The organism is Cylindrospermum sp. FACHB-282 (genome assembly GCF_014697195.1).
GTDB lineage: Bacteria > Cyanobacteriota > Cyanobacteriia > Cyanobacteriales > Nostocaceae > Cylindrospermum.
This window is the reverse complement of the sequence record NZ_JACJRJ010000020.1, coordinates 57672-98634: the sequence shown is the minus strand read 5'-3', so window position 1 is coordinate 98634 and position 40963 is coordinate 57672. Positions and strand designations below refer to the sequence as shown.

Below are 40963 nucleotides of genomic sequence, written 5' to 3'. Positions count from 1 at the left end.
CAAGTCTAAACCAATATTTTGAGCAACTTGAAAGTGTTTCTCTATCTCTGTTTCACACAAAATACTAGCAATGTATTTACCTGATGAAGTGCGAGTTACGGTAACATTTATAATCCTTCCAGTAATATCCTGAGACTTGTGGAACCTTACCCATCCCATCTTGGGAAGTTTTAAACGATTTTGTATTATCTGAATGTTGCCGTTAGTCAGGTTAGTTTTGTAAGACTGCTTGGAAGCATGCTTCTTTTTGAATTTAGGAAAGCCTAGGTTTTTTCTACCTTTAACTTTCTTTAAGTCAGCAAAAAAGTTTTTGTACGCTGTCTCTAAATTCCTAAGTGAGTTTTGTAAGGCGAACTTATCTACCTCTTGGAGCCATTCGACTTCTTTCTTGAGTAGAGTTAATCGCTGACTACAAGCGTTATAGTTTAACGTTTTTGAACGGTTAAGGTATAGCTCTTGTTTTAATGCCAGGAAGTGGTTATACACAAACCTTGCACAACCAATGCTCTTATTAATTAAGACTTCTTGCTTGTGGTTAGGAGTGAGTGTAACTTTAAACGCTTTCTGCATTTTGGTTCTCGATGTATTCCTTAACTTGTGCCTCTGTGTTTTCTGAAACAGTGCTTACAAAATATGAAGGATTCCAAAGATGACCTCCCCATAACTTTTTTTTGAGTTCGGGAAACTTTAAAAATACTTTTCTAGCCGATATTCCCTTGAGCATTTTGACTATATTCGGAATAGTGTGTTGAGGCGTTGCAGATACTAAAACATGAACATGATCTTCTACTACCTCTAGACTCTCGACTTTAAACTTGTAGAGAATCGCTGTCTCAATTAGAACCTCTTTCAGGAACTCAGCTATTTCATCCTTCAGTACCTTGTGTCTATACTTAACACACCATACGATATGATACTCAATTGCATAAACGTACCCTCTGCCGTGTTTTACTTCCATACTTTATCTTACCATTTGCATGACCATAAGAAGAAAAATATGCAAATATGGAGCGCCTAACTCATGACTGGAAGTCACGAGTGTGCGGCTTGAAGACATCAAAAATCATTCCTAGTCATCCAAACCGCATCAGGCAAACGGAAAGCCCCCATGAGCAAGCTAAAATATATTCGATAATCCGAGGCTTATCCGTATCTGTCTGCGTGTATCCAAGTTTCCAAGCCTTGGGAGAGCCTGCGGTTTCATCTGCTACTTTTCCCATCAATACAGAATCATCACCACTAATTTTTTTCCTTTTGTCCAATACCTACCAACTTTCGCTAAATTGGAAAAAGGTAAACTCAAGGAAAATTTAAATGTCAGCACAACTGTTACTGGTGGATGATGAACCGGGATTGAGGGAAGCCGTAAAAGACTATTTGCAAGAAAGCGGTTTCAGCGTTCAAGTCGCCAGTAACGCCCGTGAGGGCTGGGATTGGATGCAGCAAAATACACCTGACTTAGTGATTTCTGATATCATGATGCCCCAGGTGGATGGTTATCAGTTCCTCAAGCAACTGCGGAATGACCCCCGGTTCCAAGCACTCCCGGTAGTATTTTTAACTGCTAAAGGGATGACAGGCGATCGCATTCAGGGCTATCAAGCTGGTGTTGATGCTTATCTACCGAAACCTTTCGATCCAGATGAGTTAGTAGCAATCATCGAAAACTTATTAGTGCGCCGCACGGCTAAGTCTCAAACTCAGGGTGAAGAGAATGAAACCCCTGATATTGCTGAACTAGCCAATCAGATCGCCCAAATTAAAGCGCTGTTAACTCAAAGAAATGCCATCTCTCAATCTCCAGCCCCTTTTAAAATCGATTTGACTCCCAGAGAGCAAAGCGTTTTAAACTTGGTTGCAGAAGGGTTGATGAACAAAGAAATTGCCCGTCGCCTAGAAACCAGCGTTCGCAATGTAGAAAAGTACGTTAGCCGTTTGTTTAGTAAAACCGGCACGAATAGCCGCACAGAATTAGTTCGGTTTGCTTTAGAACACGGTTTAGCTAGCTGACAGACTGTACTGGCAATTTCCTTAACCTACCTTTAAAGCCAGGCATTAATACATTAGTAGGAAGCCAAGTATATTCATAGTCTAAAAGATAAAGGCTATTGTAGAGGTGTTTCTTCCTTTCCCCCAGGCTAAACCAAGCTTGTAACCTTAATATTTAGGTTATACAAGCCAATATATTGTCAGCGCCAATAGTCATGGGCAAACTTAAAATGAATTCACCATTCAGTGTGCAAAGTCCAATTTGCCCCTACGCAAATCTAACTATTGACTATTGTTATCTGCGAAATTCCGTAAGCGCATCAATTGGCGTCGCATTTGGGGCGAAGCTTTAAACTCAGAAACCTCCTGCGCTTTCACAGACGCTTGCAGCGTCTCCAGAAAGTCGTCAGACCCCTCAGTTAAAGCATCTAGCAGTACCTGCAACAGTTGCTCGCGATCGCTCAATAGACTCTTTTCCTCAATCAAACGGAATTTGAGATGAATTTCGCACTCATAAACACCAACTTCGAGATTATTTATTTGGCGCGGTAATGCTTTGGAGTTCATAATTTTGAGGTTTCCTTTACTTTGGTAGTCATCAGGGTGAAGAGCTATATCTCTAGCCAAAAATTATATTTTTTTTTAATCCAAAGTGTTTTGAATTAAGAATCTTTCTTGATCCATAACATTTTGTATTCTATTTCACTCTCCTGTGTTGTTTTCCCAGCCAGACCATGACTCTCTGGGGTTTGATGTTCCTGTACTAGTTATGGCTAAAATAAACCATAAACTATTATTCAGTTTTTAAGATTCTGTACAATAAAGTTTCTGTAAGAAGTTGCTAGGGCTTTTTAAAGGTTTTTACATCAACTTCATCTAAAGGTCAATAACAGTTTGGCTTTTTACTAGCTTTTTAGTGTTTATACGTAAGTATAAACGCTGTGGTTTTTCCATTTGCTGAAAGCTAGATGTCGGTGTAGCACAATTACGTAAAATTACTAGATGTACGTTTTTTCATCAGTAAGTTCAAGGGGAGTTAATGAGCAAAGTTGTGAGGGGTAAAAATTGTGTTTTGTAGGACAATATATATATACACCAAATCAAATTATTCTAGCGGAGAACCTTACAAAATAGAGCGAGGAGTTTGAGAACCTCCCTAGGCAAACCCAGGTATTCAATACAATTTTTGGGTTTGGCATCCTCAGAGGGGTGGGATGAAAGACAACCCGCCAACTCTATTCTCTAATCAACTCCGGCAAAACATCAGTTTGAGTTCTTTCCTCTGGCACACCAGATTGTTTGAGCAATTGTTTTGCTAATTCAGTACTCCGAAAAGTGATATGCTTTTCGCGCTGTGGTACAACCAAATACCTCTTAATGTGGTATCTTAATTGTAGTAGATAGGGAAATCAACCACCTGAAAACCCAGTATCCAGGAGGCAAAGCATCTTGAAAAATGTATGCCTAGGTAAGTAGACTGGATCAACCAACAATCCCCTTGGAAAAAACCTGTCCAAAATTGGTAAGCCAATGCTTGTTGACGGCTTCGAGAATTTCGTTTTCACCCAATATCTTGGGTGATGCCGCCAAAAATCACCGAGTTTACCCATCTAATGAGTAAATTTTGGATCAGGAACCGCCAATGAAAGGATAACTTTAATGAAACCCCACACTGTCTTCCAGGGGAATTGTCAAAATGATTTCCGTGTAATTAACCCAAACCTTACACCTTTTTATGGACAACCCGATGCTGCTCAAGTCCACAACCCGCCATATTCGCATATTTGCGGCAGAAATGAACCAGGATGAACTGGTTCCAAGTAATCATGTCTTAACGTTAGATATTGATCCAGACAATGAATTCAACTGGAATGAAGATGCGCTGCAAAAAGTTTATCGCCAGTTTGATGAACTAGTAGAAGCATCTAGTGGTGTAGACCTAACAGACTATAATTTACGCCGTATTGGCTCAGACTTGGAGCATTATTTGCGATCGCTCCTACAAAAAGGCGAAATTACCTACAATCTCTCCAGCCGCGTCACTAACTACAGCATGGGATTACCTCAAGTTGCAACTGAACAAAATCAGTCTTAGTTAAGAGTTGTCAATTTTGTAACTCTTAACAACCTAGGGGTATGGCAATACCTGCCCCTACTAAATAGTTTGATCGGAACTATCAGCCATATTAATTTTTAATTAAAGTTAATTTCTGCCTACATACTTATAAACTAAAGAAATTCCACCATTATCTGCCTCTTAATGATGGGATTCACCAACAGCAAATAGCGCAGTTGTGATTGGGTTATGCTTTGGTGACAGGGTGGAAGTTCCTTGCTTTGCAGATAGACTCTCAGGAGAGCATTAGCAGCTATGATGAGGTAATAGGGTTGACTTAGAAACGTGTTCTTTAGATCAGCAGGTAGTAAATAAGTATTAGCACCTACTGGTAGCCACCAGCTAAAATCACGCTCCAAAGTTGGATATGTCGAGTTCAAGAAACGTGAGCGGTCTAGATTGCCGCTACAAATTGCTGTTGAAGAAATTGCCTATCGCTGATCGGTGCGAGAACTATGAGTGAAGACGTGTCAACGCTCTACTGCCCAAATGAAGATTGTCAGGCTGTCAACCCTTTAAACCAAAAGTTTTGCCAGCAATGCGGCACACCCTTACCAAAACGTTATCTCTGGGCGGTGGGAGATGGTTTGAGTTTGAGTAGCCCCGGAGAAATATTAGGCGATCGCTATTTAGTCATCAGTACATCCGTAGTTTTAGATACTAAGCCTAGTTTATTGCCCCAAATGCCTGAGCTAGATGATTCCCAGGCAATCAAAGCTTATCTAAGGCTAATTCCTTACCGCTTACACATACCACAGGTATATGGAGTAATGCTTCTAGCTGATGGGCAATCCCAGAAAGAAATATTACTCTTAGAAAAACCGCCCCTCGACACTAAAGGCGTACCAACCCAAGTACATCTGTGCAGCGAGTTTACCACTGCTTGGCGTGATGCCTCATCCATCCGCCAAATCAATTGGCTGTGGCAAATAGCTCATTTATGGCAACCTCTTTTGACTGAAAAGGTAGCTTCTAGCCTACTAGACCCCTATCTATTAAGGGTAGAAGGTTCATTAGTACGTTTATTAGAATTGCGTATTGACTCAGCTACAGCACCAACACTATCGCAATTAGGTGAATTTTGGCTGCCTTTGCTGGAAGAAGCCAAGCCAGCCATAGCTGAATTTGTGCAGCAAATTATAACTGCACTCATTCAGAGAGAAATCAATTCACCAGAGCAATTAATTACAGTTTTAGATCGAGGACTGGCAGAATTAGGGCGATCGCAAACAACTGCGATCAAAATCTTCACCAAAACTGACACTGGCCCCAGCCGTCAACGTAACGAAGATGCTTGTTACCCTCCCCCTGGCAACCTTGTGAGTAAACCACCGCAGCAGATAGCCTTAGCCATTGTCTGTGACGGTATTGGTGGACATGAGGGAGGTAATGTAGCATCAACCTTAGCGATTGAAACCCTCCAGCAACAAATAAAGCAACTAACATCAGTTCCCTCCGACCACATAGACCCCTCACTGCTGCTCTCTGACTTAGAAATGGCAGTGGCCTCTGTGAATGATAAAATCAGCCAGCGCAATGACCACGAAAAACGCCAAGGGCGTCAACGCATGGGCACCACCTTGGTGATGGCATTGCCAATTGCCCACTCCATGTACATTACCCACGTGGGTGATAGTCGTGCCTACTGGATTACACGCCACGGCTGTTATCAAGTTACCCTTGATGATGATGTCGCTTCCCGCGAGGTGCGCTTAGGTTACGCTATCTATCGTGATGCAGTGCAACAAAATGGTTCTGGCTCTTTAGTGCAGGCTTTAGGGATGAGTAAGAGTACCTCATTACACCCCACTTCCCAAAGGTTTGTCCTCGATGAAGATGCTGTTTTCCTCCTGGCGTCCGATGGTTTGACTGATCTTGACCGAGTGGAAGACTACTGGGAAACAGAAATCTTGCCAATCCTGACTGGGAAAACAGATACAGAAAATGTTGCCCAGAAATTAGTAGAAATCGCTAATACTAAAAATGGCCACGATAATGTCACCATCGCTTTAGTACACTATCAAGCCAACTATTTTGAACCAGAGTTCACCATCACGGCAGATATTGCCAACAGTGTCTCAGTCGCAACGGCTGATTTGCCCCCAAGAACGACAGAGGAAACAAACTCAGATAACACCAACCAGAAAACTAAGGTAATTCCAGACAGCAAGCCGAACACAATTTCCCAACTACCGCTACATTGGATAGTTCCTTTATTATTGGCTGTAGCTGCTGGTTTAGCAGGGTTTTGGGTGATGCAATGGCGATCGCCATTAGAGACGATTTCCACTAACCCTAGTCCTGATGATGTAACTACCGCACCAACACCTACACCACGAAACCTTGCTAACCTCGCTACTGGTTGGATAATTCAAACCAACAGTCAAATAGGCTTAAACAATCAGGAATCTATTCCTACTGGTAGTTTTTTACAAGTTATCGGCACAAAACCAAATCCCAAAGCTGCTAGTGACTTGACCGTGAATTTGCGGCTCTGTTCAACTGCATCAGCATCCACCCCAGAGACAGCCCAATCCAAGCCCATAACCAAACCAGAGAAAACATTTGCGATTAATTTATCCCAACTGCAACGTTTTGGGGTCTCGGTTTTACAATCCAATGAACCAAGTCCATGTGATCAACCATCGGTAAGTCAACCACCAGAACTAACTGAGCCGAAGACACGATAAAAAGATAAAAACCTGAAATAATACAGATAACAATCGGAGTCACAAATTCACTAGGTAGAAATTTTCGCCTAGAAAAATTGTTATGTAAACTAACCACTACCATAATGATTGATTATGGTGGGGGACTCCTTGCCCGACTAATTGAAATTATTTGTTTTTACCTTTTAGTTTAATGAATCAATTGCCATCCTTAAACCTGGCGATTACCCGTCTGGTAAACACTGGCACTGATAACTTTGTCATTTGGGTGGTTAAAGCTCCCTATCTCAGTGGCCATGTTCTACGTGACTGTGTTTTTTCTGTTGAACTTAGTCAAGTCTGGCAAGAATGGCAACAGATGTTTGCTGGTCATAGTCGCTTAGATATTTCCCCACAATTAAGCCAGGGGCAGATAAACCCACTCCCCCAAGACTTGCTTTCCCAAACGGTGGGTCAGACCCCAGGGCCTTATAGTAGTCGTCTGATGCAATACTTGGGGATTAGTTTATGGCGCTGGGTTTTTGATGACCCAATTCTAGGTAGTCTAGAACGCAGTCGCGGTATTGCGATGGGACAGCATCAACGTTTGCGCTTACGACTGGAAATTCGTGACCCAGATTTAATCGCTCTACCTTGGGAAATCATGCAGCGCGAACCTGGTCAATCAGCAATGTCTCTTTCCCCAGATATATTATTTAGTCGCACTACCTGCGAAGTTGAACCCCTGCCCTATTTGCCAACAGAACAGGCTTTAAAGGCAATAAATATCTTGCTGGTTTTAGGACATGATGAGAACCTGCAATTAGAAACAGAAGCCGCTATTCTCGCACAAACCCTAGCTGAGGGTAGTTCAACGAGTAGCAACTCCCTAGGATATGCGCCTTGCATGGTGAAGACACTCTTGCAACCCACTCCACAAGAGTTGACTCAAGAGTTAGAAAGCAAAGCCTACAATGTCTTTTTTTACGCTGGTCACGGTCTACCAGCCCCAGATGGAGGGTTACTATTTCTGCAACGAGCCATGACCCTGAATGGAATAGAATTGGCGCAAGTATTGAGCCGTACAGGTGTGAAATTGGCGGTTTTCAATGCCTGCTGGGGGGCACAACCAGCTGCCATCAATCGCCAAGCTATACCCGCTAGCAGTTTGGCAGAAGTGCTGATCCGTCATGGTGTTCCTGCTGTTTTAGGGATGCGGGATGAAATTGCTGACCAAGAAAGTCACAGTTTTATTCAAGCATTTACTGAAGCTTTGCGATCTAAGAAGCCAATCGATGAGGCTGTGGCTGAAGCTAGGCAAAAGCTGTTAACACTATATAAATTCAATCAACCAGCTTGGACTTTGCCAGTTCTCTACATGCATCCAGATTTTAATGGTGAACTGATTAGAAGTGATGAGAGAACGATTATACCGGAAATCCAACTTCCAGCTTATTTTCGCTTGCTTTTACCAGGAAGTACGCCTCAAAGGTTAGGTACTGGAGTCACCCGCATTGGTCGGGAAAAAAACAATGATCTCGTCATTCAAGAGCCATCGGTTTCCAAGCACCATGCCGAAATCTTATGCCGAACTACTCTTACTGAGGCTACAAGGGTGCAAACTTATTATCTGCGAGATTGCTCTAGCTACGGAACTTGGATTTTAAATCCTCATGGTTGGCAACAAATCCTCCGGGAGGAAATCGCTTTAAAATCGGGAATGCAGTTAAAGTTTGGTAGCGCTAAAGGTGAAACCTGGGAATTTATTATTGAAGGCTCCTAATTGAGGCATTACCCCAAATTAGTTGTCAGATATCAGCCTCAAAACCTATGATGACTATCAATAAACTCAAATCTTTTTGCGGAAATCTGACTATTCCAGTTGTAGCTGTAAATAGCGCTAATTAATTAATTGCGAGGTGCCAGATGATTAATAAAATTAACAATTCAGACACTTTCCACCCTTTGCCATATCCCATGGATTTAGAGTTATTAGAAGCATTATTAGAACCAGAAGATACTACTTACCCTTGGAATCCGGCTGATGATGAATCAGAAGGTTATTTTAACCAATTAGAGCAGCAGTTTGCATTTCCGGATCTGCCTCCAGCATATCTGAGGACAAGATCACAAGATTTTTACAACCATCTAGACACTCTTTGGTCTGGAATTACTGTATGTGACAATCATACTACGAAACAGACGGTAGTGGATCATCTTCAAGAAAATTTATATACAGTTTTTGCTAATTCTGTTCCCCAACTCTGGATCAAAGCGATCGCCCACAAAGCGGCTGAGATTTTTGCTTCCCAGCAATCAACAGGTGAGCAACTGGTTGAGTGTGTTCAGGCTGTACTACCCAATTGGCAAGTAGAAGATATCTTGGTTTTAGCTCGTCCTTTTGCTTATGCTATGCGTGGCAGCAAACAGCAAACCTTAGCATCTGTAATTAATAATATTGGTCATCGTGACTGGACAGCTTTAGCGGAAATAGAGCAAGCAAAGGCTAGTTTAGCGATCGCATACTATGCCCTGAGCCAACTAAATAACGAGCAAAAAACTGAAGTTTAAATTCCGTTCCTGATATCTTTACTCAGACTGAAGCTTTGATTTAATTAAGGTGGTAAATCTTACTGCTTGCTAGTGGTGCTGATGTTGTAAATCTCAAAGTACACTAGCGATTATTTCTTAGAGTAAATAATGATAACCTAAATCTAAGGTTATTGCAAGATTTGCGCCACCTATCCTCATCAATATTCACCCGCGTTAAGTTAATTCGCTGTAACGTTTACTCACTGGACAATTCAGACAGTTTGTTTCATCACATAAACGGCAGATAGTTAAGGCGCTATCCTTCGTTTTTGTCAGGGAAAACAAGATTTGGTTACTGATGCGGCACAAATGTAGGCGGTCTCTTGAAGATAGAGAAGCAATGGCTTCCTCAAGTGCCAAGAGCCGCGCTTGATGGATCTTGCTCACCAGAGCTTCCCCTTCTTGGGTCAATTTCAGCTCCACAGCTCTGCGATCAACAGAGCAACGTTCACGGAGAATCAATCCTTGTTTCTCCAGTCGCTCTACAAGCCGCACTGCACCTGGATGCGACATTCCCAGGGCGCGGCGCAATTGTTCAATCGGTATCCCAGGTGCATGTCTTACCAAGCAAAGAGCCTCAGTAGCCGGTCCTGCGTCATCGATCATTTGCTCCGCCGACTGGGCGATCAAATCTGTCAAGGCAAGGGACAAAGCCCCCACTACATTCGCAAGGTTAGTGTTTTCCATCCCTAAATTATATGCGTCATGCATATTGACATCAAACAAATCTGTTGCTTATTATATGCTTCAAGCATACAATTAAATTCTCCATGATCCGACCTACAAAACCCGAAGATGCGGCGGCACTGATTGCCGTAGCCAACACAATCGGTTTCCAGCCGAACGAGCTCGAGGCTCTCGGCAAAATGTTGGCTGACTACTTCGACGGCAACACCGATAGCGATCCCTTTTGGATCACCGACGACGATGACAAAGACGGGCCGGTGGGAGTCGCCTATTGTGAGCCTGAACGGATGACCGATCAGACGTGGAACCTACAATTGATCGCCATTCGCCCCGACCACCAGGGACAAGGACGCGGCGGGAAACTGCTGCGCTACGTTGAAGAAACTTTGAAGGCGCGCGGTGGACGAATGTTACTGGTGGAAACTTTAGCGAGCTTAGAGGGCACACGGACGTTCTACACGAAGTGCGGCTACAAGGAGGAGGCTCGCATCCGGGACTTCTACACGGCGGGCGCTGATAAGATTGTGTTTCGTAAAGTATTGAATGCAGACTAGACTACAGCAACCCATGAACAAGTTTCGGTTCGGAAACTGAAATTATGTCTGGATAAGCGTTTCAAGCGATATGGGGAAATTTTTCACGAATCGTTGCAATACCCCAATCCCAGTTTGTGGGGGAGCCTAGCCCCCATTATGGAATGTATTATTTGGGTTCGAGAAAGCGGGTAGCGAAATTTTGCGATCGCGTTGGAGACAGCACCCGGGCCTTGAGAATTGCCGCCATCAAGAAGGCGTAAGATAACACCCCAACTACCACCAACAACAAGCCATTGATCGAGCCTGTAGCGTTCCACAAAGCATGGAGTGCAGCGGCGCTCAGATAACCAACAGAGAGAATCTGCCAACTCATTAGGGGCTTGAGGACGGCCAACCCGACAAAATAACCCAGATACCCACTGTAAGCCATGTGTCCAGCAACAGATCCTAAAATTCGCGGAATTAGCAGTTGCAAACCCACCAGTTCTCCGGAATTTTGAGTGATAGCCGGCACATACTGTCCGAGGGTTTCCAACAGGGTGAAGCCTACAGCTGAAGCCGTTCCTAGAAGAATGCCATCTAGAGGTTCCCCAATTCCTATGCGTTCTTTCCACGGTGAGGGTAAAGTGTTACCGATGACATAAGCTCCTAGTACCGGCAATGCCTTGAGTAATTCCTCCATCAACCCAGCACCAAAAAACATCCGCACCAGTAATTCTGTGAAGGTAATCGAATCCTGAGGTGAGGATACGTTACCAGGGAGGATGCCGCGAAAGACAAAGATAAACAAATCTAATATGGGACTAACTAAAATCACCATCGTGCTCAATGCCACAGCCATGATTACCCACCAAGGCTTTTGCTTGCCGCAAAGTTGGTAAACAAAATAGTAGGCAGCCAAGGCTATGTAAGTCGCGACAATTACTTGATTCGCTTGGGGATGACCTACCGTAGCAAACATCAGCACCACGAAGACTACTGTGAGTATTCCCGGTACAAGGTAAGCTTTGCGAGTTAAATCTTTACCAGTAGAAATAATGGGGAAAAGTTGAGTGAAGCTAACCGAATCTTGCTTTAACTGCGTTTGGTAGTTCTTCGCAGACGGTAGTGCTGCGGCTGGGCTAGACATTACCGTTGCTTGGGAGATGACTTCGTACTCAAAAACGAATTGCGGCCCATCAGCACCTAAGGAAATGCGATCGCCTAGGTGCAATTCTTGACAACCTTGCAAGGGTTGTCCATTTAAAAAAGTACCATTAGCACTATTCAAATCACAAAGTACCCAGCTGAATCTGCTATCTGGAGATAAAGAGAGGGGACGAAGCACTGCATGACGACGAGATACCATCCGGTAGGTCATGGCATCCAAGACAACTTGGCAGCTGGGGTCGCGTCCAATTACCACCTCTTTACTGGGGAGCAGCCAATAGCGAGATTCTGAGTCGAAAGCCGCTCCATTACCAGACACTAGCCGCAGAAATGCATTTTGTCTTGCGTTTTTGCCTGTCATCGAGTTCTTAAAATACTTTGGCAGTCAACTTAACCTTAGCCACCTCAAAAGCAGCATTGCTAAATACACTATAGCTTCACTTACTGCGAAGAAATAGAAAATTCCCCATTCATAATTTAAACAAAATTTAAAATTGTCTCAGCTAATGTTGCTTGGCTTTTTGTCCAATGGAAGTGCATCTTGAGTCTTGTTTGTTCTGTGTGTCAATCATAGTGTATGGGTGATCAACTTCTGAAATTCTACTGCCAATTACAACTACAGCCATTTATCAAAAAAACAGTAGTTTTTACAACATTTATTTGCTAAAAAAAAGATAAAATTGTCCGCAGCTAGTAGTCAAAAAAAACTGACCACGGACAACTGAAAATTGGCGATTTGGATATTTGTCGGTGTGAGCAAGCTTTTGCTGGCACTTACTTGACCGCAACGTCCTGTAAATGCTCAATTTTAGTTCCCAGTACTTTGAGGAATGCTGCCAGCCAACGGGGATGAGCCGGCCAAGCTGGTGCTGTCACCAAGTTGCCATCAACTATGGCTTCATCAACTGGAATATTTACGTAGATACCCCCTGCACTACGTACATCGGGAGCACAGGCAGGGTAAGCAGTACACCTCTTGCCTTGGAGAACATCAGCAGCAGCTAACAACTGCAAACCGTGGCAAATAGCAGCAATAGGTTTATTTGCGTGGGCAAAGTGGCGGGTAATTTCTAGCACCTGCTGATTCAGCCGGATATATTCTGGTGCGCGTCCTCCGGGAATGACTAAAGCATCATAAGTTTCAGCTTTTACTTCTGCAAATGTGGCGTTTAAAGTGAAATTGTGTCCGGGTTTTTCACTATAAGTCTGGTCACCTTCAAAGTCGTGAACCGCTGTTCGCACTTTGTCGCCGGCTTTTTTGTCAGGACATACAGCGTCAATGGTGTGTCCCACCATTTGCAAAGCCTGGAAGGGAACCATCACCTCATAGTCTTCCACATAGTCCCCAATCAGCATCAAAATTTTCTTTGCAGTCATGTTTTGGTATTCTCAATTATTAGTTAATAGTCAATTATTTTAGTATAATTTTTCGTTATTTACTGGTAACTGAACAAATTACAGTAAATTAAATTCCGCTATTGCTCTTGGAAAATTCCGGTTTTCATGTCCTGAACGGCTAAGTTTAAGCAGGGCAAAACGCTGTAAGGGAGTTAAATTTGCCCACTGTTGAGGTGTGAGGATGACACCTATTTCTTGTGCTTTTTCTTGCAGGCTTGGTGGCACAGTGTTAGGTTCCAACCATGCAGGATGAGACTCAATTGGCAATTTTTCTGCTGGTGTCCCCCTGCGTTTTAAAATTAGCTGCTGGAGATAGTTTTGGTAAGATTGAATGTCTGTTTCTGTGATGCAAGGTAATTCTAATAAAGCTTGGCGTTCTTCTTGAGTCATCTGATTCCAATCAGACAGTTTTAGCTTGATACCAGAGGTATCTAGTTTGTAGCGCACCTGCATAGGAATGCAACGTAGGGAATGAATAAAGTCCGCTTCAAATTCAAAGAAATCTGCCATAATCAACAATTCAAAAATTTAAGTTACATCTAGAATTCGAGAATATACTGATTCAACGATTATGATTGGCATTACTGGAACGAATTATTAAATAACTAATTGAGAGAGCAAGAATAGCAATCCCTAAACCAATGATATCAATACCTGATACCTTTTCTAAGTCCAGAATAATAATTTTTCTAGCAACAGCAATCAAAGAAGTAACAATCACTAATTCAACCTGAAAAACGTGTTTTTGCAGATAAGCTGTGATGTTCTCTAAAATTTCTAAAGCGATTAAAATATTCAAAAACAAACCAAATATCTTAAATAAGGTAGAGTTAAACTTGCCGTAAGGTGCGCTAAATAACTCTTTAATTAGAAAAACTCCTAAATCGCCGATTGCTGCCAAAATTACCAGCACCATCAAAACAGATAGGATTTTAGAAACTATCACTTCTATGTTTTCGATGAAGTGCATAAAGTTCTCATCGCTGGTAACTGCGATGATTCTCTTGAGTAATTTCTTCATTTGCCGCACCCATTTTAAAGTAAAAAGCCAAAACCCTATAGATAAAACTAAAGGATTTTAAAATAATACCTTACTGATGGGTTGTGTATGTACTGTATTTTTTTAGGTTTTCCAATGTTGTACAGCTAAGACTCAGGGTATAAAGACCATTTTTTACTCAGGTTTTTGCCCTTTTGCTAATGGTTAATAGCCAAGACTTGAGATGTGATTGGTATTGTGTTTGCCTAGGTTAAGAATCAGAAAAACTAATGATAACTATAGACTACTAAATTACTAATTACCAACTTTCTATTTAGGGATATACCTAACAGATTACCATTCTGAGGACTGGAGTTGATAATGCTTGATTGTAACTTCTAAAGAAATTGGTACTAGCTGCACGGCACAGGCTTTTAATTCTGGTTGCAGTGAATCGGGGCAAGATTCTGAATGGGTGAGGGCATTGGCTTCGGCATCTTTTGCCCATAGAGATCCCCAATGCATGGGGACAAAGACTGTACCTGGTGCGATCGCCTTTGTGACTTTGGCGGGAAACTTAGTTTTACCCCGACGCGATCGCACTTCTACCCAATCATGATCATTAATCTTTAACGCCGCAGCATCACGGGGATGGATTTCGATAAATGGTTGGGGATGCATTTGGCGAATTTTTTCAATGTGTCCAGTGCGTGTCTGGGTGTGCCAGTGTCCATAAAGTCGCCCAGTGGTTAAAACAAAAGGATAATCAGGATTGGGAGGCTCTGCCAACCCCCGCGAGTGGTATGCTGCAAATCGGGCGCGTCCATCAGGGGTATGAAAGCGTAAATCGGTGTAGAGGCGTTTGGCGTTTGGCGTTTTGACAGGAGGAGTTTCTGCTTCTGATTCAAAACTCAAAAGTCCTGTTTCCGAATCAATAAATATTGGTTTTGCTTTCTTGATTGGGTGAGGCCATTGAGTCGGCCCTTGTGCTTGCAATTGTTCATGACTAACACCTGACATATCACAGGGGCGATCGCTAGTCAGTTTAACAAACTCAGCATAAACTTCAGCCGAGTTAGCAAAAGCAAACTCTTTCACAAAGCCTAACCGGCGACCAACTTCGGCAAAAATTTCCCAATCAGCTTTTGCTTCTCTTGGTGGTTCGCGGAATGCAGAACACAAAGTCACCATCCGTTCAGAATTGGTCATTACCCCAGTTTTTTCACCCCACTGAGCAGCAGGTAACAGGACGTGAGCAAAAGCAGCGGTTTCTGTTGGGTAATAAGCGTCTTGGTAGATGGTAAAAGGCGACTTTAACAATGCCTTCTTCGTCCGCTCCAAATCTGGCATACTTACCGCTGGGTTAGTAGCAGCAATCCACAGCAACCCCACAGCGCCATCTTCCAAACCAGTAATCATGTCCCAAGCAGTCAAACCGGGTTCAGGTGAAATTTGTCCCCGCTTCAATCCCCAAAAATCCTCAACTTCGGCGCGATGTTGGGCATTTTTCACTGAGCGATAACCGGGTAACAAGTGAGATAAACCCCCGGCTTCCCGTCCTCCCATCGCATTTGGCTGACCAGTGAGAGAGAAAGGCCCAGCACCCGGTTTACCGATTTGTCCAGTCATCAGATGCAGGTTAATGATGGTTCTCACCTTAGCCGTACCTTCTGATGATTGATTTACACCCATTGACCACAGAGACAGCACCCGTCCAGATTTACCCCAATAGTGAGCGGCTGTTTCTAAATCTTCAATACTGATTCCACATTGATTTGCAACCACATCTGGAGAATAGTGGTGAATCACTTCTGCATAAGCGGGAAAATTGCTGGTGCAGTCCTCCATAAACGCAGGATCAATATAGTTCCAGCGCATCAATAAATGAGCAATACCATTCAGCAAGTCAATATCTGTACCGGGACGGATAGCTAAATGTAGGTCTGCTGCTTCTGCTGTGGGGGTGCGACGGGGATCGACCACAATCATTTTGACTTTGCGGTTCTTTTTGTGGTATTTCGCCAAGCGGTTAAAAACTATCGGGTGACATTCAGCCGTATTCGTGCCAATTAAAAAGGCACAGTCTGTTAATTCCAAGTCGTCGTAGCAGCAGGGAGGGCCATCAGCACCAAAGCTTTGAATGTACCCAGCCACAGCACTAGACATACATAAGCGTGAATTGGCATCAAAGTTATTTGTACCTAAACAGCCTTTCATCAGTTTTTGGGCTGTGTAATAATCCTCAGTTTGGAACTGACCGGAACCGTACATACATAAGGCTTCTGGCCCTTGGGTCAAGCGCACAGTTTGAATGCGCTCTTTGATGAGATTAAAGGCTTCATCCCAACTGACGCGGCGGAACTCTTGATCTAAAGAGTCTCGCACCATTGGATAATGTAGCCTGTTTTTGTCTAAAGATTCTGCGATCGTTGCACCTTTGACACACACCATTCCCTGGCTGGATGGATGCGCTTTGTCTCCCCGTACCCGCCAAGTTGGAGTTCCTTGACTATCTCGATTAGTCGCTTTGCCATGTTGCGCTGGTGGTGAAACTTCTAAACCGCAACCGACGCCGCAGTAAGGACAGAGAGTTTTAGTAAATTCACTCATGGTAGATGCACCATTTTGGATTTTGGATTGTAGATTGTGCGACATCAGATGCAGCGAAATTTTGATAATTATCTGTGTTGCATAGCAATCTGGAATAAATAGATTTAAAACATTTTCGTTAAATTGAATTTCGTCAGATGGTTAATAAAGAAGATCCCCCCAACCCCCCTTCCGGGGGGCTTTTGATTTTCCCAATTCATTTTGGCAAGGGGGGCTTTTGATTCTCTTTTACCTGGAAGGGGAGCGTCACAGGTGGGAGGATCTGATTTGTGGGAGCTAGATTTTCTTGGAGTTGATTAATCTTCTATTAGAACAGCAGATTGTTGGGTTTCTGATTCTGGTAATTCATTTTCATCGGTGGCAAAAGAACCTTGTGGTTCTTTGAGGAAGAAGGCACACATAAAAGCGCAAACGAAAGCTGTTAAACCCATTGTGGAAAACAGTGTTGCTGCGTCAGTTAAGCTAAATATTGTTAGATAAACCACACCGCCAAAATTACCATAAGCGCCGACATTACCAGCAATTTGTCCGGTGGCTTCTTTTTTAATCAGGGGTACGATTCCGTAAGTTGCGCCACAGCCCGCTTGGGCAAAGTAGGCAGCAAACATTGTGGCGGCGATCGCTAGGGGCAAGGGCCAACTGCTATTAATAAAATGTGTCATCAAATAGCCGACACCAATACCCCCACAGACAATTGTCATTGTCCATTTCCGAGAACCAAATTTATCAGAAATCAAGCCACCGGTGGGACGAGAAATTAAGTTTAAAAAGGGATAAGTTGCGGCAATCATTCCCGCTACCACATGCTCTAAACCAAAGGTTTTTTCAAAAAAGGCAGGTAGCATCGAAACGGCAGCAAGCTCAGAGCCAAAATTAGTGATGTAAGTAAATTCGAGAATAGCTACTTGACCAAATTGATAACGTTGTGCTGGTGCGTAGGTTCTTTTACCAATTAGCAGTTCTCTGTTGACTTCATAAGCTTTATAGCTTTGGTAAGCAAATAATCCTGCTAAACACGCCCAAGCTATATACATTTGGCTCAGAGTGAGGAAGTGGATATTTTTTTGTTCTAATCGCCAAGCTAATAAACCCAAGGCGAAAATTAAGCCAAAGTTAGAGACAATCATTGCCCAGAAGCTTTTAATACTGGTTACTTCTAAAGCGCCATTTTTCTTGGGTTTCTTGTAAATTTTGCCTTTGGGTGTATCTTGGACGCTGTTGTAATAAATGACGCCGTAAATTGCGGAAATTATGCCTGTGAGTGCGATCGCTAATCGCCAGTTAGAACCACCACCACCGAAAGCGCCAGTAGCAACGGCAAGTATCGGTAATGCAAACTCTGCCCCAAAGGCGCCAAAATTACCCCAACCGCCATAAATACCTTGAGCAATTCCCATCTCCTTCGGGGGGAACCATTCCGCCACCATGCGGATACCAACGACAAACCCAGATCCCACAATTCCCATCAATAAGCGACTGATGACTAGTTGATTAAAGTCTTGTGATAGCGCTGTAGCTAAACAAGGAACAGCAGCAAACATCAGCAAGATGGAGTAGGTAATTTTGGGGCCAAAACGATCCAGCAACATCCCAATAATTAACCGCGCCGGAATTGTCAGCGCTAAATTACAAATAGCCAAAGTTTTAATTTGTTCAGGTGCTAGATGTAATTCCTTACCAATGGTTGTCGCAAAGGGAGCAAAGTTAAACCAACAGACAAAGGTCAAAAAGAAGGCAAACCAAGTCTGATGTAAGATGCGATAACGACCTGTAATTGAAAATAAATTTTTCAACATTTAAACTTTCCTTAGAGAAAAATATGCATAGGCTAACCTATTGACAAGAGTCACGGCTCTAGCCATGTAGGACGGTTATTGAGGATGGTAAAGAAATAATCAAAAATTGAGCTAGGTTGTTTGAATTTCTAATCTAAATAGTTCGAGGGCAGGCAAGATGCCTGCTCTACGGGATGATTTATTTTTTGGATTACGATTATTCATCAGAATGAGCGCAGCGGCGATAGAGAAAGTCTAGGGCGTAGTTTCTCAGGTTATAGTATTCTGGATTTTCCATAATGCGGCGACGATTACGAGGACGGGAGAAGGGTATATCTAAGACTTCACCGATGTTAGCCGCAGGGCCGTTAGTCATCATTACCAATCTGTCTGCGAGGAAAAGGGCTTCATCAATATCATGGGTAATCATCAGGACTGTAACTTGATGTTCTTGCCAAATTTGCAGCAGTTCTTCTTGCAATTCTTCTTTGGTGATCGCATCTAAAGCCCCGAAAGGTTCGTCTAGAATGAGAATTTGGGGACGAATTGCTAAAGCGCGAGCGATCGCAACTCGTTGTTTCATCCCCCCAGAAATTTGACTAGGTTTCTTTTGGGCGGCTTCTGTCAGTCCCACCATTGCTAAATGTTCATTAACTATCGCCCGTTTTTCCGCTTGGGTTTTTCTGGGAAAAACAGAATCAACAGCCAGATAAACGTTATCAAAAACATTCAACCAAGGTAGTAAACAATAGTTCTGAAATACCATCATCCGGTCTGGTCCTGGTTCCGTGACTGGTTTTCCTTGTAGCCAAACTACGCCATTGGTGGGTTTACTAAAACCCGAAACCATATTTAAAAGTGTTGATTTGCCACAGCCAGAGTGACCGATCAGGCAAACAAATTCACCCTCACGCACTTTGAAGTTAATTTCATCTAGTACGGTGTAGGGGCCTTCAGCTGTAGGATAAACTTTGTTAACACCCTCAATTACTAAAAAATCTGATTTTTTCTGAGTTTGGGGTTGATAAACTTGGGTTTGGCGATGAGGATTGAATGTTTGCATGATAAATTGCTAAAATTATCCAACTGACTAAATAAATACTTCTTCAACACGTAACTGACGTTTAATTTCCAAGCTTTTGAGATACTCTATAGGTTCTGAAGGATTAAATTTTTTGCCATCAAATAATTGAATGGGTGCATCTTTGCTGATATCCAAATAACCCAAGTCTCTGGCAGCTGCACCAAAAACATCAGGACGACAAACTCTATCAATAACTTCTACCCAGTTTTTGGGGAAACTTACCAAACCCCAACGGGCTAGTTGAGTTAAAATCCACAACATTTCATTGCGGTCGGGATAGTTGGTTTTATTAACATAAAACTGGTGATGTTTTCTGAGTAATTGGGGTTTTGTCCCATCACCACGTTGATAAGGATCAATGAAACCAGGACGCAAATATTTTGGTTCACAGCCCAAATAATCAGATCCTGAGATTAATTGGAGAATTTCTTCTCGGTTGCGGTAATCATCGCAGTATTCACAAGCGGCTAGAAGCGCTTTCACTAATGCGAGGTGAGTTTGGGGATATTTTTGGGCCCAGTGTTCCCGAACTCCTAAAACTTTTTCAGGATGTTCAGCCCAAATTTCTGAAGTAGTCGCGATGACAAAGCCTAGTTCTTGTTGAACAGCGCGAGAGTTCCAAGGTTCACCAACACAGTAACCGTCAATCCTCGCGGCTGTGAGGGAAGAAATCATTTGTGGTGGGGGAATCATCATCAAACTCACGTCTACATCAGGATGAATCCCACCCGCAGCTAACCAGTAGCGCAACAGTAAGTTGTGCATTGATGCTGGATGGACAATTCCTAAAGTATGAGTTTTGTCTAAGTCAGCTTTGATTAGTGCTTGGAAGTCGGTTAAATTTCTCACCTCCATATTGAATAGTTCTTGACTGAAAGTGATGGCGCTACCATTGCGGGAGAGGGTCAGAGCCGTTACCATCGGCTCAGGAGTTTTGCCACCTGCACCCAAAGTCATGGCTAGGGGCATACCTGCTACCATCTGAGCCGCATCTAGTCTACCCGAAGCGACGCCTTGAGCAATTTCTTTCCAGGAGGATTCCCAATTGAGGTTAACTTCTAAGCCGTATTGGCTAAAGAAACCTTTTTCCTGTGCAACGATTAAAGGTGCAGCATCGGTGAGGGGAACATAGCCAAGTTCTAAATGAGTTTTTTCTAAACCTAAACTTTTGGCGGAAATGAAGGTTGGTGCTGTTAATTGTAGCTGGCGCTTTTTGGCTTGTTTTTGCTGGTTGAGGAAGTAAATTATTTCGTTCCGCAAGTCGTAGTAGCTGGGATGATTGACTACTTCTAAACGCTGACGGGGACGGGGAATAGGTACTTCTAGTATTTGTCCAATATGCGCTTCTGGTCCGTTGGTGAGCATGATGATGCGATCGCTCAACAATAATGCCTCATCGACGTCATGTGTCACCATGACGCTGGTAATTTCGTTTTCATTACAGATTTTCATCAATTGCTCTTGCAAATTACCTCTTGTCAGCGCATCCAGAGCACCAAAGGGTTCATCTAGCAATAACAATTTGGGACGAGTAGCTAAAGCACGTGCGATCGCAACTCGCTGCTTCATTCCCCCCGATAATTCACCAGGACGTTTATTCGCCGCACGGCGCAATCCCACCATTTCAATATGCTCTTCTACAATCCCCCGACGCTCACCTTTAGGCTGTTTTTTGTGGACTTCATCTACAGCCAAAGCAATATTTTCCCTAACTGTTAACCAAGGAAGTAAAGAGTAATTTTGAAACACCACCATCCTGTCTGGCCCTGGTTCTTTAACTTCTCTTCCTTCTAAAGTCACACCACCAACACTAGCGCGATCTAAACCCGCAATAATATTGAGCAAGGTAGATTTACCACAACCAGAATGTCCAATCAGAGAAATAAATTCTCCTTGTCTGACTTTAAATTCAATATTTTTTAGAGCGATATATTTACCACCATCAGGTAGGTTAAATATCCGATCAACGTGGTCAATTTCAACAAAAGTAGTCATTAGTCCTTAGTCCTTAGTCATTGGTCATTTATGATTAATTACTTCTGTTCTGGGGGTACAACTTTATCAGCAATCCAACCAACACATCTATCTAGGAACAAACCAACTAATCCAACATATATGAGAGCCAAAATAATCTCACTCAGGTTAGTTTCTGTAGTCGTGTTATAGGCATCCCAAATAAATGAACCAATCCCCACACCACCAACTAACATTTCTGCTGCTACAATCGCTAACCAAGATAAACCAATGCCAATCCTTAAGCCTGTAAAGATATAAGGAACGGTAGCCGGGAAAACAATTTTCAATAAATATTTCGACTGCGGTAGTTTTAAAACACGGGCAACATTAATATAGTCTTGGGGGATTTGTTGAACACCAACGGTAGTATTAATGAGAATTGGCCAAATAGATGTGATGAAGATCACGAAAATTGCTGAAGGGTTTGCCTGTTGAAATGCTGCTAAAGAAATTGGTAGCCATGCCAGAGGAGGGATAGTTCGCAGCACTTGAAAAAGGGGATCGACGGCACTATAAATTAATTTATTAGAGCCGACTAATATTCCTAACCCAATTCCAAAAAATGCTGCTAAGGAAAAACCTAAACCAACCCGTCCCAAGCTAGTAATTATTTGCCAGCCTAAACCTTTATCACTTTCACCATTATCAAAAAATGGATGCATGATAAACGGGTCCCATGTTTCGGAAAAAGTTTCTATCGGACCTGGTAATTTAAAGTTGGGATTTAAACAAACTAGTTGCCAAATTGCCAGGAAAATAGCTAAAGCTACGATGGGGGGAATAACTTTTTCTCTAAGGAATTTATTAACAACTTGCCGATGATTTTTGTTGATAATACGATTTACAGTAATGGCTACCATTCACTTTCTCCGGTGGTATTAAATTGATTTAATTGGTGGATTTTAATTAGGTACGAAGAGTTTATGTATTCTCTTCTCGCCAAACAGAATTAAATAAGTAGCTCGACGTAAATAATTAAAGGTTTGTATTGAGGGCTTTATCCCTCAATACAAACTAATTTCAAGTTTTTTACATTAATATTTTCATGATTTAAGTTCTTCTTACCAACCTACTTAACTAGCAATTTATGCTAATATTTAAACTTTTTTGATTTGCAAACTCTTTAAATAATCTTCTGGTTTTTCTGGGTCAAATTTCACACCATCAAAGAAGGTTTCGATACCGCGAGAAGTGGTTGCAGGAATTTCTGTAGCTGCTACACCAAGGGTTTTAGCAGCTTGTTTCCACAAATCTTCTCGATTAACTTTGTCTATAATTGCTTTAACTTGAGTATCTTGTGGTAGATAACCCCAGCGAATTTCTTCTGTTAAAAACCAAGCATCATGGCTCTTGTAGGGATAAGAGGCATTATCAGCCCAGAATTTCATCCGATGTTTAGAGTTTTGTTCTGTACGTCCGTTACCAAAGTCAATATTTCCTTTTGCCCTTTCTAGGATGTCTGCGGCAGCTACGTTAAAGTATTTACGATCAGAGCATATTTTACACATTTCTTCTTTATTTTCTGTCTGATCACACCATTTTTGTGCTTCCATAATTGCCATTAATATTGCTTGGGTGGCATTAGGATTTTTATCAACCCAATCTTGACGCATCGCAAAGGCTTTTTCTGGGTGGTCGTTCCACAATTCACCTGTTACTAGGGCGGTGTAACCTAATTTTTGGCTCACCAATTGGGCATTCCACGGTTCTCCGACGCAAAAAGCATCCACAGTACCGACTTTCATATTGGCTACCATTTGGGGTGGGGGAACTGATTCCAAAACTACATCTTGGTCAGGATTAATACCGCCTGCTGCTAACCAATACCGCATCCATAAATCATGAGTTCCACCGGGGAAAGTCATGGCTACTTTTAAAGATTTTTTATCAGCCTTGGCTTTATCTACAGCTTCTTTCAGCACTTTGCTTTGTAAGCCAACTTTCTGGTCTTTTAATTTTTCGGCTACAGAGATAGCTTGACCGTTGATATTTAACCGCGCCAATAAATACACTGGAACTTGGTCTTTGATGGTGATCAGATAAGGCATGGGGCTGAGAATGTGGGCACCATCAATACCATCCCCAGATGAACCGATTTTTAAGTTATCGCGGGTGACAGGCCAAGATTTTTGTTTCGCTAGTTCGATATCTTTCATCCCATACTTGGCAAAGAAACCCTTTTCTTTGGCGATAATTAAGGGTGCAGCATCAGTAAGAGGAATAAATCCTAATTTGGCTTTGGTTGTTTCTACTGTGGCGGTGTTGGCAGCTGGAATAGCAGAAGGGGCGGCGTTACCTGTTGTGGCTGAGTTAGAGTTGCTAGAGGCGCAACCGTGAGCCAAGATAGAACTTGCTGCGGCGATACCTGATGTGAGAATGAATCGTCTACGAGAAAGATTTGTCATAGCTAAAGAAAGATGATGAAAGTTGAATTTGCGATCGCGTCTGTTTTCTGTTTATAGCGATTAAGAGTTACGTGAGGTACAGATATATTTTGAAACGCAAAGGGACGCAAAGGTACGCAGAGATTTGTACCTCAGCAGACTAGGAAACGCTATATTGAGATATCAAGGCTTGTTGTCTCAACTTGGCACCAAATTGCTCAATTAGCAGTTCTCGCAATATTGGCTGTAAGTCTTCGCAAGCTATACCTTTTTGGACACAAGTTCCTAAATGAGCGTCTTTACCAACTTTGCCACCCATGTAGATGTCTACCCCTTCTAAGGTTTTGCCATTTTTGCGAATTTTCGTACCCATTAAGCCGATTTCGGCGACTTGGGGCTGTGCACAGGAGTTGGGGCAACCTGTCCAATGAATTCGCACGGGATGAGTGAGAATTAATTCGGCTTCTAAGGCGGCAATTATTTCCAGGGCGCGGTTTTTGGTTTCGATGAGAGCGAAGTTGCAAAATTGTGCCCCTGTGCAGGAAACTAGCGATCGCGCCAGATTACCTGGATTAACTGAAAACCTCTCTAGCAAAGGTTCTGTTAAAAATGTTGTCAACCGCGAACGGGGAATATTGGGGATGATGAGATTTTGCTCGATTGTGAGGCGGATTTCTCCACTGCCGTAAACCTGTGCCAGACGGGCGATTTCAAACATATCTCCGGCATGCAACCTACCGACGGGAATATGTAAGCCTATGTAGTTGAATCCCGGTTGTTTTTGTTCATATATTCCGATATGGTCGCGTTTTTCCCAGTCGATTTCATCTTTGGCTGCTGCGGGTAACAATGATGAACCCAAACGCTTTTCAACTTCCGCCCGAAATTTTTCTATCCCCCATTCATCAATTAGCCACATCAGGCGGGCTTTTTGCCGATTGGCCCGTAAGCCATGATCACGATAAACGAATAAAATGGCTCTACATAATGGAACTACTTCTTCGGGAGATACCCAAGCATTTAAGGGAATCGCCGCTTCACAGCGTTTGGCTGAGAAAAAGCCACCCACTAAGACGTTAAAGCCAAATATTGGAGATTGGGAACATTCTTCTTTAAAGGCGGGGACGAAAGCTAAATCGTTAATTTCTGCATGCACTGAATTATCTCTTCCCCCTGCGATCGCAATATTAAACTTGCGGGGGAGGTTGGTAAACTCTGCGTTACCAACGCCTGAGTTGGTGATCATGTCCTGAATTTGCTGCACCAACTCTCGCGTGTCATACAACTCATTAGCATCTAACCCCGCTACAGCTTCTCCTGTGATATTGCGGACGTTATCCATCCCTGACTGGACTGTTGTTAAACCAACGGCATTAAACCTCTGAAATATATCTGGTAAGTCTTCAATTCTGATGCCCCGCAATTGGATATTCTGTCTTGTGGTAATATCAGCGCTGCCATCATCACCGTAGCGTTGTAGCACTTCTGCTAAAACTAGCATCTGACTGCTGGTAATAATACCGTTGGGCAGCCGCAACCGCATCATAAACTTACCTGGGGTCACTGGGCGAAAAAACACACCTACCCACTTGAGTCGATGATCACGGTCTGTTTCGTCCATTGCTTCCCAGCCTAGTTGGGCAAATTTCTCTATTTCTCCCTTAATCTTCAGTCCATCTTTTTCTGCTTTGAGTTTTTCAAACTTGTTGAGGCTAGCTGTTGTGGTAGTTGCTGTGTCTGTCATATGCTGACTCTAAACAATTCAAAATTCAAAATTCAAAATTCAAAAATAAGTAAAAAGCTGCAAATTATAGATAACTATTGTTTTGAAAGATGAGCATAGCTAAAACTCTCTTGGCTCTTATGATTATTTTGGTTGATTTGTCAAGCGGTTCAGGTAATGTTTATGTAACATTTTTCATACTTTTGACTGACTTTAAGATGACACTCTAAAACAAATCGTATAAATAGTTACTAAATTTGGATAATTTTGCTGAAATAGGATAATTAATATGCGTTTTCTGCATCAAAAGTAAGTAATGAGTGATGCAAATCACTTGATAAATAGCGATCGCTACACAGTTGAACCTCTAGCGCTTAGGCGATAATGCATATTAGTTAAAAATTAGACAAGATAGCACCATCATGAAACGTCGTGAGTTCTTCAATTGGGTAGGTTTGGGTTTGCTAGCTAGTTCTCTACCCGTAGCGATCGCCGCTTGTTCTTCCCAGGAAACTACAGAGGCGGCTCCCGCATCTAAAACTTGGCAAAAGGTAGGGACTACAGCAGAGTTAGATAAGACTGGACAATTACTGGTGGCAAAATCACCGGTTGGGCCTGTTTTGGTAATCGGTACATCGAAAACTAAAAACCTGATTGCTGTTAACCCAACTTGCACTCACAGAGGTTGCACATTGGCATGGAAGGCTAAAGACAAAAAATTAGTCTGTCCCTGTCATCAGGCCGAATTTGGCACTGATGGTGAGGTAAAAAAAGGCCCAGCCCAAAATCCGCTGAAAACTTACCTTGCCAAGATTGAGGGCAAATCAGTGCTAGTCAAGCCAAGCTAGTCAGGACTGATGCAAAAATGATGTGAAAGCCTTGATTTACCACCATAGGGGCAATTCATAAATTGTCCCCAAATTTCTTACTTGATTTCTGCAAGCCGCACACTCGTGACTTCTAGTCATGAGTTAGGCGCGACCTATTTCTATATTTAGAATGGTATATAACAGCAGATTATGGTAAAATTATTTCGACGATATATTAAAACTCAGAATGCAAAAAGCGTTTAAAGTTACACTCATTCCTAACCATAACCAGCAAGTCTTAATTAACAAGACCATTGGTTGTGCTAGGTTTGTGTATAATCGCTTTCTAGCATTAAGAAAGGAGTTGTATAACACCGAGCATAAAACATTAAACTATCATGCCTGTAGTCAGCAACTTACTTTACTGAAAAAAGAAATTATCTGGCTCAAGGAGGTAGACAAGTTCGCTTTACAGAACTCACTCAACAACTTAGAGACAGCATACAAAAACTTCTTTTCCGATCTAAAAAGAGCAAAAAATAAAAAAGGTGTAGGCTTTCCTAAATTCAAAAAGAAGTATGGGTGCAAACAGTCCTATAAAACTAACCTGACTAACGGTAACATTCAGATAATAGAGAATCGGTTAAAACATCCTTTGCTTGGATGGGTAAAGTTTCACAAATCCCAAGATATCACGGTAAAGCTGATAAACGTTACCATAATTCGTACTAATAGCGGTAAGTACATTGCTAGTATTTTGTGTGAAACAGAGATAGACAAATATCCACAAGTTACTCAAAATATTGGATTAGATTTAGGAATCAAATCTTATTTGGTTACTAGCAAGGGTGAAGTTGTAGATAATCCCAAATATTACCGAACTCAAAAAAGGAAGTTACGCAAGGTACATAAAAAACTATCTCGTAGTGTCAAAGGTAGTAACAATAGAGTCAAAGCGAAAATCAAGCTAGCTCGTGCTTACCAACGCATTACCAATTTGAGAGATGACTTTCTACACAAACTCTCAACTCGTTTAATCAAAGAAAACAGCATTATCTGTATTGAAGATTTGCGAGTTGCCAATATGGTGAAGAATCACAAGCTAGCATTGAGCATAACAGAAGCTAGTTGGTCTAAATTTGTTACAATGTTGGAATATAAAGCTTTGTGGCATGACAGAATTGTGCAGAAAGTTGGTACGTTTTATCCTTCGTCTCAGATTTGTAACTCCTGTGGTTTTATCAATCCACTAGTCAAGGATTTAAACTTGCGTGAATGGTCTTGTCCTAATTGTGGTAATTACAATTTGAGAGACGTGAATGCAAGTTTAAATATTCTGAGTGAGGGCTTGAGAATTTTAACAGCCGCCGTGGGTATCCCGGAGGCTCTAAACGCCTGTGAAGAACTTGTAAGACCTGAAGCAATTCAGGCAGAGATCGTTGAAGCAGGAATCGCGTGACTTCTAGTCATGCGAGGTTCAAGGGTAAGTCCTACTATTTAAATTAAAAATTTAAGCAGCGCATAGTGAAGAATCTCAACCAGTTTTTAGAGCAGGCGCAGGCAGCATACAATGCAGCTAATTTGTCATTAGCGATTCAATATCTGCAACAGTTGATTTTAGAAAAAGACTCTCAACACCCAGATATCCTGAAAAATCGAGAAGATTTGCTGAAATTAACCCTGTCAATTTTTGAAATGGGGGATTTTCAGCAACGCTGGGATATTGCTAATGTGTTGGGTTGGTTGGGAAATATTGCCATCCCCTCACTGATTGATATCTTAGAAGATGAAGATGCAGAGGAAGAATTGCGCTGGTATGCGGTGCGGAAGTTGGGGGAATCTCACCACCCAGATGCGATCGCCCCTTTGGTGCAATTAATCAAAACCAATCAGAACGATGAACTCAAGCTGATGGCAGCAGTAGCACTGGGGCAAATGGGGAAGATAGCGATTCTAAGAGTCTCTCAACTCCTGGAACATGAAGATACGCGGCTTTTGGCAGTACAAGCACTCTCCCACAATCGACGCACAGAAACTATTACGCCACTGTTGAGTGTAGTACAAGACCCACAAGCAGAAATCCGCGCCGCAGCAATTGAAGCCCTCAGCAGCTTTCATGACAACCGCGTACCACCAGCCCTGTTAACTGCTGTAGATGATGTAGCTGCCATAGTCAGGCGTGTAGCAGTCAGTGGTTTAGGTTTTCGCCCTGACTTACTAAAAACATTAGATTTAGTAAAGAGATTGCAACCTAGGCTGTATGACTCCGATCTGCAAGTGCGTAGTACTGCAGTACTATCTATAGCCCGGATGGGTGGCGATCAAGCTGCCAAGGAATTATTCTTATTACTCACATCACCCCACACACCAATCAGCCTACAACTAGAAATTATCCGCGCTCTTAGCTGGCTAGGGACTACGAATAGTTTGGAATATCTCCAACAAGTATTAAATCAAACTTTATCAGAAACACTATGGCAGGAAATTGTTACAGTTTTGGGACGAGTGCAACAGCCGCAGTTGAAGATCAGAGCCGCAGAAATTTTACTAGATATACTGCAAGCTTTCCATCCGGCTACAAAAAATGCCTCTTTTAAATCTGCGATCGCCCTTTCTTTAGGGCAGTTAGGCAAAATGCAGGCGATTGAACCACTTATTTTACTCCTAGCCGATTCAGATTCACAGGTGAGATTACACACGATCGCCGCTTTGAAAAATTTGGCTCCAGAAATTGCACATCAACGATTGCAGCAATTAGCCAATAGCCCCATACAACCAGATTTACAACAAGGAATTGCGATCGCTTTAGCCGAATGGTAAAACTTGTTGACATCCTCTGATTGAGCGATCGCAACCCAGGAACTATTGCCAATTCCCCACCAATACAAAGGGGGCCCAGAAGTAGGGATTCTGAAAATTTTGGTTTTGCAATAGCACTAGTTGAGCGTTGCGGAGGGCTTCAGCTTTGCTAACTGTGGACTTGGCAAGTTGTCGATAAAACTCAGAAATCAGGAGAGATGTAGATTCGTCATCGACTTGCCAGAGGCTTCCCACCGTGCTACGTGCGCCCGAACGAATGGCAATGCCAGCCAAGCCCAAAGCTGCCCGATCATCCCCAGAAGCTGTTTCACAGGCACTAAGAACTAACAGTTCAATGGGTGATTTTTTATCCTCATTGCGAGAACGCAGTAATTGATCCAATCCTTTAACATTGACCCGCTCATCCCAAGTCAAAATAAAGGTCTCTGCGGCATTTGAGCTAAATTGACCATGAGTTGCTAAGTGAAGAATGGGGAAAGAGGATGTTTTGATTTGTTTTTTTAATTCCGGAACGATAAACTGCTGATTCAGGAGTGTATTGCTGGAAATTTCGGCGGAAATTTGTTGAATTTCACTTGCTACTCCAGGCAAAGCCGAAAAACCCTGACTTGCTTCTGTCAGTCCAGCAGTTAAGGCTTTTAATTTTACTTGGGTTAAAGGTCGAGGTTCGAGGAGTTGGAGTCCGGGAGTAAGAGCAATATTGTATTTTTGGATCAGATATTGTTGACCATCATGGAGAGTTGCCATTGGTAGACTCCGCAAGGAACCATCCAAAACAAATACCAAAGTTTTGATGCTATTTGCGGTCAAATCTTTCTCCGCAGGACGAATTAGCCAATTGTAGAGTTTTTGGACTATTGATAATTGCTCTTGAGTGAAAGCAGTCCGTCTCAGGGCAATCAGTGCCTGCTTGAGGGTAGTTTGCAATTCCGCTTGGGGTTTATCAGTAGTGTATTTGCGTAGGGGTTGTCCAGGGATAGACAGGATTACTTCCAGGCGATCGCTTAAAATAATTGGGTAAATAACAGCAGCAGTGGGATCGACTTCATCAATCAGTTGAGGTTTAGCATCTGCACAAGCATCACGGAAAAAGTTGTCTATTTCCGCCAATTGCAAAGACTCGATGGTTTGACGAGCTTGCTTGAGTTTAGCAAGACTGGGAGATTCTTCTTGCAGCAGTAACCCGACTAACTCTCGATAGATAGGTTCCACACTTTCCCGGAAGGAAAATTGCACTTCCGGGTTGACTGTCACCAAATCGCCTCGCAGAGCAGTAAGGATCTTTACAGATTCAGTATATGGTGCGATCGCCTCGAATGTATTTCCCTGTAGTTTTTGGATGCGTCCCAGTTGCCAGAGCAATTGGTAGGCAATATCAGGATACTCAAAAGTTCGTGCTATGCCCAGACCCTGATTTGTCAAGGCTGTTGCTTTTGTCCATTGTTGTTGGAGTTCGGATAACCTGCCTTGAGTGAGCAACACATAGGCCCCGGTGCGTCCATCCCCCAAACGATTTGCTTTCTGATCAGCGCGACTGAGGATTTGCTCGATCTCAGTAAATAATCTAGTATCAGCAGAGTGTGTTGCCAGTTTCATTAAACTCTGAGCTAGATTAATTTGGGCATAGAGTCCAGCTCGATTAGCAGCAAACTGGCTAACTTGAGGTTGGAGATTTCGCCACAGTGTTTCTGCCTCTGTCCAGTTTGCCCGTTCTGCCAATAGGCTCAGGTGGTTGATCTGAGCTTGAAGTTGAGTATCTGCGTGGGTTGCCAGTTGGGCAGATTGGGTATAGGCTTTTAGGGCCGAAAGCTCAAACTGCTGGCGTTGCTGACTATTTATTGCCGGTTGGTTGGCAAAGGCCCGCGCCGTATTGCCCAGATTCAAGTAAACCGCAGCCTGCTCTTGGGGTCTACCTAATTGTTGCGCTGCCTGCAACCCAACTAATAACACCTGCTGTGACTGATTCGATTGCCCGATAACTCGCAAAATGTGACCTAAAGCATTGACTGCTCGGACATTTTGGACGGAAAGTGATTGGTTTTTTAACCTTGACAAAGCTTCTGGAGAAAGTTCACAGGTTGACGCGTCTAAATTCAAGCCGGCTAATAGGGTTTCGCAAGCTCTGGGGTATAGTCCCAACCCTTGCAAAGCCTGACTTTGGTTAATCTGAGCTTGGAGGAGTTGGTCTTTGGCTCCGAGCTGCTGGTAGAGTTTGATTACCTGTGTCCCTGTGTCGATGGCATCTTGAACCCGTCCTCGTTCTAGTTGCAAATGAGCTTGAATATCTAGAGTTTGAGCTAGAATTCGCTGTTGTGTAGGGGTTGGGGATTGCGATCGCAGCAGCGATAAACTGGAACTGATGTTTTGTTCGGCTTGTTCCCACTGTGTCAATTGTCCTAAGGTTGCTGCCAGATTACTCAAAGCCATGCCTTGATTTAGGCTCGCGCCCTGAGATTCAAATCCAGCTGCTGCCTGTTGCAACAAAGGCACGGCTTCTTCCCAGCGTCCGGCATCATAAAGAGTCCGAGCTTGCTGGATTATTGCCTCTGGTTGCGGCATCTGAGCAACGACGGGAGAAAGGCCAATGATCAATAAGAATGAGAAGAAAAATAACCAAGTGGAAATGACTCGCGATCGCCTAAATTTCATTATTTATCTTCCGTTAATGGGGCGCACAAACTGATATTGGTTGCCAAAACCGTTGTCCCTTTTGACCTATGGGTTCATCAGCCAAAAGCCTCACCTCTCCCCTGTTATTTATCATCCAACTTCTAGCGGGAATAACTTGATCATTAGAGGAAAGGGTCAGGGGCTTATTGTTACTTACTCTGGTGCCCTGCTCCACTGCTCCCTCCACCCAAGGGAACTGAGCAGAGGTGTTACCTAGAGCGTCGTTAGGACTAGGTGGTACACCCCCCCGGCCAGTAATAGTAAACTCGTTGCCTGCTCCTTGATTACAGAGGTTGGCAGCAATTAACGTTGTAGGGTCAACAACATTTTGTGGCAATTCCACTAACCCTTGAGCCGGGTTCACCCCAGAGGTGCTAAAAATTACTGTCCCTTGTAAAGCAGGCCCGGAAGTTTGGGAAATGGCGGCAATGTCGCTCGTGGCTAACAGGGAGGTGGGACTTACCTGTAATGCAGCAAGTTGGGCATCTGTCAACCCTAGACGGTCTCTGACCTGGTCACGACTAATGGCAGTAAAACCAAATATATTAGGTACGTTGACGGTCACGCGCCCACCCCTAGCGGTGCGAGCGTTGGCTGTGATATCGCTGTTTTCTTGGGGGAATGCCAGCAGAATATCGCTATTCAAGGTGATGTTGCCACCATCAGAAGTACCCGCATCGGTTGAGATCCGGCTACCGCGACGTAGCAGGATGGATTGCGCTTGGAGGTTAATGTTCGCCCCAGCACCCGATACCGTCCTTCCCTCAATCGTGCTGTTATTGTCAAGGGATATCTCGTCCGCCACCACTTTGATGGTGCCAGCGGCCCCGACTCCTAAACTACCAACATTGACTGTTCCTCCATCCTTGAGAGTCAACTTTGGGGTGGTAATACTTAAGTTTCCCGCTGCACCTGTGGGAGCGTCAAGCTGAAACGCAAGTCTGTACAACTCATCACCAGAAGTTGTTGCTATGCCGGAACCAGACAAATTATCGTTGCTGCCGATTATTTCTACGGATTCCGTAGCATTGACAACGATGTTTCCTCCCGCTCCTGACCCTAAAGTCGAGGCTCCTATTGCGGCTCGATCTTCGACAATCAATCGCTTAGTGTTAATTCTCACATCGCCACCGTCGCCACTGCCAATCGCCCCTGAAACCACAAAAGTCTGGACAGCACGAATGTCTGAGGGGTCGTTACTTGTGGCTTTGCCCACTATTTTTACTGATTCGGAGGCATTGATGATCACATCGCCACCCCGACTAGCAGAAGGAAACAGACTATTTCCAGATGTCAATCCACTCGTAGAACTGATCGATGCCCCTCCTTCTACAAGCAGAGTGCGAGTATTAATGTCTATGTTTCCCACATCTCCCGTGCCGAGAACGCTGTTAGTCCCTAGTCCAGTGGAGAAAGCGCTAAATTCTGGAGTTGCTGTTAATACTACCGAGTCAGTGGCTCTGATAATTAAATCTCCTCCTTTACCCTGACCGGAAATTGCGGTTGTGACGAATGCTCCATTTCGGATCATCAGCTGATTCGTATCAATTTCTATACTGCCTCCATTTCCCTGAGCAACACTGCCAGCGGAAAAGCCAGAGCCAATTAGCTCTACGGATTCAGATGCTTTAATAGCAATGTTTCCCCCAGTCCCGGCACTATATGTTGGGCTGGCGATCAGCATCCCATCTCCGAGGGTTAGTTGTCGGGTGTTGATGGTGACATTTCCTCCTTTCCCTGCACCAACAGTGGTAGTATATATGCCACTTTCACGTGGGAAAGGGTTAAATATTCCAGCCAAAGGTTCCTCCAAGGCAATTCGGCGAAATGTGGCAAATCCTATGCCTCTTAAATTTATGGAGTCAGCGGCGTTGATATTGACATTTCCAGCTGCACCTGTTCCTGAAGAGCCACTTTCAATAAAGGCTTGATCTAAGAGGTTAAATTGTGTTGCTTGGATATTGATGTCACGACCGTCAATAGTGCCGATAGTATCGGAGATGAGGTTGGCGCGATCGCGCAATGTCACGTTACCACCATTGACGGAAATTGACCCACTACCTAAACCACTGGCATTAACTGAGGCTATCCCAGATAATTCAATGTTTCCGAAGTTTTGAATGGCTGTATTGTCTAATGTCAAGCCAACTGGACTTAAACCAAAGCTGACGAAATCCGGACTGGCTACACTAAAGAGCAAGATGTTTCCTTGAAAGGCGGTAACATTGCCACTGTTTAAGTTCAAATCCCCTCCCACTAGTGCTAGGGTCTGACCAACGGGGACTTCTAAGCCTACGGCTGTTAATGTTGATGGGGAGATGCTCTGAACAATGCGACTAAATTGGGATTGATTAACAATGCTGCCTGGATGCTCACGAAACTGTAAGCCAATGGGAATATTGATCGCCAAAAGGGTTGGTGCTTGGGGATTGGTGGCGCTAAAGGGGAAGCCGTTATCAAATACCACGCTATCGGCTGTGGAAGCTAGAAACGATCCACCCACATCTAATTGAGCGTTGGGCCCAAATATAATCCCTTTGGGGTTGAGTAAAAATAGGTTAGCGTTGCCCAAAACTCCCAGTGTGCCGAGAATGTTGGAGGGGTTGCCCCCTGTGATGCGGGTGAAGATGTTAGTGATGTTGGTGGGGTTGGTAAAATAGGCTCCCTGCTCTTCACCTACATTGAATTGTTGGAAACTGTGGAAGAGGTGAGAACCACGAATTGCGCCACCTTCTATGCGATCAATTGCTTTACCATTAATGCTGTCTGTAATGGTGAGTGAATTTTCTGCTCCCAATGTCTTATCTGGGATGATTTGAGCCAGAGCGGGTAAGGGCGAAAAGAGAAGAAGACAGAAGATAGAAGGCAGATAGCAGAAGGCTTGAATATTCATAAAATCTAGATTAAATATTAAAAATATTAAACAACTTAGTGGGGTACACAAACAGACAAAGATCGCCTCCCCAACGTCTTGAAGAAGTCGGGTGTATTGTGGAAAATTTCTGTAACTAGAAAGGAAAATAATTAATCGTCAAGTAAAGCCCTTGTTCCTGCAAGGTTTTATCGCCTGCTCTTACATCAATCAAGGGAATGCCATAGTCTAGACGGGCATTGAAGCGATCGCCCATTTGCCACAATAACCCTAAACCTGCACCTAGCAATTTATTCGAGTCGGGATTGGGCTTTTCTCCAGAATAATTCCAGCCAACTCCAAAATCAATAAAGGGGGCAAGTTGTAAAACGCCTTTGGCTTCAGGTAGGCGGAGAATCGGGATGCGTACTTCTGCCGAGGCGATCGCACCGCTATCAGTTAGCATCACATCCTGGCGATAGCCCCGCACGCTTAAAGCACCACCAAGTCCAATCTGTTCTTGAGACAGCAACGAATCTGTGGACATCTGAATGTCGGAACGCAGAATTAACAAAGTTTCTGGCCCTAGTAGCCGTACATATTGCCCTTGTCCTCGCCAGGTAAAAAAGCGACTGTCTGGACTATTCCTATTGACAGTAGCACCGAAGAAATCTGTACCTAAGGAGAATTGCGATCGCGCTGCCAAAACTTGACGAGGACTTCGCTGGACGTATTCTTGAAAAAAGCGCAAGGCTGAAACGCGAGTTTCACCCTGATCATTTGCTCCTGGTGCCAGGGGATATCTCTCATTTAACAGTGAGGTTTCACTTTCAAGGCGTGAAAAAGTCAGCCCTAAAGCTAATTCTCGATTAGGCTTTTGGACAATGGGTTGACGATAAGTTAGTTGATATGTGCGTGATTTTCCCTCAATATCCAGGCTATTAAATGGCACTTCTATTACGTTTGTGCTGCTAAAACCTGCGGTAAACCGAATTGTGCCGTTTTGGGGATTGATGGGAAGTGTATAACTAGCATCTAACTCATTACTACCATCTGTGTTGGCGTAAGATACCTCCAATCCGTCACCCAAACCTAGCAAGTTAGCCTGATTAATCCGAATACCACGCCGGAAACTGCCGATGCTGGGAGAACGGTTGTTATCTGTGAATAGATTAAGCCCCTCAGTATCTGCCTCTTTGATTCGCACTTTTAAGCGACTTTCTTGGGGACGGCTACCGGCTTGGAGTTCGGCGGAGATATTGGCAATCAGCGGGTCTAGTTGCAGCAGTTTTAAGGCTTCTAACAAGCGATCGCGATTGAGGGGTTTTTTGGTGGCGAGTTCTAGGCGCGATCGCACGTAGTTAGGGTTAAGGCGACGAGTTCCTACTATCTGAATTTCTGCCAATTGCCCTTCAATTATCTGAATTTTGACCACTCCTCCCTCTCGGAGAAAGGTTTGGTTAGCCGAAATCACTGCACCCGAATTGACATATCCAGACTCTACATATTTCTGCGTTACGGCTGTCTCTGCCGAAATCAGTTCTGCAAAGGTGATTTCTCTACCTATCAATGCTTTGGTAACTTCTGCAAGTTGGCGATCGCTAAAAGCAGTGTTTCCCTCAAATTCAAAGCGTTCAACGCGAATTCTCCCCGGAATTTGCCCTTGGACTTCCTTGGGGAGAGGCGTTGGTGCAGCAGGTTGCTGGAGAGGCGCTTGGGGCTGTTGCGGGCTTCCAGGTGTTAATTCAGGTTGTTTAGGGAGAATTGGGTTAGGTATTTGACCCAGATGCAAGTCTTGATATCTAAGGTTTACGGCTGGGTTTGAAGACTTGGGATCATTCGCTCCCAAGTTAAAACTTGGGGTAGATTTCCAGATAGATATATTTGATGAAGCAAAGAGAGAATATTTCCCTGGTTCTTTTTTCCCCAACTTCTCATTTATGCTGATATTTAGATCATTGGACTTCCTATCCCCACCACTATCGGCAGATTCTAATTCTTCAGGATTTAATGTATAAATATAAGCTTCTATCGCTACTGCTTTAACTGGTTTCCCCAATAGTATGAGCGGAAAAACTCCAGCCAGAGAAAATAGCATTTTTACTCGATAAGTCATATTAGACACTCAACGTCACTGTAAAATGCTGAATTTTGAGATTAATTTTATCCAGTCAGTGATCACAATTGCCTCCAGCAAAACCGCCGTCTTCCTGGAGGCAGGAGCAAAAAAGGCTTGTACAGCTTTTTAACCTTTTTTAACTGAATATTTGTTTCCACACACTGCAATATTTTTCCTGCTCTTGAATACTAGAAGGTTGATAGGTTACTGGAGACACATTATCATGTATCTTAAGGAAGATATTTAGATAGATATATCATTTCAAATGACAAAAATTATGCCCTCTAAGTAAATCGGCACAAATATTTGTAGTTAAGATCAAGTAAAAGCCAATATAAAACAGGGTTTTAGACTAGTTAAGTTTTCAAAACAATAGTTATGTTTATTTACGCCTTTCTACTTACAAAATCCTTGTTGTATGGGTTGTAGAATATCACTGGTTAGTTATATTTGCTGTGGTACACTAGTCCTCATTTTGACGCAAATCTTTACCAAAACAGCGCTTGTAACAAACTCTACTAAATTGGAAATCGAAAACCGTTAAGTTAATGCAAGCTATAAATGTAATTCAGGCTACATCAAAATGCGGCTAGAGCAGTTGCAAGCCTTTTTGGCGATCGCCCAAACGGGCAGTTTTCAAAATGCAGCGAGACAATGTGGTGTTACCCAATCGACCATCAGTCGCCAAATTCAGGCATTGGAAGCAGATTTGGGAGTAGAACTATTTCACAGAACAAGCCATGGCTTGCTGACACTGGGAGGTGAAAGATTACTACCCCGTGTCCGCAAAATTTGCACTGAATGGGAGAGTGCAACACAGGAATTAGCAGATTTAATCGCCGGTAAGCAGCCAGAACTTTGTATTGCAGCAATTCACTCGGTTTGTGGCTCTTATTTACCCCCAGTGTTGCAAAAATTTTGTCATGATTATCCAGATGTCCAATTGCGGGTAACATCATTGGGAAGCGATCGCGCCCTCAAAGTCCTCAAAGATGGGTTGGTGGATCTAGCAATCGTGATGAATAATCGGTTTTTAACCACCGGCAGAGAAATGGTGGTAGAAGTCCTCTATGATGAACCGATATTCGTCTTAAGTGCAGCCAATCATCCACTAGCCCAATATGAAAGCATCCCTTGGTCGGAACTAATTCGTTATCCGCAAGTAGTCTTTAAAGATGGTTATGGAATGCAACGCTTAATTCAAGATAGATTTGAGCGCATGGACGCTGTACTCCAAGCAGCTTTAGAATTAAACACCCTAGATGCCTTTCGGGGAGTGGTACGTCAAGGAGAACTAATAGCTTTGCTACCCCAATCTGCATTAGTAGAAGCAAGGTGTGACCCCAGCTTGGCAATTCGTCCTCTAGCCAGCAATACCAATAGCAATTTACCAGACAGTTCTAGTTTGACTCGTCGGGTAGTAATGGTAACAACTCAAGACCGTCTCCAGATTCCCCCCATCAAACACTTTTGGCAGCTAGTGCAAGAAAATATCCCACTGCAACTTAAACAGCAGCGATCAGCTTATTGAGTTGATCATGCCAAAATACACTATACATGGAGGCACGCACCGCTACCCTTGTCCTAATAGAGGTTTTCAGGCAATAAAGCCCGTGTTAGGGTAATTATCAAATCACTCATCAGAATACTCCTTTGTTGAGTTTTTCCTTGGTTTATGGCGCTTCAAGTTTCAATCGTATTCCCAAGTCTATAGCTCAATTAAATTCTATAGTTGAGTTAAATTCAGGACTTTAGATGTTTAGTTATTTAGGTAAATTCAGGTAAATTCAGGTAAATTCAGGACGAATGTATTTAATTGGCATTTGACCAATGACTAATTATGAGCAATGTATTTAGGGAATTTCTCAAGAAAGTAGGCAGTGGAAACCATACAGCAGAAAATTTAACCCGTGCTGAAGCGGCTACTGCTACCAAAATGATGCTGCTGGGTGAAGCGACACCAGCACAAATCGGGGCGTTTTTGATCGCTCACCGGATCAAACGTCCCACAGGGGAAGAGTTAGCGGGAATGTTAGATGCATACAACGAACTAGGGCCAAAACTGCAACCCATCGCTGCTTCGCAACCAGTGATAGTTTTAGGTATTCCTTATGATGGCAGAACACGCACCGCACCAATTAGCCCGATTACTGCATTATTACTGGCCTCGGCTGGGCAACCAGTGGTGATGCACGGAGGCGATCGCTTACCGACAAAGTATGGATTACCCCTGATAGAGATTTGGCAGGGTTTAGGAGTCAATTGGACTGCTTTGACATTGGCAAAAACCCAGCAAGTATTTGAGCAAACAAAAATCGGCTTTGTTTATCCACCAGGGCATTTTCCCTTAAATAACACTATTTGGGAGTACCGCGATCAACTTGGTAAGCGTCCACCCTTGGCAACAATGGAGCTAATTTGGTGTCCTTATGCTGGGGATGCTCATATTATTGCCGGGTTTGTCCATCCGCCTACAGAAGCGATGTTTCAGGCGGCTTTGGGGCTGCATCAAGTCACAAAATTTACCTTAGTGAAGGGATTAGAAGGTAGTTGTGATTTACCACGCGATCGCACGGCGATTATTGGGGCATCTTCAGCAGGGGCATCCCCAGAGTTAGAACGGTTACACCTAGCCCCCCGTGAATACGGCTTTACTACCAAAAATGTACCCCTTGGTAGTACTGGAGAACTAGTAGCGGATATGCAGTTGGTATTGGCTGGCAAATCAACAGAATTAATGGAAACAGCCTTGTGGAATGGTGGGTTTTACCTGTGGCGCAGTGGTATTTCTCCAGATATGGGCGAGGGTATAGCCAAAGCAGCAGAATTATTCACCAGCGGTGCAGTAGCTGCCAAACTCCAAGAACTCAACTTGGCAGTAAATTCGGTGTCAACAGCGGCATTTCCATTATTTAACAGGTAATATCAGACCTTCACGGGCTAGCAGTGCTTTGGGAAAAGCAGACTTAACTTCAGATTGAACATGGTCAAGAAAATCATCATGATCATCTGGGTGGTGGTGAGTAATAACTAACCTTTTTACACCAGCCCTGTCAGCCAAATCTACCGCAGTTTGCCAGAGTAAATCAGCCGATTCATGGTTATGAGCTGTAGGAGGAGTGTAGGTGGCGTTAGCTATAAACAAATCAACGTCTTGAATCAGCGGTAAAATCTGCGATAGCGAAGCGCTGCTGCTTTCAGCAGATCGCTCCCATTGCTCAAGACGATTGTACAAATCAGTTATGTAGGCAACGCTATAGTCCTGCCAAGATACACGATAGCCCACTGACCGCTGAGTTTGATTAATTAATGCCGTTGTAATCGTTACATCATCTAGCCTCACCTCATTACCCGCAGTCAAATTATAAAACTTCAATTCAGACTGCATTACCTGTAAAGGGTAAGGAAAATGCGGCTGGAGCATCTGATCGCACAAGCATTGTTTAATCGAGGCACTATTTGAGGCTGCTGTTCCATAAATGTGGAAGTAATTTCCCGCCATAAATGCCGGGGCAAAAAACGGAAACCCTTGAATGCGATTTGATTGAGAGTTGGTAAAAAAGAGATGGGCTTCTAGTGGCTGTTGTACTTGCTGCCAAGTTTTGCCCAGGATGCGTAAGCCCGTACCGCCATCAAAAATTAAGCGTTTCCCAGCTACATACATCTCTACACAAGCAGTATTTCCACCATAGCGGCTGGTATCGCTGCTGGGAGTGGCAATCAAACCACGCACGCCCCAAAATTGCACTATAAATTCTTCAGATGCGCTACTTAGCAGAGGAGTTAGCTTTTCAGTTACGTAGCTTTGGGAACCCGACAGCTCAAAATTTGACATTTTTCCTGAAATTAGAGCTTACTGAGTAGATCATTGTAGAGCCGAACTTCTAAAAGTCGGTTTTTTTCATCCACAATGACAACTCTAGGAGAGTAATTTTTTAACTCTTCTAAGTTTAACTGCCCGTAAGTCATTATAATCACTCTATCGCCTGTAATGCCTAGACGTGCTGC

General features: G+C 43.3%; 32 protein-coding genes (1 of these 32 running past the window's edge). 11 read left to right on the top strand and 21 right to left on the bottom strand.

Annotated elements, in window-relative coordinates:
- Nucleotides 1-570, bottom strand: a 570-nt coding sequence (locus H6G32_RS12610) for an RNA-guided endonuclease TnpB family protein (protein ID WP_190458661.1), incomplete at its 3' end; no start/stop codon positions are given.
- Entirely contained in the window at nt 554-958 is a 405-nt protein-coding gene (gene tnpA / locus H6G32_RS12605) for an IS200/IS605 family transposase (protein WP_190458660.1), read from the bottom strand. The genes tnpA and H6G32_RS12610, both read right to left, overlap by 17 nt.
- 356 nt (nt 959-1314) lie before the next feature.
- Here tnpA and H6G32_RS12600 point away from each other — a divergent pair, with 356 nt between their 5' ends.
- Entirely contained in the window at nt 1315-2010 is a 696-nt protein-coding gene (locus H6G32_RS12600) for a response regulator transcription factor (RefSeq protein ID WP_190458658.1), read from the top strand.
- A 261-nt stretch (nt 2011-2271) separates the two neighbouring features.
- Here H6G32_RS12600 and H6G32_RS12595 read toward each other — a convergent pair whose 3' ends face one another.
- A complete protein-coding gene (locus tag H6G32_RS12595) occupies nt 2272-2556 on the bottom strand; it encodes an Npun_R1517 family heterocyst differentiation transcriptional regulator (protein ID WP_190458656.1) in 285 nt (94 codons plus the stop codon).
- 668 nt (nt 2557-3224) lie between these two features.
- Complete coding sequence (locus H6G32_RS27095; RefSeq protein WP_255502421.1) at nt 3225-3356, bottom strand: hypothetical protein; 132 nt, start codon at nt 3354-3356, stop codon at nt 3225-3227.
- Nucleotides 3357-3724: 368 nt separating this feature from the next.
- Here H6G32_RS27095 and H6G32_RS12590 point away from each other — a divergent pair, with 368 nt between their 5' ends.
- The 4 genes from H6G32_RS12590 (at nt 3725) to H6G32_RS12575 (ending at nt 9324) form a co-directional block, all read left to right on the top strand.
- Nucleotides 3725-4084, top strand: coding sequence for an NAD(P)H-quinone oxidoreductase subunit M (locus H6G32_RS12590; RefSeq protein WP_304523798.1), 360 nt, complete (start codon nt 3725-3727; stop codon nt 4082-4084).
- Nucleotides 4085-4560: 476 nt separating this feature from the next.
- Complete coding sequence (locus H6G32_RS12585) at nt 4561-6795, top strand: PP2C family serine/threonine-protein phosphatase (RefSeq protein ID WP_190458652.1); 2235 nt, start codon at nt 4561-4563, stop codon at nt 6793-6795.
- A 172-nt stretch (nt 6796-6967) separates the two neighbouring features.
- A complete protein-coding gene (locus H6G32_RS12580; protein WP_242046574.1) occupies nt 6968-8536 on the top strand; it encodes a CHAT domain-containing protein in 1569 nt (522 codons plus the stop codon).
- A 143-nt stretch (nt 8537-8679) separates the two neighbouring features.
- Nucleotides 8680-9324, top strand: coding sequence for a hypothetical protein (locus H6G32_RS12575; RefSeq protein WP_190458650.1), 645 nt, complete (start codon nt 8680-8682; stop codon nt 9322-9324).
- 195 nt (nt 9325-9519) lie between these two features.
- Here the strand turns inward: H6G32_RS12575 and H6G32_RS12570 are convergent, their stop codons facing one another.
- Nucleotides 9520-10056: a MarR family winged helix-turn-helix transcriptional regulator gene (locus H6G32_RS12570; RefSeq protein WP_190458648.1), complete on the bottom strand. Its 537-nt coding sequence runs from the start codon at nt 10054-10056 to the stop codon at nt 9520-9522.
- A 59-nt stretch (nt 10057-10115) separates the two neighbouring features.
- Between H6G32_RS12570 and H6G32_RS12565 the strand changes: the two genes are divergently transcribed.
- Nucleotides 10116-10586, top strand: a complete 471-nt coding sequence (locus tag H6G32_RS12565) for a GNAT family N-acetyltransferase (protein WP_190458646.1) — start codon at nt 10116-10118, stop codon at nt 10584-10586.
- 148 nt (nt 10587-10734) lie between these two features.
- Here the strand turns inward: H6G32_RS12565 and H6G32_RS12560 are convergent, their stop codons facing one another.
- The 11 genes from H6G32_RS12560 to H6G32_RS12510 all read right to left on the bottom strand — a co-directional run bounded on the left by H6G32_RS12560 (nt 10735) and on the right by H6G32_RS12510 (nt 25707).
- On the bottom strand, nt 10735-12078 hold the full coding sequence (locus tag H6G32_RS12560; protein WP_190458644.1) for a PrsW family glutamic-type intramembrane protease: 1344 nt from the start codon (nt 12076-12078) through the stop codon (nt 10735-10737).
- 413 nt (nt 12079-12491) lie between these two features.
- Nucleotides 12492-13094 carry a DJ-1/PfpI family protein gene (locus H6G32_RS12555; RefSeq protein ID WP_190458643.1) on the bottom strand — a complete coding sequence of 201 codons (603 nt, stop codon included), beginning with the start codon at nt 13092-13094 and terminating at the stop codon, nt 12492-12494.
- 78 nt (nt 13095-13172) lie between these two features.
- Nucleotides 13173-13625: a nitrate reductase associated protein gene (locus H6G32_RS12550; protein WP_190458641.1), complete on the bottom strand. Its 453-nt coding sequence runs from the start codon at nt 13623-13625 to the stop codon at nt 13173-13175.
- A 52-nt stretch (nt 13626-13677) separates the two neighbouring features.
- Nucleotides 13678-14136 (bottom strand): phosphate-starvation-inducible PsiE family protein, encoded by a 459-nt coding sequence (locus tag H6G32_RS12545; RefSeq protein WP_190458639.1) that lies wholly within the window; start codon nt 14134-14136, stop codon nt 13678-13680.
- A 312-nt stretch (nt 14137-14448) separates the two neighbouring features.
- Entirely contained in the window at nt 14449-16704 is a 2256-nt protein-coding gene (locus H6G32_RS12540; protein ID WP_190458674.1) for a molybdopterin oxidoreductase family protein, read from the bottom strand.
- Between the two features lie 296 nt (nt 16705-17000).
- On the bottom strand, nt 17001-18500 hold the full coding sequence (locus tag H6G32_RS12535) for a NarK family nitrate/nitrite MFS transporter (protein ID WP_190458637.1): 1500 nt from the start codon (nt 18498-18500) through the stop codon (nt 17001-17003).
- Nucleotides 18501-18696: 196 nt separating this feature from the next.
- Complete coding sequence (locus tag H6G32_RS12530) at nt 18697-19542, bottom strand: nitrate ABC transporter ATP-binding protein (RefSeq protein WP_190458635.1); 846 nt, start codon at nt 19540-19542, stop codon at nt 18697-18699.
- Nucleotides 19543-19569: 27 nt separating this feature from the next.
- The gene (locus H6G32_RS12525; RefSeq protein WP_190458633.1) at nt 19570-21558 is read right to left on the bottom strand and encodes an ABC transporter ATP-binding/substrate-binding protein; all 1989 of its coding nucleotides are present in this window, start codon (nt 21556-21558) and stop codon (nt 19570-19572) included.
- Nucleotides 21559-21596: 38 nt separating this feature from the next.
- Complete coding sequence (gene ntrB / locus H6G32_RS12520; protein WP_190458632.1) at nt 21597-22439, bottom strand: nitrate ABC transporter permease; 843 nt, start codon at nt 22437-22439, stop codon at nt 21597-21599.
- 237 nt (nt 22440-22676) lie between these two features.
- The gene (locus H6G32_RS12515; protein ID WP_190458629.1) at nt 22677-23984 is read right to left on the bottom strand and encodes a CmpA/NrtA family ABC transporter substrate-binding protein; all 1308 of its coding nucleotides are present in this window, start codon (nt 23982-23984) and stop codon (nt 22677-22679) included.
- A 139-nt stretch (nt 23985-24123) separates the two neighbouring features.
- Nucleotides 24124-25707, bottom strand: coding sequence for a ferredoxin--nitrite reductase (locus H6G32_RS12510; RefSeq protein ID WP_190458626.1), 1584 nt, complete (start codon nt 25705-25707; stop codon nt 24124-24126).
- Between the two features lie 401 nt (nt 25708-26108).
- Between H6G32_RS12510 and H6G32_RS12505 the strand changes: the two genes are divergently transcribed.
- From H6G32_RS12505 to H6G32_RS12495, 3 genes are all read left to right on the top strand, one after another.
- Complete coding sequence (locus H6G32_RS12505; RefSeq protein WP_190458624.1) at nt 26109-26534, top strand: ubiquinol-cytochrome c reductase iron-sulfur subunit; 426 nt, start codon at nt 26109-26111, stop codon at nt 26532-26534.
- A gap of 208 nt (nt 26535-26742) precedes the next feature.
- On the top strand, nt 26743-27954 hold the full coding sequence (tnpB, locus tag H6G32_RS12500; protein WP_190458622.1) for an IS200/IS605 family element RNA-guided endonuclease TnpB: 1212 nt from the start codon (nt 26743-26745) through the stop codon (nt 27952-27954).
- Nucleotides 27955-28016: 62 nt separating this feature from the next.
- The gene (locus H6G32_RS12495) at nt 28017-29315 is read left to right on the top strand and encodes a HEAT repeat domain-containing protein (protein WP_190458672.1); all 1299 of its coding nucleotides are present in this window, start codon (nt 28017-28019) and stop codon (nt 29313-29315) included.
- A gap of 42 nt (nt 29316-29357) precedes the next feature.
- On the opposite strand, the gene H6G32_RS12490 is transcribed toward H6G32_RS12495, so the two are convergent.
- From H6G32_RS12490 to H6G32_RS12480, 3 genes are all read right to left on the bottom strand, one after another.
- Nucleotides 29358-31964: a CHAT domain-containing protein gene (locus H6G32_RS12490; protein ID WP_190458620.1), complete on the bottom strand. Its 2607-nt coding sequence runs from the start codon at nt 31962-31964 to the stop codon at nt 29358-29360.
- A 13-nt stretch (nt 31965-31977) separates the two neighbouring features.
- Nucleotides 31978-34878 (bottom strand): two-partner secretion domain-containing protein, encoded by a 2901-nt coding sequence (locus H6G32_RS12485; RefSeq protein WP_190458619.1) that lies wholly within the window; start codon nt 34876-34878, stop codon nt 31978-31980.
- A 115-nt stretch (nt 34879-34993) separates the two neighbouring features.
- A complete protein-coding gene (locus tag H6G32_RS12480; protein WP_190458617.1) occupies nt 34994-36952 on the bottom strand; it encodes a ShlB/FhaC/HecB family hemolysin secretion/activation protein in 1959 nt (652 codons plus the stop codon).
- A gap of 586 nt (nt 36953-37538) precedes the next feature.
- Between H6G32_RS12480 and H6G32_RS12475 the strand changes: the two genes are divergently transcribed.
- Complete coding sequence (locus tag H6G32_RS12475) at nt 37539-38486, top strand: LysR family transcriptional regulator (protein ID WP_190458615.1); 948 nt, start codon at nt 37539-37541, stop codon at nt 38484-38486.
- A gap of 309 nt (nt 38487-38795) precedes the next feature.
- Nucleotides 38796-39878: an anthranilate phosphoribosyltransferase family protein gene (locus H6G32_RS12470; protein WP_190458613.1), complete on the top strand. Its 1083-nt coding sequence runs from the start codon at nt 38796-38798 to the stop codon at nt 39876-39878.
- Here the strand turns inward: H6G32_RS12470 and H6G32_RS12465 are convergent.
- Nucleotides 39864-40790 carry an MBL fold metallo-hydrolase gene (locus H6G32_RS12465; RefSeq protein ID WP_190458611.1) on the bottom strand — a complete coding sequence of 309 codons (927 nt, stop codon included), beginning with the start codon at nt 40788-40790 and terminating at the stop codon, nt 39864-39866. The two genes, H6G32_RS12470 and H6G32_RS12465, sit on opposite strands and share 15 nt — an antisense overlap.
- Nucleotides 40791-40801: 11 nt before the next feature.
- A protein-coding gene (panD, locus tag H6G32_RS12460; protein WP_190458609.1) for an aspartate 1-decarboxylase crosses the window boundary here: on the bottom strand, nt 40802-40963 show its 3' end. The gene runs 222 nt beyond the window's last position; the window shows 162 of its 384 coding nt (coding positions 223-384); its start codon lies beyond the right edge, outside the window; it ends in the stop codon at nt 40802-40804.

Excerpts from the sequence above, each read along its gene's own strand:
- tnpA (WP_190458660.1), bottom strand. The coding sequence starts at position 958 with ATGGAAGTAAAACACGGCAGAGGGTACGTTTATGCAATTGAGTATCAT.
- H6G32_RS12600 (WP_190458658.1), top strand. The coding sequence starts at position 1,315 with ATGTCAGCACAACTGTTACTGGTGGATGATGAACCGGGATTGAGGGAA.
- H6G32_RS12595 (WP_190458656.1), bottom strand. The coding sequence starts at position 2,556 with ATGAACTCCAAAGCATTACCGCGCCAAATAAATAATCTCGAAGTTGGT.
- H6G32_RS12590 (WP_304523798.1), top strand. The coding sequence starts at position 3,725 with ATGGACAACCCGATGCTGCTCAAGTCCACAACCCGCCATATTCGCATA.
- H6G32_RS12585 (WP_190458652.1), top strand. The coding sequence starts at position 4,561 with ATGAGTGAAGACGTGTCAACGCTCTACTGCCCAAATGAAGATTGTCAG.
- H6G32_RS12580 (WP_242046574.1), top strand. The coding sequence starts at position 6,968 with ATGAATCAATTGCCATCCTTAAACCTGGCGATTACCCGTCTGGTAAAC.
- H6G32_RS12575 (WP_190458650.1), top strand. The coding sequence starts at position 8,680 with ATGATTAATAAAATTAACAATTCAGACACTTTCCACCCTTTGCCATAT.
- H6G32_RS12570 (WP_190458648.1), bottom strand. The coding sequence starts at position 10,056 with ATGCATGACGCATATAATTTAGGGATGGAAAACACTAACCTTGCGAAT.
- H6G32_RS12565 (WP_190458646.1), top strand. The coding sequence starts at position 10,116 with ATGATCCGACCTACAAAACCCGAAGATGCGGCGGCACTGATTGCCGTA.
- H6G32_RS12560 (WP_190458644.1), bottom strand. The coding sequence starts at position 12,078 with ATGACAGGCAAAAACGCAAGACAAAATGCATTTCTGCGGCTAGTGTCT.
- H6G32_RS12555 (WP_190458643.1), bottom strand. The coding sequence starts at position 13,094 with ATGACTGCAAAGAAAATTTTGATGCTGATTGGGGACTATGTGGAAGAC.
- H6G32_RS12550 (WP_190458641.1), bottom strand. The coding sequence starts at position 13,625 with ATGGCAGATTTCTTTGAATTTGAAGCGGACTTTATTCATTCCCTACGT.
- H6G32_RS12545 (WP_190458639.1), bottom strand. The coding sequence starts at position 14,136 with ATGAAGAAATTACTCAAGAGAATCATCGCAGTTACCAGCGATGAGAAC.
- H6G32_RS12540 (WP_190458674.1), bottom strand. The coding sequence starts at position 16,704 with ATGAGTGAATTTACTAAAACTCTCTGTCCTTACTGCGGCGTCGGTTGC.
- H6G32_RS12535 (WP_190458637.1), bottom strand. The coding sequence starts at position 18,500 with ATGTTGAAAAATTTATTTTCAATTACAGGTCGTTATCGCATCTTACAT.
- H6G32_RS12530 (WP_190458635.1), bottom strand. The coding sequence starts at position 19,542 with ATGCAAACATTCAATCCTCATCGCCAAACCCAAGTTTATCAACCCCAA.
- H6G32_RS12525 (WP_190458633.1), bottom strand. The coding sequence starts at position 21,558 with ATGACTACTTTTGTTGAAATTGACCACGTTGATCGGATATTTAACCTA.
- ntrB (WP_190458632.1), bottom strand. The coding sequence starts at position 22,439 with ATGGTAGCCATTACTGTAAATCGTATTATCAACAAAAATCATCGGCAA.
- H6G32_RS12515 (WP_190458629.1), bottom strand. The coding sequence starts at position 23,984 with ATGACAAATCTTTCTCGTAGACGATTCATTCTCACATCAGGTATCGCC.
- H6G32_RS12510 (WP_190458626.1), bottom strand. The coding sequence starts at position 25,707 with ATGACAGACACAGCAACTACCACAACAGCTAGCCTCAACAAGTTTGAA.
- H6G32_RS12505 (WP_190458624.1), top strand. The coding sequence starts at position 26,109 with ATGAAACGTCGTGAGTTCTTCAATTGGGTAGGTTTGGGTTTGCTAGCT.
- tnpB (WP_190458622.1), top strand. The coding sequence starts at position 26,743 with ATGCAAAAAGCGTTTAAAGTTACACTCATTCCTAACCATAACCAGCAA.
- H6G32_RS12490 (WP_190458620.1), bottom strand. The coding sequence starts at position 31,964 with ATGAAATTTAGGCGATCGCGAGTCATTTCCACTTGGTTATTTTTCTTC.
- H6G32_RS12485 (WP_190458619.1), bottom strand. The coding sequence starts at position 34,878 with ATGAATATTCAAGCCTTCTGCTATCTGCCTTCTATCTTCTGTCTTCTT.
- H6G32_RS12480 (WP_190458617.1), bottom strand. The coding sequence starts at position 36,952 with ATGACTTATCGAGTAAAAATGCTATTTTCTCTGGCTGGAGTTTTTCCG.
- H6G32_RS12475 (WP_190458615.1), top strand. The coding sequence starts at position 37,539 with ATGCGGCTAGAGCAGTTGCAAGCCTTTTTGGCGATCGCCCAAACGGGC.
- H6G32_RS12470 (WP_190458613.1), top strand. The coding sequence starts at position 38,796 with ATGAGCAATGTATTTAGGGAATTTCTCAAGAAAGTAGGCAGTGGAAAC.
- H6G32_RS12465 (WP_190458611.1), bottom strand. The coding sequence starts at position 40,790 with ATGTCAAATTTTGAGCTGTCGGGTTCCCAAAGCTACGTAACTGAAAAG.